Annotated in this window: 49 protein-coding genes, 1 tRNA gene and 1 pseudogene (1 of these 51 running past the window's edge); 27 read left to right on the top strand and 24 right to left on the bottom strand. The window is 68.9% G+C overall.

The window, feature by feature from the left end:
* Positions 1 to 335: helix-turn-helix domain-containing protein (locus ACLBX9_RS15425; protein ID WP_447719539.1), on the bottom strand; the 335-nt coding region annotated here is incomplete at its 3' end.
* Positions 336 to 1,246: 911 nt separating this feature from the next.
* On the opposite strand from ACLBX9_RS15425, the gene ACLBX9_RS15430 reads away from it, so the two are divergent.
* A complete protein-coding gene (locus ACLBX9_RS15430) occupies positions 1,247 to 2,620 on the top strand; it encodes a hypothetical protein (protein ID WP_447719540.1) in 1,374 nt (457 codons plus the stop codon).
* A gap of 75 nt (positions 2,621 to 2,695) precedes the next feature.
* Here the strand turns inward: ACLBX9_RS15430 and ACLBX9_RS15435 are convergent, their stop codons facing one another.
* A complete protein-coding gene (locus tag ACLBX9_RS15435; RefSeq protein WP_158168804.1) occupies positions 2,696 to 3,001 on the bottom strand; it encodes a hypothetical protein in 306 nt (101 codons plus the stop codon).
* 109 nt (positions 3,002 to 3,110) lie between these two features.
* Between ACLBX9_RS15435 and ACLBX9_RS15440 the strand changes: the two genes are divergently transcribed.
* Complete coding sequence (locus tag ACLBX9_RS15440; RefSeq protein ID WP_158168802.1) at positions 3,111 to 3,746, top strand: PAS domain-containing protein; 636 nt, start codon at positions 3,111 to 3,113, stop codon at positions 3,744 to 3,746.
* Positions 3,747 to 3,796: 50 nt separating this feature from the next.
* On the opposite strand, the gene ACLBX9_RS15445 is transcribed toward ACLBX9_RS15440, so the two are convergent.
* The 5 genes from ACLBX9_RS15445 to ACLBX9_RS15465 form a co-directional block, all read right to left on the bottom strand.
* Entirely contained in the window at positions 3,797 to 4,117 is a 321-nt protein-coding gene (locus ACLBX9_RS15445; protein ID WP_158168800.1) for a hypothetical protein, read from the bottom strand.
* Between the two features lie 551 nt (positions 4,118 to 4,668).
* Entirely contained in the window at positions 4,669 to 6,348 is a 1,680-nt protein-coding gene (locus tag ACLBX9_RS15450; protein ID WP_447719541.1) for a pilus assembly protein TadG-related protein, read from the bottom strand.
* Complete coding sequence (locus ACLBX9_RS15455) at positions 6,345 to 6,791, bottom strand: TadE/TadG family type IV pilus assembly protein (RefSeq protein WP_447719542.1); 447 nt, start codon at positions 6,789 to 6,791, stop codon at positions 6,345 to 6,347. The genes ACLBX9_RS15450 and ACLBX9_RS15455 overlap by 4 nt, the downstream gene beginning before the upstream one ends.
* Before the next feature lie 442 nt (positions 6,792 to 7,233).
* A complete protein-coding gene (locus ACLBX9_RS15460; protein WP_447719543.1) occupies positions 7,234 to 7,788 on the bottom strand; it encodes a PAS domain-containing protein in 555 nt (184 codons plus the stop codon).
* 311 nt (positions 7,789 to 8,099) lie between these two features.
* A complete protein-coding gene (locus ACLBX9_RS15465; RefSeq protein WP_447719544.1) occupies positions 8,100 to 8,708 on the bottom strand; it encodes a PAS domain-containing protein in 609 nt (202 codons plus the stop codon).
* A 372-nt stretch (positions 8,709 to 9,080) separates the two neighbouring features.
* Here ACLBX9_RS15465 and ACLBX9_RS15470 point away from each other — a divergent pair, with 372 nt between their 5' ends.
* From ACLBX9_RS15470 to ACLBX9_RS15480, 3 genes are all read left to right on the top strand, one after another.
* Positions 9,081 to 10,025, top strand: coding sequence for a DMT family transporter (locus tag ACLBX9_RS15470; protein ID WP_447719545.1), 945 nt, complete (start codon positions 9,081 to 9,083; stop codon positions 10,023 to 10,025).
* A 569-nt stretch (positions 10,026 to 10,594) separates the two neighbouring features.
* Positions 10,595 to 11,629, top strand: coding sequence for an alpha/beta fold hydrolase (locus ACLBX9_RS15475; protein WP_447719546.1), 1,035 nt, complete (start codon positions 10,595 to 10,597; stop codon positions 11,627 to 11,629).
* Between the two features lie 135 nt (positions 11,630 to 11,764).
* Positions 11,765 to 12,796, top strand: coding sequence for an aldo/keto reductase (locus ACLBX9_RS15480; protein ID WP_447719547.1), 1,032 nt, complete (start codon positions 11,765 to 11,767; stop codon positions 12,794 to 12,796).
* A gap of 228 nt (positions 12,797 to 13,024) precedes the next feature.
* Here the strand turns inward: ACLBX9_RS15480 and ACLBX9_RS15485 are convergent, their stop codons facing one another.
* The 4 genes and pseudogenes from ACLBX9_RS15485 to ACLBX9_RS15500 form a co-directional block, all read right to left on the bottom strand.
* Positions 13,025 to 14,083, bottom strand: coding sequence for an SLAC1 anion channel family protein (locus ACLBX9_RS15485; RefSeq protein WP_447719548.1), 1,059 nt, complete (start codon positions 14,081 to 14,083; stop codon positions 13,025 to 13,027).
* A gap of 159 nt (positions 14,084 to 14,242) precedes the next feature.
* On the bottom strand, positions 14,243 to 16,525 hold the full coding sequence (locus ACLBX9_RS15490; RefSeq protein ID WP_447719549.1) for a molybdopterin cofactor-binding domain-containing protein: 2,283 nt from the start codon (positions 16,523 to 16,525) through the stop codon (positions 14,243 to 14,245).
* A gap of 10 nt (positions 16,526 to 16,535) precedes the next feature.
* Positions 16,536 to 16,982, bottom strand: a complete 447-nt coding sequence (locus ACLBX9_RS15495; protein ID WP_158168780.1) for a (2Fe-2S)-binding protein — start codon at positions 16,980 to 16,982, stop codon at positions 16,536 to 16,538.
* Positions 16,983 to 17,186: 204 nt separating this feature from the next.
* Positions 17,187 to 18,143 (bottom strand): annotated as a pseudogene (locus ACLBX9_RS15500) (GlxA family transcriptional regulator).
* A 268-nt stretch (positions 18,144 to 18,411) separates the two neighbouring features.
* Between ACLBX9_RS15500 and ACLBX9_RS15505 the strand changes: the two are divergent.
* A complete protein-coding gene (locus ACLBX9_RS15505; protein WP_447719550.1) occupies positions 18,412 to 19,194 on the top strand; it encodes an SDR family NAD(P)-dependent oxidoreductase in 783 nt (260 codons plus the stop codon).
* A gap of 16 nt (positions 19,195 to 19,210) precedes the next feature.
* Here ACLBX9_RS15505 and ACLBX9_RS15510 read toward each other — a convergent pair whose 3' ends face one another.
* The 4 genes from ACLBX9_RS15510 to ACLBX9_RS15525 form a co-directional block, all read right to left on the bottom strand.
* On the bottom strand, positions 19,211 to 19,786 hold the full coding sequence (locus ACLBX9_RS15510) for a PilZ domain-containing protein (protein WP_244625686.1): 576 nt from the start codon (positions 19,784 to 19,786) through the stop codon (positions 19,211 to 19,213).
* 428 nt (positions 19,787 to 20,214) lie between these two features.
* Complete coding sequence (locus ACLBX9_RS15515; protein ID WP_158168769.1) at positions 20,215 to 21,885, bottom strand: putative bifunctional diguanylate cyclase/phosphodiesterase; 1,671 nt, start codon at positions 21,883 to 21,885, stop codon at positions 20,215 to 20,217.
* A gap of 2 nt (positions 21,886 to 21,887) precedes the next feature.
* Complete coding sequence (locus ACLBX9_RS15520) at positions 21,888 to 23,654, bottom strand: ATP-binding protein (protein ID WP_447719656.1); 1,767 nt, start codon at positions 23,652 to 23,654, stop codon at positions 21,888 to 21,890.
* A 339-nt stretch (positions 23,655 to 23,993) separates the two neighbouring features.
* Positions 23,994 to 24,185, bottom strand: coding sequence for a hypothetical protein (locus ACLBX9_RS15525; protein ID WP_158168767.1), 192 nt, complete (start codon positions 24,183 to 24,185; stop codon positions 23,994 to 23,996).
* 173 nt (positions 24,186 to 24,358) lie between these two features.
* On the opposite strand from ACLBX9_RS15525, the gene ACLBX9_RS15530 reads away from it, so the two are divergent.
* The 3 genes from ACLBX9_RS15530 to ACLBX9_RS15540 all read left to right on the top strand — a co-directional run bounded on the left by ACLBX9_RS15530 (position 24,359) and on the right by ACLBX9_RS15540 (position 26,194).
* The gene (locus tag ACLBX9_RS15530) at positions 24,359 to 24,601 is read left to right on the top strand and encodes a hypothetical protein (RefSeq protein ID WP_447719551.1); all 243 of its coding nucleotides are present in this window, start codon (positions 24,359 to 24,361) and stop codon (positions 24,599 to 24,601) included.
* 25 nt (positions 24,602 to 24,626) lie between these two features.
* On the top strand, positions 24,627 to 24,842 hold the full coding sequence (locus ACLBX9_RS15535) for a hypothetical protein (RefSeq protein WP_158168763.1): 216 nt from the start codon (positions 24,627 to 24,629) through the stop codon (positions 24,840 to 24,842).
* Between the two features lie 71 nt (positions 24,843 to 24,913).
* Positions 24,914 to 26,194: an O-acetylhomoserine aminocarboxypropyltransferase gene (locus ACLBX9_RS15540; RefSeq protein WP_158168761.1), complete on the top strand. Its 1,281-nt coding sequence runs from the start codon at positions 24,914 to 24,916 to the stop codon at positions 26,192 to 26,194.
* A 123-nt stretch (positions 26,195 to 26,317) separates the two neighbouring features.
* Here the strand turns inward: ACLBX9_RS15540 and ACLBX9_RS15545 are convergent, their stop codons facing one another.
* Positions 26,318 to 28,105 carry an acyl-CoA dehydrogenase C-terminal domain-containing protein gene (locus tag ACLBX9_RS15545; protein ID WP_447719552.1) on the bottom strand — a complete coding sequence of 596 codons (1,788 nt, stop codon included), beginning with the start codon at positions 28,103 to 28,105 and terminating at the stop codon, positions 26,318 to 26,320.
* A 295-nt stretch (positions 28,106 to 28,400) separates the two neighbouring features.
* Between ACLBX9_RS15545 and ACLBX9_RS15550 the strand changes: the two genes are divergently transcribed.
* Both ACLBX9_RS15550 and ACLBX9_RS15555 read left to right on the top strand, forming a co-directional pair.
* Positions 28,401 to 31,676 (top strand): hypothetical protein, encoded by a 3,276-nt coding sequence (locus ACLBX9_RS15550; RefSeq protein ID WP_447719553.1) that lies wholly within the window; start codon positions 28,401 to 28,403, stop codon positions 31,674 to 31,676.
* Between the two features lie 148 nt (positions 31,677 to 31,824).
* The gene (locus ACLBX9_RS15555) at positions 31,825 to 32,262 is read left to right on the top strand and encodes a DUF3429 domain-containing protein (RefSeq protein WP_447719554.1); all 438 of its coding nucleotides are present in this window, start codon (positions 31,825 to 31,827) and stop codon (positions 32,260 to 32,262) included.
* Between the two features lie 20 nt (positions 32,263 to 32,282).
* Here the strand turns inward: ACLBX9_RS15555 and ACLBX9_RS15560 are convergent, their stop codons facing one another.
* Entirely contained in the window at positions 32,283 to 32,513 is a 231-nt protein-coding gene (locus ACLBX9_RS15560) for a hypothetical protein (RefSeq protein ID WP_158168752.1), read from the bottom strand.
* 150 nt (positions 32,514 to 32,663) lie between these two features.
* On the opposite strand from ACLBX9_RS15560, the gene ACLBX9_RS15565 reads away from it, so the two are divergent.
* The 3 genes from ACLBX9_RS15565 to ACLBX9_RS15575 all read left to right on the top strand — a co-directional run bounded on the left by ACLBX9_RS15565 (position 32,664) and on the right by ACLBX9_RS15575 (position 34,373).
* On the top strand, positions 32,664 to 33,392 hold the full coding sequence (locus ACLBX9_RS15565; protein WP_447719555.1) for an autoinducer binding domain-containing protein: 729 nt from the start codon (positions 32,664 to 32,666) through the stop codon (positions 33,390 to 33,392).
* A 175-nt stretch (positions 33,393 to 33,567) separates the two neighbouring features.
* Positions 33,568 to 34,191 (top strand): acyl-homoserine-lactone synthase, encoded by a 624-nt coding sequence (locus ACLBX9_RS15570; protein ID WP_447719556.1) that lies wholly within the window; start codon positions 33,568 to 33,570, stop codon positions 34,189 to 34,191.
* Between the two features lie 2 nt (positions 34,192 to 34,193).
* Positions 34,194 to 34,373 (top strand): hypothetical protein, encoded by a 180-nt coding sequence (locus ACLBX9_RS15575; RefSeq protein WP_447719557.1) that lies wholly within the window; start codon positions 34,194 to 34,196, stop codon positions 34,371 to 34,373.
* Between the two features lie 77 nt (positions 34,374 to 34,450).
* Here ACLBX9_RS15575 and ACLBX9_RS15580 read toward each other — a convergent pair whose 3' ends face one another.
* The gene (locus ACLBX9_RS15580; protein WP_447719558.1) at positions 34,451 to 35,665 is read right to left on the bottom strand and encodes an NADP-dependent isocitrate dehydrogenase; all 1,215 of its coding nucleotides are present in this window, start codon (positions 35,663 to 35,665) and stop codon (positions 34,451 to 34,453) included.
* Between the two features lie 206 nt (positions 35,666 to 35,871).
* Between ACLBX9_RS15580 and ACLBX9_RS15585 the strand changes: the two genes are divergently transcribed.
* Entirely contained in the window at positions 35,872 to 36,645 is a 774-nt protein-coding gene (locus ACLBX9_RS15585; RefSeq protein ID WP_447719559.1) for an RNA methyltransferase, read from the top strand.
* On the opposite strand, the gene ACLBX9_RS15590 is transcribed toward ACLBX9_RS15585, so the two are convergent.
* Positions 36,646 to 36,831, bottom strand: coding sequence for a hypothetical protein (locus ACLBX9_RS15590; RefSeq protein WP_158168741.1), 186 nt, complete (start codon positions 36,829 to 36,831; stop codon positions 36,646 to 36,648).
* A gap of 126 nt (positions 36,832 to 36,957) precedes the next feature.
* Between ACLBX9_RS15590 and ccmA the strand changes: the two genes are divergently transcribed.
* From ccmA to ACLBX9_RS15620, 6 genes are all read left to right on the top strand, one after another.
* Positions 36,958 to 37,596: a heme ABC exporter ATP-binding protein CcmA gene (ccmA, locus tag ACLBX9_RS15595; RefSeq protein WP_447719560.1), complete on the top strand. Its 639-nt coding sequence runs from the start codon at positions 36,958 to 36,960 to the stop codon at positions 37,594 to 37,596.
* On the top strand, positions 37,593 to 38,261 hold the full coding sequence (ccmB, locus tag ACLBX9_RS15600) for a heme exporter protein CcmB (RefSeq protein ID WP_158168737.1): 669 nt from the start codon (positions 37,593 to 37,595) through the stop codon (positions 38,259 to 38,261). Before ccmA ends, ccmB begins: the two co-directional genes overlap by 4 nt.
* Before the next feature lie 1,005 nt (positions 38,262 to 39,266).
* Positions 39,267 to 39,533, top strand: a complete 267-nt coding sequence (gene rpsT, locus ACLBX9_RS15605) for a 30S ribosomal protein S20 (protein ID WP_007561677.1) — start codon at positions 39,267 to 39,269, stop codon at positions 39,531 to 39,533.
* A gap of 486 nt (positions 39,534 to 40,019) precedes the next feature.
* Positions 40,020 to 41,513: a chromosomal replication initiator protein DnaA gene (gene dnaA, locus ACLBX9_RS15610; RefSeq protein ID WP_447719561.1), complete on the top strand. Its 1,494-nt coding sequence runs from the start codon at positions 40,020 to 40,022 to the stop codon at positions 41,511 to 41,513.
* A 271-nt stretch (positions 41,514 to 41,784) separates the two neighbouring features.
* A complete protein-coding gene (locus ACLBX9_RS15615) occupies positions 41,785 to 42,993 on the top strand; it encodes an acetyl-CoA C-acetyltransferase (RefSeq protein ID WP_447719562.1) in 1,209 nt (402 codons plus the stop codon).
* A gap of 119 nt (positions 42,994 to 43,112) precedes the next feature.
* Positions 43,113 to 43,619 (top strand): hypothetical protein, encoded by a 507-nt coding sequence (locus tag ACLBX9_RS15620; RefSeq protein ID WP_447719563.1) that lies wholly within the window; start codon positions 43,113 to 43,115, stop codon positions 43,617 to 43,619.
* Positions 43,620 to 43,731: 112 nt separating this feature from the next.
* Here the strand turns inward: ACLBX9_RS15620 and ACLBX9_RS15625 are convergent, their stop codons facing one another.
* Entirely contained in the window at positions 43,732 to 44,028 is a 297-nt protein-coding gene (locus ACLBX9_RS15625; protein ID WP_447719564.1) for a hypothetical protein, read from the bottom strand.
* A 177-nt stretch (positions 44,029 to 44,205) separates the two neighbouring features.
* Here ACLBX9_RS15625 and ACLBX9_RS15630 point away from each other — a divergent pair, with 177 nt between their 5' ends.
* On the top strand, positions 44,206 to 46,407 hold the full coding sequence (locus ACLBX9_RS15630; protein WP_447719565.1) for a 3-hydroxyacyl-CoA dehydrogenase NAD-binding domain-containing protein: 2,202 nt from the start codon (positions 44,206 to 44,208) through the stop codon (positions 46,405 to 46,407).
* Between the two features lie 161 nt (positions 46,408 to 46,568).
* On the opposite strand, the gene ACLBX9_RS15635 is transcribed toward ACLBX9_RS15630, so the two are convergent.
* The 3 genes from ACLBX9_RS15635 to ACLBX9_RS15645 form a co-directional block, all read right to left on the bottom strand.
* Positions 46,569 to 47,438: a 3'-5' exonuclease gene (locus tag ACLBX9_RS15635; RefSeq protein ID WP_447719566.1), complete on the bottom strand. Its 870-nt coding sequence runs from the start codon at positions 47,436 to 47,438 to the stop codon at positions 46,569 to 46,571.
* Between the two features lie 72 nt (positions 47,439 to 47,510).
* Complete coding sequence (gene ligA, locus ACLBX9_RS15640) at positions 47,511 to 49,961, bottom strand: NAD-dependent DNA ligase LigA (RefSeq protein ID WP_010681831.1); 2,451 nt, start codon at positions 49,959 to 49,961, stop codon at positions 47,511 to 47,513.
* 64 nt (positions 49,962 to 50,025) lie between these two features.
* The gene (locus ACLBX9_RS15645; protein WP_447719567.1) at positions 50,026 to 51,321 is read right to left on the bottom strand and encodes an MFS transporter; all 1,296 of its coding nucleotides are present in this window, start codon (positions 51,319 to 51,321) and stop codon (positions 50,026 to 50,028) included.
* 190 nt (positions 51,322 to 51,511) lie between these two features.
* Here ACLBX9_RS15645 and ACLBX9_RS15650 point away from each other — a divergent pair, with 190 nt between their 5' ends.
* From ACLBX9_RS15650 to ACLBX9_RS15660, 3 genes are all read left to right on the top strand, one after another.
* Positions 51,512 to 52,210 carry a 4'-phosphopantetheinyl transferase family protein gene (locus ACLBX9_RS15650; RefSeq protein ID WP_447719568.1) on the top strand — a complete coding sequence of 233 codons (699 nt, stop codon included), beginning with the start codon at positions 51,512 to 51,514 and terminating at the stop codon, positions 52,208 to 52,210.
* An 84-nt stretch (positions 52,211 to 52,294) separates the two neighbouring features.
* Positions 52,295 to 52,371: transfer RNA gene (locus ACLBX9_RS15655), tRNA-Pro, on the top strand.
* 130 nt (positions 52,372 to 52,501) lie between these two features.
* Entirely contained in the window at positions 52,502 to 53,782 is a 1,281-nt protein-coding gene (locus tag ACLBX9_RS15660) for a hypothetical protein (RefSeq protein ID WP_447719569.1), read from the top strand.
* Here the strand turns inward: ACLBX9_RS15660 and ACLBX9_RS15665 are convergent.
* Positions 53,779 to 55,260 carry a hypothetical protein gene (locus ACLBX9_RS15665; RefSeq protein WP_447719570.1) on the bottom strand — a complete coding sequence of 494 codons (1,482 nt, stop codon included), beginning with the start codon at positions 55,258 to 55,260 and terminating at the stop codon, positions 53,779 to 53,781. The two genes, ACLBX9_RS15660 and ACLBX9_RS15665, sit on opposite strands and share 4 nt — an antisense overlap.
* A 539-nt stretch (positions 55,261 to 55,799) precedes the next feature.
* Between ACLBX9_RS15665 and ACLBX9_RS15670 the strand changes: the two genes are divergently transcribed.
* Entirely contained in the window at positions 55,800 to 56,360 is a 561-nt protein-coding gene (locus ACLBX9_RS15670) for a metallophosphoesterase family protein (RefSeq protein ID WP_447719571.1), read from the top strand.
* A 34-nt stretch (positions 56,361 to 56,394) separates the two neighbouring features.
* Positions 56,395 to 56,714: the 5' portion of a hypothetical protein gene (locus tag ACLBX9_RS15675; RefSeq protein ID WP_447719572.1), read on the top strand. 175 nt of this gene lie beyond the right edge of the window; only the first 320 of its 495 coding nucleotides appear in the window; the start codon lies at positions 56,395 to 56,397; its stop codon lies off the right edge, out of view.

Here is a 56,714-nt window from a genome sequence, read left to right on the forward strand (position 1 = left end):
GTCTCGTCGGCGATGCTGGTGAACGCCATGACGAGTTCCATGACCTGCGGGTCCTCGAAGAACGTCCGCGTCCCCGTCTCCTCGGAGTCCGACCCCGCCTGCCCGACGAAGAACGTCTCCACCGGCACGTGGAGCACGTCGGCGATCGCCTGCAGCCGGCCGACCCCGATCCGGTTGCGGCCTTTCTCGTACTTCTGGACCTGCTGGAAGCTGACGCCCAGCGCCTGACCCAGCGCGGACTGGCTGAGACCCTGAGCCTTGCGCAGCGCGGCGACCAGGCCGCCGATCGTGCGGTCGGCCTCGGTGGTGAGCTTCGGGCTGATGGTCGTCGTCATCTGGGTAAGCGCCTTCGCGTGGTCGAGGTTGCCTCATGTCAGGCGCTGTCTAACCCAATTGCGGTCAACTCGGTTTCGCACAATAGAACAACCCGAGCGTGCACCCAAGACATGCCTCCACCAGTTTGCCTGGAAAATTGGGTGGAACGGCCTGCCCGTCTCAGTAGTCTGCGCAGGAATGAACAATCGAGCGACAGGCGGTCGCGCCATCGACACAGGATGAAGCGAACTGTGCCGACCAATTGAAGCGCGGGGTCGCCGAACTGGACGCGCGTGATCGACGAAGCCTGTAGATCCATTTGGTGTCTACTCCACGATACTCCGCGTGCCGATACTCTGCAGCCGGACGATTGCGCGAAGGGTACACGCTCACGCAATCCGACCGGATACAGCCCAAAGGGTACGCAACCATCGATTGCAATGGAGTGACAATCCTGTCGATCCTCGGACGGGGATGACGGCCGTGCAGAAGCAGAAACTCGATCACAGGGACCTGACGGCGATCGCGGCCGGCGCCGCTCGTGTCGGCATCTCCCGCGGCGGCAACAGGGGCGCCGGTCGGCCGAGGGGCTGCCGGTTGTTGCGACATCAGGCCGATTTTGCAGGGGCGCGTGACAAGGTTGGCGCACGACTGCCCGCTGCGCGCCAGCAGAGATGGTGATGCCCTCCGCCGCGCGTCCTCCGGCGCTGCGAGACGGCGAGGGCAGCGGTTGAGTAAACTCTCCGAGTACAACTTTAAGATACAATCAACCTTTCAATCAGAAGCTGTGCGCATCGGAAGTCTCTGGGCACCGGAGGCTTCACACCCAACCTCAGTAGAGGAGTTGCAGATGCGTGAAGTCGCCATCGCGTTGATGGAAGCATCGACACGAAAGAAGAGACCGATCCGCCCTCTTCGTGCTGCAGCTTATTTGGTTTGCACCGGGCTCTCGGGGTGTCTGTTCACGTCCCCAGCCCAAGCCCAGCTTCTGCGGGGCACCCTTGATACGTCCGGCGGCGGCATCCTCGGGACCGGGCTCGGGATCAGCACGAGCGCGCCGGGAAGTGGCCTTCTCGGCACCGGCCTGCAGGTCAGCACCGGTGGGACGGGACTTCTGGGTACGGGTTTAGGACTGGGCACCACTGCGCCGGGCAGCGGTATACTCGGCACCGGCCTGCAGGTCGGCACGAGCGGGACAGGGGTTCTCGGAACCGGGCTGCTGGTCGGTACGACGGGGCCGGGCGACGGTCTGCTCGGTACGGGCCTCACGCTCGGAACCGCCGGCACCGGCGGCGGGTGCGGTACCTGCGGCGGCGGCGGGACCGGCGGCGGCCAGAACGTCTTCATCCTGACCGGAAACGTCACGCAGTCTCAAGGTCAGACCGTCGTGTCCGACCTGCGTCTCACCTCGTTCTCGGAGATCAGCGGCGTCGCGGCCAACAACACCAGCGGCCAGGCGGGCCCGAGCGCCACCGGCGGCGACGCGCTGGCCGTCGGATACGGCGCGAGCGCGTCCGGCACGGCCGCGACCGCCGTCGGAACCGGTGCGAGCGCGTCCAATACCGGCAGCGTCGCCCTCGGCTATGCCGCGGCCGCACAGGGCGTCGGCAGCACGGCGATTGGAACGGCCTCCGCGGCGCTCGGAGATGGGAGCACCGCCCTGGGCTTCGCTGCCGGAGCGACCGGCTCGGGATCCACGGCGATCGGCGCGGCCGCGTCGGCGGCCGGGAACAGCAGCGTCGCCCTCGGCAACGGTGCCGGCGCCGATCAGGGGAACGCGATCGCCATCGGCGCCAACGTGAAGACCACCCGGGCTGGCCAGGTCGCGATCGGCAACGCCGGCAACACCTACACGCTGGCCGGCATCGCCTCCCAGGCGAGCGCCGCGGCTCAGAGCGGTCCGACCAACTTCGTGACGACCGACGCCAACGGCAACCTCGCGGCGTCTGCCTACGGACCCTCCACCATCGCAGGATTGGGCAGCCGCATCGACTCGGTCCAGTCGCAGGTCAACAATCTGGAAGCCAAGACGGACGCCGTGCAGCGCTACGCCATCCAGACCCGCAAGGAGGCCCGGCAGGGAGTCGCCATGGCGATCGCCATGGCCACGGCCCCGATGCCCTCGGCCCCCGGCAAGACGACCTGGGCGACCAACGGGGCGACGTACCGCGGCGAGTGGGCAGGCGGCGTCGCGATCGCGCACCGGCTGCCGACCTGCTGCGTCCCGATCGCCGTCACCGCGGGTGTGGCCTATGGCGGCGACAACGCCCTCGGTGCCCGGGCCGGCCTCGCCGGCGAGTTCTGAGACGACCGTCCTGTCGCCCTGGCCCGCAGCGCTGTGGGATCGTGAGGCTGCGACAGGCCGTGCGGTGCGACTCGTTCAACCCCGCTCGGCGGTCGCCTGCACGAGTTCGAGCAGGCGACGTCGCTCGGCGGGATCCTGAATGCGGCGATAGGCGCGCAGCAACGCTGCGCATTGGCGCTCGCGGTCTTCGTCGGTGGCCGATGATCCATCTTCGGGTGGGAGCGGCCCGCGAACCGTATCGTACAGGCTGGACTCGGGCACCTGCAGTGCATCGGCGACCCGCCTCAACAACCGCACCCGGCGCGCCCGCTCGGACGCCGCGGTCCCGGTCGCCGCAACGAAGTCGGCGGCGCGCACCTTGCCGTCATCGTGCTTCGCCATTCCGGGTCCGCCGCTGGCCGTCATTGCTCGGATCGGATACCGTGGTGGCGAAGTCGCGCAAAATTGTGTTCGTGTCCTCACGTTGAACTGCGAGACAGCCGGACGGTGCATGTCCCGTAAGACACCCGGAATTACTCTGTGGTCACGGCCGCTGCCTGTGGCTTCGCTCAGCATCGGCGTCTGGGAGGCCGATCTGGAGGCGGATCGAACGCGCGGCGACGTCGTCATGGCCCGCCTGTTCGGCCTGTCGGAGGAAGAGGCTGCGGAGGGCGTCACGATCGCGCGTCTCCTGTCCGCGTTCCATCCGGACGATCTGATGCGGGATATGGAACGCCGTCGCCTCGTGCTGGAACAGGGCGGCGTCTTCGTCTGGGAACACCGGGTGGTGCCGGCGCCGGGGATCGTCCGGTGGGTCCTGGCGCGTGGCCACTACGCTCGGGATCCGCGTGGCCGGATGTTCGGGCGCGGCATCGTCATCGACGTCACCGACAGCCGGAACGACGGGCATACCGATGGGCCGGCACGCTTCCTGACCACACCGGAGCATCCGGGATCGAACTTGGAGCGCATGACCGAGCGCGCGCTGGAGATCGAGCGGATCATTCGTGATCTCGACGTCCAGGCTGCCAAGGCGCTCCGGCCGCTCATCGAGCCTCTGCTGCGCGAACTGGGTCGGCAGATTGCGGCCTCGCTGGCGGAGTCATCGATGCTGGCCGAGCCGGTGCCGGATCTCACGGTGCACTGACCGCAGCGTTCAGGCCGCATGCCTGACCTCGTCCGCAGCGGAGAAGCGTCTCAGGCTTCTTGACCGGCGGCCTCTGCGAGGGTGAGAAGGCGCTGTCGCGTCTGCGGATCACGGATACGCCTGTAGGCGTCCAGCAGAGCCAAGCAGTCATGATCGAGGTCGATGTCGGGGCTGAAGTCGTCGTCGCGGTTGGCCCGCCTGAATGACGTGACAGCCGTGGCCGGTCCGTACAGCACGACCGGCGGGACTTGAAGCGCTTCCGCGATCCGGCCCAGAAGTCGACCGCTCGCCGAATTCTTGGTCGTGACCGGACTGTGTTGGACCTCGTCCTGCCGGTGTTCCTTGTGCTCGGAGTGGGCGGACGACTGCATTTTCGACTCCACCGCGGCCTCCGTTCGTATACCCGACAACGCCACGAGGGAGCATCACCGGGCATGGTGCGATCCGCTCACTAGCGTATAACACGCCCAGGTTGCAAGTCCAAGACATCGACCACTGTGGATTTCAAAGTAACTGTCGGTACAAAGGACTGATCTGTTTTAGGGGCGCCATTCTCAGGCTCCTGAGTGTTGAAAATATTCGGGGCGCTGCGACCCGCTCAATGCGGAGCTTTCCTCAGTCATCGAGCGATAACGATAAGATCAATGGCTCGCTTCGGTGCGATGCGCGGCGATCGGGACTATTACGTTCGCGCGCTCGCGAATGGCTGCGTGAAAAAGGCGCCTTACGCACCCCTGAGACCGGCAGGACCGTTGCCCGATCGCGCCTTCATCGGATTGCTTCACGACGGACCGCCAACCTCGCCAGTCGAGAGCGGGACACCGACCCACCCTCCGGCCAGGGCATGTGCGCTCGGGTTGCGCGGGTGCAAGCGGCGGGACTGGCGCGTACCGTTCGGCGCATCGTGTCGTCGCCCGCCGCTTCACTGCACGAGGACAGCCTGATCGCACCGGGTACCGTCGACCGTCACGTCTACGTAACCCAGACGGACGCCGAGCAGCTTCAGCACATTGTCGAGGATGAGGTCGAGCGTCGGCGTCACTGCCGAGAGCACGGGGAGGAGCAGCGGCTTCAGAAGCGTCAGGAGCACCAGATCCTGGCCGTCGACGCTCAGGTTGAGGCTCTGGATCAGGCTGCCGGTCAGCGACGTGGTGAGGCCGGTCGAAGTGACGGTGCGGGTGACTTGGTTGGCGATGTCGCTATCCGAGAAGGTGAGGGTCTGCGGGTTCGCCGGCGCGACGGTCGTTCGCGCCAGTGCCTTGACCCAGATCAACGGCAGGTTGATCAGGGGCGCGGGTTGGGACAGGTCCGGCGTGGCTGCCCCGACCGCGATCGCGGAGTAGGGCACTTTGGCGACCGCCAGCGTGAGAAGACCCGGCTGAGCGTCGATCGTCACCTTGCGCTGGCTCGGATCCGACCAGGGGCAGGTCACCGATTTCAGCGTGGCCGTCGCTGGAGCGACCTCGGCGTAGATGGGCAGGTTGATGGTGCCCAGGCCCAGCGGCGCCGTGATCGTCACCTCGATCAGCAGGCGCGTCTGCGCGGTGTGGATGGTGGCGTTGCTGGTACCGGGCTGGACCCAGCTCGAACTCTGCCGGCGCTCGCCGACGGCGAGCGTCACCCGCGCGGAGAGAAGCCCGGCGAGGCTGGCACCGAGATCGACCGAGATCTGGCGCTGCCCGTTGGCCACTGAAGCGGCGTCGGTGATGAGGTTGAGCAGCGGGACCTTGGGGCCCGCGCTGCCGCGTGCCGGCCCGAGATTGGCGGCGTCGCCCAGGTCGACGATCTGCGCGAGCGGCACTGTCGCTCCGGCGCCTGCCGACCCGGTCAGGTTGCCGAGCAGCGTGCCGAGCGCGCTGAGGACCGGCGCCGCGTTCAGTTCGCCGCGGGCCGCGACCTGGAGAGCCGATACGACCTGACCAACACTGGCGTTCGACTGGAGGATGTCGTTGTAGCTCGCTGCCTGCAGGTTGAGGCTGGTGGCGAGCGCGTCGAGGAAGCGGAACGCATCCACGCGCGCGCCCGCGAGGGCGTTGTAATCCATCACGCTGAGCGACAACCGCGTGCCGAGCAGGGCGCCAAGCAGGGCGTTGGCGATGCCGCCGTTCAACGCGACCGTGCCTGACCCGATCGAGAAGGTGGCGAACTGCGCTTGAGCCGCCGTGCCGGTGACCCGGATCGGCACGACGGGCGCAAGGCCGAGCACGCGCGCGAAGTGGGTGCGCGCCGAGGTCTGGAGCGCCACCCGGACGGCGTTGGCTGGCGATGCGCCGGATTGGAAGCGATCGGCGGGTGCGACTTGAGCCCTCGCGGCATAGGCACCCGCCGTCACGGCGATGGGACTGCCCGTACTGTAGCCGTTGTCGGAGAGCGACTGCCGGGCCAGCGTGTCGGCCCGAGCGGGATTGGCTGCGGCAAGCATGGCGGCGACGTCGACGGCACCCTGTGCCTTGCGCCGAGCCTGGAAGACGGTGCCGAGATCGATGCCGATCGCGCCCGCGCCCATCAGCAGCGCGCTGCCGAGGGCGACCAGGATTGCAACGTTGCCACCGCGCTCGGCTCCAAACCGCCAAAACCTGCGCTGCGGCCGCGCTCTGCTCATAGGCCTCCCTTCCGTACGCTCACCGTGCTGCGCAGCAGGGTGGGCAGCATCGGGAGCAGGCGCGAGAAGGCGTTGATTCCCAGGCTTGTCGTGTCGAGCGTGATGGTGACGGTGTAGATCGTGGCGTCGTTGGGATCCGGTCCGACCTGAACGGCCACGCTGCCCGGCCGGAACATCGCCCCGGAGGCGAGGTTCCGATCGACCGTGTTCTGGGCCAGGGTCGCGCGTTCCGAATCCGTGACCCCGGCCACGGAAGCACGCGCCGCCTCGGCAGCGATCTGCCGCAAGTTGTTGGCGGCCCCGAGGCAGATCCCGAACACCGTGATCCCGGCGAAGAGGAGCAGGACTACGGGGGCGACGAGGGCGAATTCCACCGCCGAGCCACCCCGGTCACAGAGCCACGCCGAACGCAGGCCGCGCCGAAGCAAACGCCGCAAAGCCATGGGCCGCCCTCCGCGAATCGCGCAGCCTGCGGGCTGCACAACCCATGGTGGCGTTCAGATGCTAATCAAAAGTTGCATCAATTGACAGAAAGACAACTATTGAGCAAAGTTTTGCGAGAGCGCTCGGCTTCGGGAGCGCTCATTCTCGGGGGGCAGTACCGGTGCTGTCTCAACGCGAATTCGGCATGCATGGCACGAACATGCTCACCAACCAGAACCCGAGGATGACTGCGATTGCTGCTGCGCTTCCAGCGAGCCGGCTGAGCAGCAACGCCGTCGACACCAGTTGCTGCCACAGCAACGCGACCGCGATGAATCAGCCGACGACGGCTGCCATCGCGACGGGGATGATGCTGCTCGGGGCTCCTGCACTTGCAGGGCGTTCGAGGGGGGCCAACCGACCCGAGCGAGGCGACGGGTGCGAGGCAGACCGCGATCAGCTTCAGTGGATGCGATCACTCGGGACGTCTGCGGTCATACCACGTGCCAGCAGGCGACCGGCCACAGCCAAGGCCTGTCGCAGGGTTGGCAGCAGCTCTTTGGCGCCGTCTTCCTCGATCAGCCCGTGTGCCATCAGGAGATGGTCCGCAACAGCCTCCAGGACGGAACCCGGCGGTGTCGCGGGATTCATCGGAGGCGGAACGAACCGTGCGAGTGTCCCACGGACGGTCGGAGGCGTGGTGGTGTCGTGAGCCACCTCGGTGATCGAGCCGAGAAACCCGAGGAATGTCCGCGCGGGCGGCCCGTAGGACGGAACAGCCCCGATCACCACCCAGGTGTAGCTCCCATCGGTACGGCGAAGGCGGGCGTTGAGGGTGTACTCGCTCTGCTGATCGAGGGCCGTCTGCAGGAAACTCGTGGCACCCGCGAAGTCGTCGGCGTGGAGGCAGCGAGACCAGCCATGCTCCACCGCCTCGGCGGCCGCCTGGCCCGTGAAGGCGCTCCATTCGGGGCTGACGTAACTCACTCCGCCATCGGCATTCGCCACGAAAATCATCCGGGATACTCTCGGGCGCCCAGCCGAATTGTCTGTGATCGGTCCCGCGCGCGATTGCGCTTGGATACCGTCCCTTTCAGTCTTGGACGGATGAAAAGCTTCGCCCGTTCGCCGTTCAGAACGAGGCTTGTCGGGATCGTGCGAGCCGCGTTGCAGCGACGGGCTACGATGACCTGTCGTCTACATGCGTCAAGTTCCACCTGACCGTGCGTCCGCTGGCTGACCAATCGGTACGGCTGCCGGCGCACGGTCCGCGCGGGATGCGCCCTGACGATTTCTGGCGAGGCCGCTTCCTGTCGGTCGAGACGCGCTCAGTTCATGTGCCGGCGTCGGTCCTGAACCGTCCGCTGCGCCAACTTGCGGCCCAAGGCGATCAGCAGTGCATCTGCCAGGACCTTCAAGCCCGGATCCGACATCTCGGCGATCGACTGTTGTGCGGCGATGGCGTGATCGGCGGCACGATCGAGGGGCGCCTCCTCCGGAACGCTCTCCGCCTCGTTGAACGTCCCCTCGCTCATCCGCATCCGGGTGATGTCGACGAGGATCCCGCTGCCGACCAGGGGCCTGCCATCCGCATCGCTCGTGAAGCGCCCGCGCGCCAGCACCCACCGGGTGCGCCCGTCGATCGAGTTCACGCGGTACTCCGTGAGATACGTGCTCCCCTCTTGCGCGCTTCGCCGAACCAGTGCGAGGACCCGGTCTCGATCATCGGCATGGATACCATCGACGAACGACGACAGCGGGACACCATCCTCGGCTTCCTCGGGAAGCAGGTTGAACAGCAGCGCGACGAACGCATCCGAACGCACGCGATCCGTCGCGGCATCCCACGCCCATCGCCCGATGACATCGAGGGCATCGAGCGCGTGCTGGAACGTGTCCGGACTAGGCTGAACTCCGAGGGATCTGGTTTTCGGCATTGCGCCACCTGCGTCAGTCGGAAGGCCAGGATAGGTAACGGATGCGTGTTTGAAACCTCAAGAAGAAACTATGATTTATTGCAACTTTTGCGTGTGGACCACTGCCGTGCGATCGCGGCGCCCATGCGCATGATCATGGCCGATGCGGCATACGCCGTCGCCGATCTCTGCGAAGTGCACGCATCCTGCGATCGCAGAGCGCGGAACCGGTCAGGTGGTCGAATGCCGGGCATCTCCGAGGTCGGCGAGCGGCGAGCGCCCGATCCGGCGCAGCGCCGGTGGTCCGGCGGGCCGCAGACGGCCCCCGGCAGTGGCCGCAGCGCGTCGAGCCGCAGGCCTGCTCTGCTCACTTCGCGACGCTGAAGGGCGCGCATGGTCTATCGTCGACCTCCGTCGATCAAGTCGGCAGAAGGCTCTGCCGATGCGACACGCGCCTACGTGCTTCTGACGTTGACCGCCTTGGTCTGGGCTGGAAATGCCGTCGCCAGCAAATGGGCTGTCGGCCAGGTGTCACCGTTGGCACTCACGGGTTTGCGCTGGCTCGTCGCCTGCCTCGCGCTTGTCCCGCTCGCCGGTCGACGCGTTTCCCGCGAGTGGCGGATTCTGCTGCCGAGCTGGCGCCGGATCCTCCTCATGGGCGGCTGCGGCTACACCGCGTTCAACGCCCTCTTCTACGTCTCCGGGACCTACACGAGCGCGGCCAATCTCGCTCTCATCCAGGGTGCAATTCCCGTCCTTGTCTTGATCTGCAGCCGTTTCGTGTACCGGACACCGGTCGGATCCATGCAGATCGTCGGTGTCACGGTCACCCTCCTCGGGGTCGTCGTCGCAGCGTCCCACGGCGACCTTGGCGTGCTGCGCACGATGGCCTTCAACACGGGCGACGTCTTCATGCTCGTCGCCTGCGTCTTCTACGCAGGCTACACCGTGGCGTTGCGCGGTCGGCCCGCAGTCTCCGGGATCACCTTCTTCGCCGCCATGGCGGCGGTGGCGTTCGTGACGTCACTGCCCCTGGTGGCGATCGAGTGGGCTCGCGGTCACTTGCTGGCGCCGACGGCGCTGGGCTGGGTGATCGTCGTTTACGTCGGCCTTGGACCGTCACTGATCTCTCAGCTCTGGTTCATGCAAGGCGTCGAATTGATCGGCCCAAATCGAGCTGGGATCTTCGTCAACCTGCTGCCAGTCTTCGGCGCAATCCTCGCCGTCGCCCTCGTCGGCGAACCGTTTCGACTGGACAACGCCGTGGCCCTCGCGCTCGTTCTCGGCGGGATCTTCATCGCGGAACAGCAGGGACGGGGGAAGCCGCAGGCGCCCTGATGCGGCTCTGCGCAGTCGCCGCCACTCGGCCGGCCGGATCCTTCACCTCGGCGGACGGACGTGCCGCCCACCCGACATGCGATGTCGCGATCATCCGCACGCAGGGCGAGCAGCAGCGCCGCCGAGACGACGGCCAGACTGCCGCCCAGGGGGGCTGCTGCGAGAGCCAGAATGAAACCGGGATGCCAGCGCGCGCTGAGCGCCACGGCGCCCCCGAGAGACGCGCGCGCAATCGGGATCTTGATGCGGCTTGACCGCCCAGGCATCATGCAGCGCCTGTCACAGGTACCACCTGCAAGTTGTAGATTGCCTGCGCAGGGCGGCGGTGCTTCCGCGCCGCGGCGATCGGCTGACGGAGCCGCGCGATGAGTGAGGCGGCTTGACCTGACCGGACCGCACCCCTTGACCGGGGTGCATCAGCAGGCGCTCATTGAGACGATGCGCACGCGCCCCACGCTCCCCGACGACGCTCCACGCCCGATCCACCGGCTGGCGGACGCGGCACGGCGCACACGCCCCGCGGGGCGTTCGGTCTCCGGCTTCTGGGGCTCGATCCCGGGGTCGAGCCTGTGACCGGCTGGGCGACGGCGACCGGGACGTTCGACCTCGGCGATCTGCCCCTTCAATCGGGTGCGGTGTTGCCGGGCGCGCATCTGCGGTGGAAGACGCACGGGACGCTGTCCCCCGCCCGCGACAACGTCGTGCTCTACCCGACGAGCTACTCGGCCCAGCATCCGGATCTCGAATGGCTGATCGGGCCCGATGGGGTGCTCGATCCGGGTCGCTGGTTCATCGTCATCCCGGATATGTTCGGCAACGGATTGTCGTCGAGCCCGTCGAACACGCCGGACTGGCCCGGCCTCGTCACCGCCTGGGACAACGTCCACGCGCAGCGCCGCCTGCTCGCGGAGGTCTGGGGGATCAAGCGCCTGCACGCCGTCTACGGCTGGTCCATGGGGGCACAGCAGGCCTACCATTGGGCGGCCCTGTTTGCCGACGACGTCGCCCGCGCGGTGATCAACTGCGGCAGCGCCCGCACCGCCACCCACAACCGGGTCTTCCTGAAGGGGCTGATGGCGGTTCTGGAAGTGGCACCGGAGCATCGCGGCGCCGGACGCTTCGCGGCCGAGCCCGTGGCCGCGCTGCGGGCCTTTGCGCGCATCTACGCGGGCTGGGGGCTCAGCCAGGATTTCTACAGGGCGGACCTGCACCGCACCGCCTGCGGCGCGCCGGACCTCGACACCTTCCTCCGCACCGACTGGGAAGAGCGCTTCGCCCGCCGTCGCGCGGCCGACCTGTACGCGCAGCTGTGCACCTGGGAAGCGGGCGACATCAGCCGCGACCCGCGCTTCGGCGGCGACCTGACGCGGGCGCTCGGCGCGATCGCGGCCCGGCTGCTGCTGATGCCGGGGGAGACCGATCTCTATTTCCGCGTCGCCGACAACGCCGCCGAACTCCCGCACCTGCGCAATGCCATCCTGCGGCCGATCCCGAGCATCTGGGGCCACCGGGCGGGCAACCCGTCGACCAATCCGGTCGATGCCGCCTTTCTCCGCGAGACCGTGCGGACCTTCCTCGATGGGTCTGCCGGGACGGCAGACTGATCATCGGGGCTGCGACGGCGCCGGCAGCCTCCCGCGCACGGCAGGTCTGCCCCCGGCTGGGAAAACCGGGGCCTGTGACCGTGTTAGACCGTTTTGCGCACCATCCGCGGCGCGCGTGATCGCTCGGAGGACCTGATGGAATACAGGCAGTTCGGACGTTCCGGCCTCACCGTGCCGGTGCTCAGCTTCGGCACCGGCACCTTCGGCGGGACGAATGCGTTCTTCGAGCGCTGGGGCCAGACGGACGTGGCCGAGGCGACCCGCATGGTCGACCTCTGCGTCGATTCCGGCGTCAACTTCTTCGACACGGCCGACATCTACTCGGGTGGCGCGTCGGAGGAGATCCTGGGGCAGGCCCTCAAGGGAAAGCGCGAGCGGGCGCTGATCTCCACGAAGGCGACCTTCCGGTTCAGCGACGACCTGAACCAAGTGGGCTCCTCGCGCTACCATCTGGTCCGCGCCTGCGAGGCCAGCCTGAAGCGGCTCGGCACCGACCATATCGACATCTACTTCATGCACGGCTTCGACGCGGTGACCCCCGTGGACGAGACCCTGCGGGCGCTCGACGATCTCACGCGGGCGGGCAAGATCGGCTACATCGGCGCCTCGAACTTCTCGGGATGGCAGCTCATGAAGGCGCTCGCCACCTCAGAGCGCTACGGGCTGGCCCGCTACGTGGCCTATCAGGGCTACTATTCGCTGATCGGCCGCCACTACGAGTGGGAGCTGATGCCGCTCGGCATCGACCAGGGCGTCGGCCTGATGGTCTGGAGCCCGCTCGGCTGGGGCCGCCTCACCGGCAAGATCCGTCGGGGACAGGCCAACCAGAGCGGCCGCATCGCCGCCGGGGGCGCCGAGGGCGGACCGCCGGTCTCCGACGAGGCCCTTTTCAGCGTGGTGGACGCCCTCGACGCCGTGGCGGCCGAGACCGGCAAGACCGTGGCGCAGGTGGCGCTCAACTGGCTTCTGGCTCGTCCGACCGTGTGCAACATCGTGGTCGGCGCCCGGACGGAGGAGCAGCTGAAGCAGAATCTCGGCGCCCTCGGCTGGAGGCTGACGCCCGAACAGGTGGCCCGCCTCGATGCGGCAAGCCAGGAGACGCCGATCTACCCCTACTGGCACCAGAAGGGGTTCGACGAGCGCAACCCGAAGCCGACGACCTGGTAGGCGCTCGACCAAGTCGCTGCGCGCCCGGAGATCGACATGCGAGCCCGCGGCGCGATCATGCGCCGTAGGCTGGTGCCGCGACCAAGCTCCGCCCGACAGCGCTGCACCTCGGAGAAGCAGACAGTCAGTGCGGGACTGCGATGCTTGCCGGCTACGGAGCTGTCGACGATTCCTGATCCCAGGCTCGTCTTTGGGAGTTCGGAACGGAGGCTCGGGCGCGACCCGCCTCTACTGGGCCAGCGTACGCAGCTCGCCGCGGGCGAGGCCGAGCACCGTCCTGGCGACCAGCCAGAGGATGACCAGGGTGGCCAGCCCCAGCAGGGCCAGCGCGGCGGCATCCGCCAGAAGCCCCGGCATGGCGTTCGCCACGCGCAAGGCCGCCACCGATGCGGCGGCGAGGGGGAAGCTCACGCCCCACCACGACACGCGGAACGGGCAGGCCCAGCCCAGCCGGGCGAGCTTCGGCAGCAGCACCGCGAGCAGGAACAGAGCGACCGCGAAGAGCGCCTCCGCAAAGGTGTCGATCGCGCCCGTGGTCGCCACGTAGGCCGAGAACCCGACCGCGAAGGGCGCGACGAGGATCAGCAGCGACGGCTGCAGGCCGGTGGGCATCGGCGCCTCGAACAGGAGCCGGGACAGGATCAGCGTGAACAGCGGCAGCGCGAAGAACAGGCCGACGGCGAGACCGAACATCATCACGCCGTGCATCGGCGGCAGGCCGAGGCTTGGGAGCGCCAACGGGACGTCGAGGAGGCCGACCACCGGTACGATCCAGGCCGGCGTGGCGTGGGCGACCTGCTGCCGGTCGCTCAGCCACCGCGTCACGATCAGCCACGCGAACACGCTCATGCCCACCGCGCCGACGACCCAGACAGCCTGCGCCAGGGTAAGGTTCACCCGCGCCAGCGGGATCGGCAGGAGCAGCAGGCTGATCAGCGGCGTGCCGAACAGGTTGCCGGCGATCGGGTGCTGGAACTCGGCGCGCACGGCCCGAGGCGCGATGGCGATCTTAACGGCGTAGCCCGCGGCGATCAGGACGAAGGCGGCGGAGGCGGTCAGGCCGACGACCGGCCCGATCCAGGCGGGCGCGCCGTAACGCGTCTGCGCCAGCGTCCAGGCGACGCTCAGGCCCGTCAAACCCATGACGGCGGCGAACAGGCCGACCGGCAACGCTTCGAGCTGCCGCCATCCGCCGGGCGGCGGCGTCGCCGGGCTCGGGTCGCGATGCGCCGTCAGCGCGGCCTCGGATGCGGGGGCGCTCGGCTCGTCCCGGACGACATCCAGCATCCACGGTCTCCAACTCACGATTGCGCGGGTGCGTCCTTGCAACAGGGGCGCACTCGGATAAGGGGCGCAAAATGCTGGCGACTGCAACTTCCACGCGCCGGCCCGCGCTGCTCCGGCCGGGACGGCAACCCTCGGGCGGGCAGCCGTCCCCCCGGGCGGTCAGGCAGAGCCGAGCTTGGTGTTGGCGACTGGAAGCGCGCGGATCCGCTGGCCGGTGAGCGCCGCGATCGCGTTGAGGATCGCGGGCGGGACGCCGGGCAGCCCCGGCTCGCCGACGCCTCCCATCGGCGCGCCGCTCTCGACGATGCGCACGTGGACGGCCGGCATGTGCTCGCGCCGCAGGATCGGATAGGTGTCGTAGTTCTGCGATTGCCGGACGCCGTCGCGGTAGACGATCTGCTCGAACAGGACCGACGAGACGCCGAGCGCCGCGGCCGACTCCACCTGCGCCTTGACGATCGCCGGATTCACGACGCTTCCGGGGTCGAAGGCGATCCAGAGGTTGTGGACGCGGGCTTCTCCGCCCTCCACCGAGACCTCGGCGATCGTCGCGGTCTCCGACCCGAACGGCGAGGCCATGGCGATGCCGCGGGCCCGCATCCCGCCCTCGGCCCGGTAGGGGCCGCGCTGCCAGCCGCCCGACATCTCGGCCGCCGCCGACAACAGCGCGGTGTGGCGCGGGCTGGCCTTCACCAGCGCCATGCGCAGCGCGAAGGGATCCTGCCCTCCGGCCTGGGCGATCTCGTCGAGGAAGCTCTCGTAGAACGCGTCGTTCATCGAGTGTCCGACAGAGCGCCAGAACGCGATGTTCACCGGGTGCGCGACCTTCGCGAAGGTCATGCGCCGGTTCTGGACGGCGTAGGGCTTCTCGACGATGCCCTCCACCGCGGAGGGGTCGACCGGCGTCTTCATCATCATGCCGAAGTAACGGCCGATCGGCCCCTCGCCGACGGTGCGCACGTCGATCGCGGTCGGCTGGCCGGCGGCGTCGAGGGCCGCGCGGAAGCGGCTGAAGCTCAGGGGCCGGACCGCGTCGCGGCTGAACTCCTCCTCCCGCGACCACAGGACCTTCACGGGGCGACCGGTGGCCTTCGCGAGCAGGATCGCCTGCGGAAACGGGTTGCCGGCATCGTAGGTGAAGTGCCGCCCGAAGAAGCCGCCGAGCATCGGCGAATGGATCCGCACCTGCGTCGGCTGCAGCCCCGCGACCTTGGCCGAGACGGCCTGGAAGATCTCGGGCATCTGGTTCGGCAGCCAGACGTCGAGCGTCCCGTCATCGTTGAAGCGCGCGATGGAAGAGGGCGGCTCCAGCTGCGCGTGCGCGAGGTAGGGGGCCTCGTAATCCGCCGCGACGACCTTGGCGGCCTTCGCGAAGGCGCCGGCCACGTCACCCTCTTCCTCGGCCACGTGGCCCGGATCCGCCGAGCTCTTCAGCGCCGCGAGCATGCCCTCGGACGAGAAATCCGCCGCCACCGTGTCGATGCCGCCGGGCTTCGGCGCCGACCAGTCCACCTGGAGGGCCTCGACCGCCTTCCGGGCCCGCCACCAGCTGTCGGCGGCCACGGCCACCGCGCCCGGCAGGCGGTGCACGGAATGCACGCCCGGCAGGGTGCGGATCTCGGCCTCGTTCCTCAGCGACTCCGGCTCCGTCCCGAGATGGGGGGCGTGCTGCACGGCGGCGTAGAGCATGCCGTCCACCTTCTGGTCGATCGCGTAGATCGCCCGCCCGGTGGACTTGTCGCGCACGTCGAGGCGCGGGACGGGTTGGCGGATGTAGCGGAAGGTCTTCGGATCACGCAGCGGCACGGCTTCGTTCGGCTTCAGCTTCAGCGCGTCGGCCGCCAGGTCGCCGTAGGCGATGGCGCGGTTCGTGGCCGCGTGCAGCACGACGCCGTCGCGGGTGGTGAGTTCGCCGTCCTGCACCTTGAGCCGGGCCGCCGCGGCGCGGATCATCATGTCGCGCGCGGTGGCGCCGAGGCGGCGCATGACCTCGTAGCTCGACCGCGTGGAGAAGCTCCCGCCGGTCATACGGAGGCCGTTGACGACGGCGTAGTCGGGTCCGGGCGGCGCGCATTCCACGATGAAGCGAGACGGCGGCACGTCGAGCTCCTCGCCGACGATCTGCGCCATGCCGGTGGCGATCCCCTGGCCGCCCTCCACGAAGGGGCTCAGGAGCTTGATGGTGCCGTCCGGGTGGATCTCCAGGAAGGCGGGGACGCGCGTGCCGGGCTTGGGGGCAAGGGCGCCCGCGCCCTCCGCGGGGCCCTGGGCCTGGGCGCGGGCGCCGCGGACCGGCAGGGCGGCGCTGAGGATGAGGGCGCCGCCGGCGGTGAGCAGGCCGCGCCGGGACGGTGCCGAAAGGCCAGAACCGCCGGGGGCCGCCGTGCGGCTCGGATCGACGACGGCGATGCCGTGAGCAGCGCGTTCGAAATGCAGGTCCATGGCGGCGGCCTCAGGCTGCGGCCTGCCGCACGGCGGCGGCGATCGCGTTGTAGGTGCCGCACCGGCACAGGTTCGTCATCGCATCGGCGATCTCGGCATCGCTCGGCCGCGGTGTCTGCTTCAGCAGCGCGGTGGCGGCCATCACCTGACCCGACTGGCAGTAGCCGCATTGCGGCACCTGGACGGAGACCCAGGCCTCCACCACCTTGCGCCCGACGGCATCCTGCTCGATCGCCTCGATGGTGGTGACGGCCTGACTGCCGACGCTCTCGAGCGGAACCTGGCAGGACCGGGTCGCCTGCCCGTCGAGGAGGACGGTGCAGGCCCCGCACTGCGCGATGCCGCACCCGTACTTCGTCCCTGTCATGCCGAGCGTGTCGCGCAGGACGAACAGCAGCGGCGTGTCGGGTTCGGCGTCGACCGCGTGCTGGCGGCCGTTGATCGTCAGGTTCACCATGGCCGCGACCCTTCGAAAGCGAGCGAGACAACTCAAGCTCAAGCTTAGCGGCGCTCTTCCGGGCCAGCCACGTCAAAAAAGCCGCGTTTTCGGACATGTCGCTGGATCGATTACCTGCATGGGGTTGTCCAATTCTCGACAGACGCGTGCCCGGCGGAGCGACGCGAGCGGGCTCGACTGTGGCCCAACCCGGTCCGCCTCGACTCAGATCACGGCGAGCGGCCCGGCGGCGCGGCGGATCGCCCGCGGGATCGCGCCGTGGACGCGCAGGAAGGCGCGGCGCATCCGCTCGCGGTTGGCGAAGCCGACCGCGCCGGCGATCTCCTCGATCGGCAGGCGGCTCTCCTCCAGCATGAGCCGGGCCGCCTCAACGCGCAGGGCCTCGACAGCCTTGGCCGGCGAGCTGCCGGTTTCCGCGCGGAACAACCGCGAGAACTGGCGCGGGCTGAGGCAGGCGACCGCGGCGAGATCTTCGGTGGTCAGGGGCAAGGACAGGTTCTGCCTCGCATAGGCGAGAACGCCCTAAATGCGGTCGGTGGGGGCGTCGAACTCGAGCAGCGCCGAATGCTGGGCCTGGCCGCCGGCGCGGCGCCGCTCCATCACCAGCCCCCGCGCCACGCGCTGAGCGAGATCCCGGCCGTGATCGCGCTCGACCATGGCCACGGCGAGATCGATGCCGGCCGACATGCCCGCGGACGTCCAGAGATTGCCGTCCGTGACGTAGATCTTGTCGATGTCGAGCCTGCAGTCGGGATACCGCTCCCGGAACTGGGATGCGAAGTGCCAGTGCGTCGTCGCGCGCCGGCGGTCCAGGAGGCCGGCTTCGGCCAAGACGAAGGCGCCGAGACAGAGCCCGGCGAGGCGGCGCGTGGATCGGGCCGCCTCGCGCAGGAAATCGGTCAGCGCAGGGTTCGGCGTCGGGATGCGGATGCCGGCGGCGATCAGGATCGTGTCGAAGGCGGCGGGATCGCCCAGCGGTTCGGTGACGACCGCCGCGCCCAGGCCCGAGCGGACCAAGCCGCCGGTTTCGGACAGGATGCGGACATCGTAGGCCGTGGGCCCGGTATACTTGTTGGCGACCGCGAACGGCGACGTCACGGCCAGACCCATGAAATCGAAGTCGGGGCAGATGACGAGACCTATGCGCCGGGCATCCGCCATGGACGACAACCTCACGGGATCGCCGCCAAGATCAGGCTCTTGCCCGGCGTGAGCAAGCGGGACGGCCGGAATCGAGGCATCTAAGTCTTGGCAACCCGGGCCGGTCCCAGTTCACGCCGTCCGGTTCGGGGCCGAGCGGAGACAGAATGCGCGCGCCGACACGCGGGCCGTGCCGCGCACGTTGCGCAGCCGCGGCGTGCGGGCCTACCACCCGCCGGCACGATTCCCCGCGCCGCCGGACCGCGGTCGCTATCGATGGAGATGCCCCGTGAGCCACACCGAGGATCGCACCGCCCTGGTGACGGGGGCCGCCCGGGGCATCGGCCTCGCCACGGCGGAGCGGTTCCTCGCGGACGGGTGGCGTGTCGCGCTCCTCGACATCGACGGGCCGGGCGTGGACGCCGCGACCGCGGGGCTCGGCCTCCCCGACCGCACCGTCGCGGTGACCGCGGACGTCTCCGACCCGCAAGCGGTGACGGGAGCGATCCAGCAGGTCGCCGAGCGGTTCGGGCGCCTCGACGCGCTGGTCAACAACGCCGGGATCGCGATCTTCAAGCCGATCACCGAGACCACGTTCGAGGATTGGTCGCGGGTGCTCGCGGTGAACCTGTCGGGTCCGTTCCTGTGCACGCAGGCGGCCACCCCGCTGCTGGCCGAGCGCGGCGGCGCGATCGTGAACATCACGTCGATCTCCGGTCTGCGCGCCTCGACGCTGCGGACGGCCTACGGCACCAGCAAGGCGGCCCTGGCGCAGCTCACGAAGCAGCAGGCCGTCGAACTGGCCCAGTTCGGCATCCGCGTGAACGCGGTCGCCCCCGGGCCGGTGGACACGGCGATGGCCAAGGCCGTCCACACGCGCGAGATCCGCGCCGACTATCACGACGCCGTGCCCCTCGGGCGCTACGGCCTGGAGGCGGAACTCGCGGAGGCGATCGTCTTCCTCTGTTCCGAGCGCGCCTCCTTCGTCACCGGCCAGCAGCTCGCCGTCGACGGCGGCTTCGAGGGAACGGGGATCGGCCTGAAGACCCTGCGCCGGGAGCGGCGCGTCTGAGCCGGCGGCCGGCAGCTCAGAGCTTTGTGCGCGCGTCGATGGCACCCGGATCGAGCGGCGCGAGGAAAGCCGCGCCGACCCCGCCGTCGATCTGCCGGGTCACCGTCGCCCGATGCCGTCCGACCGTGATGGGCTGGCCGATCGCGAGCGGAGCCGCGATCAGCAGCGCGACGCCCGAGGCCGACAGGTTGATGATGTGCGCGTTCACCGCCTGGCCGTCGCCGAGGGTCACCTGAACGGACGTCTCGTCGGGAACGATGCGGCGGCTGACGCGGACGGAACTCGTCCTGCGCGTCTGCTCCTGGCTCAACGCGATGAGCCGTCTCGCGATCGACCCGGGCGTCGGATTCTGTCCCGTCACGCGAACGGCGAAATCGCACACGCTGGCGCGAATGACGATCGACTCGAGGCGTCCGACGCTGCGGATATTGCACGTCAGGGGATGATCGACGTGCGGGACGTGGATCGAGCGTAACTGAATGCCCGCCGCCGAGACATCGACGGTCACCGCGTGGAACTCGACGCCGTCGGCACCCCAGCAGAGGGCTGGAAGCGCTACAGGATATCGGGGGGCGGATCGGCGTTCTGTCACGGCTAATACGCCAATACGTTCGCCTTTGTTACCAAACAACCAAGATTAACAAGATCATCGAGTCATGATTGCCGCTAAAAGGTGTATCTTCGACTTCGTGCAATCGTAGGAGGTGGTGCCGCTCGTCCCGTCGGGCTCCCCGCGGTCGCCCGGACGGCGTTTCCGATGGCGTCCTCCAGTATTCCTCGTGGGCGCAGCCGCACCATCGTCACTCCGGGGCCGCGTGGCGGCGTCCGGTCCGGATGCGCGGTGTCGGGAGGATCCGTCGAAGGCCGCGGGTCCGCATCGCCCGCCCTCGACGTGCCCCTGAGGGGCCGGGCACGGCCGCGAGGCCCGGAACGACGGCGCGGCCCCGCCCAGCCACCGCAGCCAGGATTGGGGAACCCGCGCCGCGCGTCGTCCCTGCGGCACCGATGCCGGTGACGCCGCTACGCGCGCCGCAGCACACCCGGCGCGCGGAAGTCCGAGCCGCGCGCGTGCGAGGCGGTTGCCCGCGGCGCCGAAGCCCGCGGATCCGCAAGCCGGATCTGATCGATCAAGAGGGGCTTGGCGTAGTAATAGCCCTGCGCGCACCGGATCTGGGTCGCCCCCAGCAGGTAGGCGACCTCCTCGTAGGTCTCGACGCCCTCGGCGACGACCGACATGCCCAGCGCCAGGCCGAGGGATTCGATCGCCTTCAGCACGATCTGGCTGCGCGGCCTCTTGTCGATGTCGGTGATGAAGGAGCGGTCGATCTTCAACTCGTCCGCGGTGATTTCCGCCAGGGCGGCGAGGGACGAGTAGCCGACGCCGAAATCGTCGATCGAGACCCGGGCGCCGATCGCCCGGATGCGGGGCAGGACCTCGCTCTGGAACCGGTTCTTGGTGAAGAAGGCTTCCTCGGTGAGTTCGAGGACGAAGCGCCGGGCCATGCCGGTCGCGCCGAGGGCATCGCAGAAGGCCGACATGAACGGCACGTCGCAGGCCTGCTTGGCGGCGATGTTGATGCTCACGGAGACGTCCGATCCGAACAGCTCGTCGATGTCGGGCATCGCCCGCACGGTCTCGGCCAGCACCTGCAGCGTGATCTCGTTGATGAGCCCCAGTTCGATGGCGAGGCCGATGAAGTCGCCGGGAGCCTGGATCGTGCCGAGTTCGTCCCGCCAGCGCAGCAGTACCTCGACGCCGAGGACGGCATGGGTGCGCATGTCGACCTTCGGCTGGAAGGCGCAGCAGAAGCATCGGTCCCGGATCGCCAGGCGCAGGCGCTGCTCCACGGCCATGCGGGCGGTCGCGGCATGGCTCATCGTCTCCTCGAAGAGACTGACACCGCCCTTCACGCCACCCTTGACCCGGTACATGGCATTGTCGGCCTGCCGGCGCAGAACCTCGTAGGTGGTGCCGTGCTCCGGGAAGAGGCTCAGGCCGATGGAGGCGGAGGCGAAGATCTCGTGCCCATCGATGAAGAAGGGCTGCTTCAGGCGCTCCGAGATGTCGAGCACGTCCAGCAGCGTGCGGTCGCGGCTGGTGATGGGGTTCAGCAGCAGTACGAACTCGTCACCGCCGATGCGCGCCAGCAGGTCGCTCGGGCGCAAGGCGCTGCGGATCCGGTCGGCGACCTTGCGGAGCAGCGCATCGCCCGCCGCGTGGCTGTAGTAGTCGTTGATGTGCTTGAAGTTGTCGAGATCGATGAACGCGAGGGCGAAACGGTCGCCGGGCACGGCTTCGGCAACGAGTTCCTCGATGCTCTGCTCGAACATGGTCCGGTTGGGCAGGCCGGTCAGGGCATCGATGAAGGCGCGGGCGATCAGATCGCGCTGCATCCTGTGGTGATGCGTCACATCGGCGATCGTGGTGAGCGTATAGCTCTCCCGCTCGGCGGTGACCTGCCGCGACGCGGCTTCGATCACGCGCTCGCCGATCTCCTCGACGAATGCGTGATCGGGCTGCTGCCTCATCGCCGCCGGACGATCGCGGACCGCCTCGGGGCCGAGTGACCGCGCGGCGGCATTCGCCAGGATGCAGACACCCTCCTCGTCATGAACCACGACCCCGACCGGAAGGGCCTGGATCGTCGCTTCGAGCAGGCTCCGCCGGTGGCTCGGTGAGACGTCGTTCACGCTCAGCCCTGCTGCCAGAGAGCCTTGGCGGCGCGCAGGCCGGACTCCGCCGGCGGCTCGGCGGAGTCCAGGGGGCGCCGGAGCAGGCGACGATGCGCCTGGTCGAGCGCGGCCCCATTGCCCTCGCTCCCCGCCTCGCGGGCGAGGCGCGACAGCGCCGACAGGTCCGCGTCGGGCGCGCTCGCCCTGCTCATGGTCGCCCCTCGCCAGCGCTCGACGACGGCACCGACGAACGCCGCGCCGGCAACCGCTTCGCCGGCCCCGGCCGATCGCCCGCTGACGTCGTTGCGGGGCTGCCGCTCCGGGGGCAGGGCGCGGAATTTCATCCGCACCGGCATCGGCACGCCTTCGCCGAATGCGATGACCTCGCCGGTGCCGAGCGACGGGACGAAGCTCAGCAGGTTCACGGCATCCGAGACGGCCGCCGCCAGGAAGGCCTGATCGCGGTCGTTCGTCATCCGCATGGCGAACAGCGTGCTGCACTGGGACATGATGGTCGCGTCGAGTTCGGCCGGACGCTGCGTCACCAGCCCGAGATAGACGCCGTGCTTGCGGCCCTCCCGGGCGATGCGCGACAGGGCGCGCCGCGTCGGGGTGAAGCCGACCGACCGGTCCGCCGAGGCGTAGCGATGGGCCTCCTCGCAGACGAACAGCAGCGGGATCGCGCCCTCGCTCCAGATGCCGAACTCGAAGGCCAGGCGGCACAGGACGCAGACGACGGCGTCGACCACCTCCATGGGGAGCCCCGCGAGCTGCATGATCGTCATCGGGCGCCCGTCCGGATCCAGCCGGAACAGGTGCGCCAGGATCTCGCCCATCATGTCGCCGCCGACATTGGCATTCTCGAACATGAAGCCGTAGCGCGGATCGTTGCGGATCGTCTCGATCCGCGTGATCAGGCGGTGATAGTGCATCCGGGAAACCCGGTTCTCCAGGCGTCCCATCCGCTCGTCGATCAGAGAGATCAGGTCCTGCAGCACGTAGGGGACCGGCGTATCGACCGTGAAGCCGGCACCCTTGCCGATCGTCCGCTTGACGATCTGTCGGTCGCTCGCCTCCTTGTACTGAGCGTACTTGCTCTTCGCGAGCGGGATGACTTCCGCCAGGATCTCGATCTCTTCATCGACCGGCGAGCGTCCGCCGTAGATGATGTCGGCGATCTCCTCGAGGTTGAACAGCCAGAACGGGAGCTTGAGGTTGTGCGGCGCGATGACGCTCGCGCGGTCGCCGAAGCAGGACGCGTACTCGTTGTGCACGTCGAGAAGGAAGATCCGCACCGTTTCCCGCGCGTTCAAGACTTGATCGAGGATGACGGCGACGCCGCTCGACTTGCCGACCCCGGTCGTGCCGAGCACCGCGAAATGCTTCGTGAGCAGATCCTCGACCTTGATGCAGGCCGGCGTTTCGGGATCCTGGTACAGCGCGCCCACCGAGGCGGTATGCGATCCCGACACCTGATAGACGATGCGCAGGTCTCCCGGCGGCAGGAGATCGACCGCGTCTCCGATGGCGGGATAGGACGTGACCCCGCGCTGGAAGCGTTTGGCCCCATCCTCGAACACGAACTCGCCGAGCAGATCGAGGCTGGCGCAGGCGCCGGGCTGGCGGCCGTTGCTCGACGCCAGCGTCGTGATGATGCCGATGAGGGCCGCGGCTCCCGCCTGAATCCGTACGAAATTCCCGACAGTGACCCGTACGTCGGGCCGCCCGTTCTGACCGACCAGCTCCAAGTGCACCTTCGAACCCTCGATCGAGGTCACCGACCCCATCCGAGACGCGAGGCCTTCGTTCCGGCCCTCACCGTCCTCAACCCGCATCATCCGTCTCTCGGCCAACACATCGAACCGACGAGAAAATGACCTTTGCTGGATTAAAGAATCGACAAAGGCTCAAGCTGAACGATGTGATGTTTAATGATAATCAGCCGCGTATGGTCGGTAATAGGGTTGTACTTTTGGGCAAAGTACCACTTTAGCATGCATCGTCTCCGCCGAGGGCGCGCACGCCGCCCGCAGGACGCGTGCTGAGGCTCTGCGGCGTGGCGTAAAGCTGACGGGGCGTGTCGCAGATCTGTGGCCGGCGCGGGGTCCCGTCCAGGCTCGGCCGCCTCAGATCTCTTCGAAGTGCTCGCGCATCCAGCACTCGCCCGAGATCCGGGCGCCGTTCGATGTCACGAAGGCGTAGGGCGACTGTTCCACGACCGCGCCGCCGCGTGTCCGGATGAGCCAGCGATAGCATCTTGGATCGTCCGCGCAGGGGACGATCTCGATCGTGTGAGCGCGCAGCGGTGACGTCGACATGGAGCCTTAACGATCCAGGCGGGCTTTTCGCTCCCGCCGCCCGGTGCGGATGGTTACCGAGCGGGGCCGGCGCGACCCGCACAGGGTGCATCGGAACCTTCGGCGCCGGAGGCCGGTTCCGGCGGACACGAGCGGTCGGTCCGGGGATCGACGAGGGACGAGGCGAACGCGGTATGCCGATCAAGGCACTGAACGACCGGAAGAAATTGTCGAATGACTTCAACGACGCCCACGACGCATTCATCGACGCGGTGCTGAACGCGCTGCAATCCGACGAGATTCCGCTGGATCTCGCCCGTGCCTATCTCGCGCATCCCGTCGCCATGATGCACACCGACGGGGCGCAGGCCGTGGCCGACTACTTCGATCGCATGCTGGCGCAGAAGCCGAACATCGACTGGACACCGGGAAGCTGACCGCCGGTCCGGAAAGGAAGCGCCGATGACCAGCGAAGAAGTCGAGGATCTGAACCGCGCCCGCGCCGCGCTCGCGCGCCAGCGGAACGCGATCGCCCGGCGCCTGGGCGGCCTCGACGTGGCGCCGATCTCCATGGCCGAGGACCTGACCCGGACGCTGCTGGCCATCGAGGCCGTGGATCGCGCGCTGGTCGACGCCGGGCAGCCGCACGTCGATCTCGGCCCCGCGCCGGACGCCTGAGGCTCCTGCACAACCTTGCGCCGCGCTCCCGCGCGGGCTTAGACAATCCGGCGCGCCGAGGAGACCTCACGATGACCGACCGCCTGCCCGGCTTCAACACGCTGGCGATCCACGCGGGCGCGGCACCCGACGCCGCTACGGGCGCGCGGGCCACGCCGATCTACCAGACCACGAGCTTCGTCTTCGACGACGTCGACCATGCCGCGTCGCTGTTCGGCCTCCAGGCCTTCGGCAATATCTACACGCGCATCACCAACCCGACGAACGCGGTGCTGGAAGAGCGCATCGCCGCCCTCGAAGGGGGCACCGCGGCGCTCGCCGTGGCCTCCGGCCACGCCGCCGAATTCCTGACCATGCACGCGCTGATGCAGCCCGGGGACGAGTTCGTCGCCTCCAACAAGCTCTACGGCGGCTCGATCAATCAGTTCAATCACTCGTACAAGAACTTCGGATGGACGGTCGCCTGGGCCGAGAACGACGATCCGGCCTCATTCGAGGCCGCGATCACGCCCCGCACCAAGGCGATCTTCTGCGAGTCCATCGCCAATCCCGGCGGCGTCATCACCGACCTTGCGGCGCTGTCGCAGATCGCCAAGAAGCACAACGTCCCGCTCGTCGTCGACAACACCATGGCGACGCCGTACCTGATCCGCCCCTTCGAGCACGGGGCCGACATTGTGGTCCACTCGGCCACCAAGTTCCTGGGCGGCCACGGCAACTCGATCGGCGGCCTGATCGTCGACGGCGGCTCGTTCCAGTGGGCAGGCGATGCCCGCTACCCGATGATGAGCCAGCCGCGGCCGGAATATTCCGGCATGGTGCTGGCCGAGACCTTCGGCAATTTCGGCTTCGCCATTGCCTGCCGGGTTCTCGGCCTGCGCGATCTCGGTCCGGCGCTCTCGCCGTTCAACGCCTTCCTGATCCTGAACGGCATCGAGACCCTTCCGCTGCGCATGCAGCGCCACTCCGACAACGCGCTGACGGTGGCGACCCATCTCTCCAAGCATCCGGCGGTGTCGTGGGTGAGCTATCCGGGGCTGGAGAGCGACCGCTATCACCAGCTGGCCCGGCGCTACACGCCGAACGGTGCCGGGGCGGTCTTCACCTTCGGACTGAAGGGCGGCTACGAGGCCGGCGTGAAGCTCGTCTCGAACCTGCAGCTGTTTTCGCACCTCGCCAATATCGGCGACACCCGCTCGCTGATCATCCACCCGGCCTCGACCACCCACCGCCAGCTCACCGACGCGCAGAAGACCGCCGCGGGCGCCGGTCCGGACGTGGTGCGACTGTCGATCGGCCTGGAGGATCCGGCCGACCTCATCGAGGATCTGGACGCGGCACTGGGCGACTGACGGTCTCCCGCCCGACCGGGCGGTCCCGGACTCCGTGCGACCGCAGCGGTCCAGGACGGCGCCGCCTGGACCGCTGCGGTCCCGATGACGATGGCGGCGTGAGGATCTGGACCGGCGGCGCCCTCAGAACGCCTCCGCCTCCAGCGCCATCGTGCTTTCGGCCCCGGCCTTGATCCGCGCGAGGCGCAGGCCGGTCTCCGGCAGCATCCGCTCCATGAAGAACCGGCCGCTCGTGAGTTTCGACTCCCAGCGCGGGGAGGGCGCCTCGGCGTGCTTTGCCAGCGCCGCCTTGGCGATCTTGCCCCACATGTAGCCCAGGGCCACGAGGCCGAAGAGGTGCATGAAGTCGGTGGCGCCGGCGCCGGCATTGTCGGGCTTGGCGAAGGCGTTCTGCATCAGCCACATCACGGCGCCCTGGAGGTCGTTCACCCCCGCCTGCAGCGGCTTGACGAACGGCGCCATCGCCGGATCCTCGCCGTGATCCTTCAGGAAGGTCTGCACCTCGCCGAGGAACGTCATCATCGCCCGGCCGCCATCCTTCGGCAGCTTGCGGCCGATCAGGTCCATCGCCTGGATGCCGTTGGCGCCCTCGTAGATCATGGCGATGCGGGCGTCGCGCACGAACTGCGACATGCCCCATTCCTCGATGTAGCCGTGGCCACCGAGGAGCTGCTGCGCCTCGACCGCGTTGGCGAAGCCGCGATCGGTGAACACGCCCTTCACCACCGGAGTCATCAGGCCGAGATGGTCGTCGGCGGCCTGCCGCTCCTTGGCGTCCTCGGACCGATGCAGGATGTCGGCCTGGAGCGCCGTCCAGAGCATCAGCGCCCGGGCCGCCTCGTTGAAGGCGCGGATCTGCAGCAGGGTGCGACGCACGTCCGGGTGGACGATGATCGGATCGGCGGCCTTCTCGGGGGCCTTCGCGCCGGTCAGCGCTCGGCCCTGGAGCCGGTCCTTCGCGTAGGCGGCGGCGTTCTGGTAGGCGACCTCGGACTGGCCGAGACCCTGGACGCCCACGGCGAGCCGCGCCTCGTTCATCATCACGAACATGGCGTTCAACCCGCGATTCTCTTGTCCGACGAGCCAACCGGTGGCGCCGTCGTAGTTCATCACGCAGGTGGCGTTCCCGTGGATGCCCATCTTGTGCTCCAGGGAGCCGCAGGACACGCCGTTGCGAGCGCCCAGCGAGCCGTCCGGGTTCACGAGGAACTTCGGCACGACGAAGAGCGAGATGCCCTTCGTGCCGGCCGGCGCCCCCTCGATCCGGGCGATGACCAAGTGCACGATGTTCTCGGCCAGGTCGTGCTCGCCGGCGGAGATGAAGATCTTCGTGCCGGTGAGGCTGTAGGAGCCGTCGCCGTTCGGGACCGCCTTCGTCTTCAGGAGCCCGAGATCCGTTCCGCAATGCGGCTCGGTGAGGTTCATGGTGCCGGTCCATGCGCCCTCGACCATCCTGGGCAGGTAAAGCGCCTTCTGCTCCTCGGAACCGTGGACCAGCAGGGCCGCCATCGCACCCTGGGTCAGACCCGGATACATCCCGAAGGCGAGGTTAGCGCCGGACGCGAATTCCTGCATCGCGGTGTTGAGCGTGTGCGGCAGGCCCTGGCCGCCATAGGCTTCCGGGACCGAGAGCCCCATCCAACCGCCCTGGGCGTAGGTGTCGTAGGCGGCCTTGAAGCCGGTGGGCGTCCGCACGCTGGCGTCCGCCTCGCGGCGGCAGCCCTCGATGTCACCGGTGCGGTTGAGGGGCGCCAGCACTTCCTCGGCGAGCTTCGCACCCTCGCGGAGCACGGCCTCGACCACATCGGGAGACGCGTCGGCGAAGCCGGCGAGATTGTCGCGGGTGTGGAAGCCGAGCACATCGTTGAGCAGGAACAGCGTGTCTTCGACCGGTGCGCGGTACTGCGGCATCTCTGGCTTTCCCCCGGTTGCGGACCCTTTCGATCGGCCCGCGGCGCTCACGCCATGTAACCGCCCAGCCGCCCTCCGAGCAACGCCCCGGCCCCGTAGCCGGCCTGCGAATCGGTCCTGCTCAGCAGCGTGTTGGTCATGACCATTACCGCGGCCAGTTCCCCTTAACCTCGTGTTTACCAAGAAAGTTAATGGTCACGCTCGAACGATCCGATGTGCGCGTTGGTGGATACCGATCGGTGGTGACCGCCCCGCACATGCGATTGGACGCCGAACTGCCGACGATAGGCCCCCGATGACCAGCACCGCGATGCCGCAGCTCGACAGTTTCGATCCTGAGGTGCTCGACGCCGCGCGGGACGTGGCGGCGCGGGCGGGCGTTCCGCTGGAAACTTGGATCGCTTCGGTGGTCCCGCAGCCGAAGGCGGGTATGTCCGGCAATCGCCGCCAGCGCCGCCGTCACCGGGCCGAGCAGCTTCCGCCGGCGGTATCCCGTTCCGAAACGACGACCGATGCCGAGCGGCCGGCCGGTGCGCCCAGTGCCATCGCGGAAACCTACGGTGAGGGACTGGCCGCGCTGATCCATCGCCTGGAAGGTTTGGACCGGGCGCTCGACGATGAGCGCCGCAGCGTGCAGCAGGCCGAGACGCGACGCCTCGCCGACATCGAGGCCCGCATCGAGCGCGCCCTGAAGGCCGCGCCCGTGCAGGAGGTGACCGAGCGCCTCGGGCAGATCGAGCGCCGGATGTCGCAGCTCGGCGAGCAGGTCGCCGCCACCCGGCAGCCGGGCCGACGGGCGCGTCCCGCCGCCGCCGATATCCGCAGCGCCGTGCAGGACATCCGCCAGCGCCAGCGGGAACTCGCGCAGGGTGGCGTGATCCAGGCTGATTCCGATGGCGGCGTCGTCGCCAGCATGCGCATGGACCTCGCGCGCCGTCTCGAGGCGCGCATCGAGGACGGCGCCGCGCCCACGGCCGCGCTGGCTGAACTCCAGGACGAGACCGTCCGCCTGCGCGAGGCGATCACGCAGCTCGCCACCAGCCGCGACATCGTCGCTCTTGAGGAGGCGGTGGTCTCGCTGGCGAGCGGCGTCGAGCGCGCGCAGATCGGGACCGACCTCACGGCGATCGCGGCGCCGATCGAGCAGGTTCGGGTGCAGGTCGAGCGCCTGGCCGAGGAGGTTGCCGAGAACGTCCACAGCCGCGTCGCGGAGGATGTCCGCCGCTTGGCCGAGCGCCTCGACAGCGTGGCGGCGACTGGCGCCGCGGATCCGGACGACCACACCCTCGCGGGGCTGTTCACGGAACTCGAGGAAATTCGTCGGCTCATCGCGGCGCTGGCCGGTCCGGAGCGGATCCAGGGGCTGGCTCTGAGCCTGCAGGCGGTCAGCGCCCAGATCGCAGAGCTTCAGCGGGTCGGCACCGATCCGGATCTGCGCCCGCTGCTCGAGGAGATCCGCAGCGACGTCAAGACCGCGGCGCCGGCAGCCCTGGCCGGTCAGATTCAGGCCCTGGCCGAGAAGGTCGACCTCCTCTGCGCGCGGGACGATCGGTCCGATTTCGGGAGTGAAGCCAACGCATCGAGACCCGGCGAGATGGCATCGATCCACGCGATGCTGCGCAGCCTTGCCGAGAAGGTCGATCAGGTCGGCAGCCGCTCCGAGCACGAGGGGCTGGACGCTCTGGAGCGGCAGGTCGTCACCCTGGCGGGCCGCCTCGACGCGCCGCACAGCGCCGATCCGGCGCTCGCCAGCCTCGAGCGCACCATGGGCGACCTGCTGCGGCAGGTTACGGCCTTGCGCGAGACGGCTCCGAGCGAGGCGACGGTGGAGCGCGCCGCGCGTGCCGCCGTGGCCGAGACACTGCAGGGATCCGGCATCGCCGCTACAGAGACTGGCGAGATCGGCCTTCTGCGCGCCAGCCTCGCGGACATGCAGGCCCGGCAGGTCGCCTCGGACCAGCGCCTCGGCGCGACGCTCGAAGGGGTGCAGTCCGCGCTGGAGCGCCTCCTCGTCCGGCTCGGACCTGTCGAGACCGCGGCGCCGCGGGCCCCCTCCCTCGACGAGCGCCTGATGTCGTCGACGAGCGCGGAGGCGGCGCTCGCCCCCGCCGAGCTGCGCGGCACGGCGCGGCGCGACGTCGCCGAGACCCCACGGATTGCCGACGATCTGCTGGAGCCCGGCAGCGGCCGTCCGGGTCGCGAGCCGCGGGCGGGACGGGACCCGTCCGCACGCCGCACGGTCAAGGAGCGCTTGGCCGACCCGGCCCGGGTCCGCCCGTCTGCGGACGCCGGCGGCGAGGCCGACATCAAGACGAGCTTCATCGCGGCGGCCCGCCGGGCCGCGCAGGCCGCGCAGGCGGAACTGGCCGCGGAGGCCCCCGCCGAGCGCCGGGACGCGCGCGCTCAGAAGGCTTCGCCGCAGCCTGCCAACTCCGCGGAGGGTCGCCTCGGCCGGCTGAAGGCCGAGATCGACCGGCGCCGCCGGCCGCTGCTCCTCGGCCTCGCCGCCATCGTGCTGGCGCTCGGCGCGCTGCAGGCGATCAGCCTGCGCAGCCCGGAGGAGCCGCGCCGTGCCGTGCCGACGAGCCAGTCCGTCCCCGCTCGCGAGGAGACGGCCAAGGATGCCGGCCGCGACGCCGCCAAGGACGTGACCAAGGATACGACCACAGAGGACGGCAAGGACGCCGGCAAGAACGCGACGGGAGACAATTCCAACGACGGCGCGGCCGCCAAACCGCCGGTGGCCGACCCCACGACAACGCAGGCTTTGCCGAACCCGCTGCCGGCCGAGTCGCGCGCCTCCGCCGTCAAGACGTCGCTGCCTCAGGTCTCGGGGATCAATACGCTGCAGGCCGATCTCGGCAACCTGCCGCCGGCGCTGGCCAAGGTGAAGCTTGCTGCCCTCGAGGGTGACGGGTCGGCGGTCTGGGATCTCGCGACGCGGGAGGCCGATGGCCGCGGCATGCCCCGCGATCTCGCGACGGCGACCAAGCTCTACGAGAAGCTGGCCTCGGCCGGCTACGCCCCCGCCCAGTACAAGGTTGCGGGCCATTATGAGAAGGGTTCGGGCGTTGCCCGCGATCTCGAGAAGGCGAAGCTGTGGTACGGCCGCGCCGCCGAGCAGGGTCATGCCCGCTCGATGCATAATCTCGCCGTCCTCTACGCCGAAAATCCCGCCGCGAACGGCAAGCCGGATTTCGCCACGGCGGCCTCTTGGTTCCGCCAGGGCGCAGAGTTCGGCGTCCGCGACAGCCAGTACAACCTCGGCGTTCTCTACGCCCGCGGCCTCGGACTGACTCAGGATCTCGTGCAATCTTACGCGTGGTTCGCGGCGGCCGCAGCGCAGGGTGACGACGATGCCGCCAAGAAGCGGGACGACGTGGCCAACAAGCTCAGCCCGGCCGATCTCGCCAGTGCCAAGAGCCTTGCGGGAAGCTTCAAGCCGCGAAAGATTGACGCGGCGGTGAACGAGCCGCCGGCTCCGAAGGCCATCCCGGGAGCGCCGATGTCGCTCCTCGGCGCTCCAGCACCAAATTCCGTGGCTTTCTCGGCCCCGCCGCGGCGCACCTAAGCGTCGCTCACCCGAGGACGGACTTCGAAGGCGGACGCCGCGCCCAGCTTGACCACCGTGCCGCGATGCGGGAACGCTCCGCGCGGGCGGCGTCGGGCCGATGACGGATCACGCGGATCGCCAGCCGTTGCCGCTGATCGGAGGATGGATGGCGCGCCGGAATCAAGTGCCGATCGGCGCCCTCGTGCTTGGTGTGGCCGGCCTGATCCCGTTCCTGGGATTTGCCGCGCTCGCGGTCTCCGGGTCGGACGGCGGGCTCAGCAGCATCGGGCTGTCGCCGCGCACGATTCTCTCCGCCTACGGCGCGGTGATCGCCTCGTTCCTCGGGGGCATCCGATGGGGGGCCGCCGCGGCGCGCAATGCCGGCAGCGCAGATTACCTCCTGGCAATCGTTCCGTCGCTCGTAGCCTGGGCCGCCATGGCAGTGCCCGCTCCTTGGGATCTGAGGATCCTCGGCGGCCTCGTGCTGGCCTGGGGCCTCATCGACCAGGATCTGCACCGCCGCGGCCTCGCGCCGCTCTGGCTCGGGCGTCTGCGGCTCGTCCTGTCCGGCGTCGCCGGGGCCGCGCTGCTGGTAGCGGCCTGAGACCGGGCGCCGCCGACCCGTCAGCCCTCGCGCGCCATCTCGCGCAGCAGCTTCAACACCGCGTCGCGCCGGGCCGGCGACTGGATGGCCCGGAACAACGCAGATACCTCCTCGCACTGCCGGACAAGCGGCGTCTCCGCCGCGTCCGATGGCTGGTCGGCCTGCAGGAAGTAGGTCGGGCTGACATCCAGCGTGGCCGCGATGCGCTCCAGCAGGCGGCGCGTCAGCGGTGGTGTCCAGTCGTCCGTCATGCCCCTGAAACTCGCACCCCACCCGCCGCACCGATCGGGACGGCAGAACTCTTGCGGCTCAGCCTAGTCCTTTCGCGCTGACGATGCCATCCTCAGGTTGCGTTCGATCTGCAATTTGACGCAGAGCGTGCATCAACGCCGGGATGGGGCATGCCGCACTCGAAGCATCTGGACAAGACCTTCAACGTTCTGCGTGACCTCGACCGGGCGGCGACGCCGGACGAGATTGCACGGCTGCTGGTCGATGCCTTCGCCCGCTACGGCATCTCCTACATGATGGCGGGAATCGTTCCCGATCCTGGCCTGCCGGCTCGGCGGCATGCCGGCTTCGTCCTAGCGAGCACGATGCCGGAGGGCTGGACACGCCGGTACGTCGCGCAACGCTACGCCCTCCACGACCCCACGGTCCGCCGCCTGTGCACCAGCGCGGTGCCTTTCGATTGGAGTGCCGTGCAGCCCGATACGCCGATCGCAGGCCGGGTAATGCAGGAGGCCGGCGAGTTCGGGATCCGCGCCGGCATCACCGTGCCGTTCGTGACCCTCGACGGGGAGCCTGGCGGCATCAGCGTGTCCGGGGAGCGGATCGATATCGATCCGGCGGAGCGGATCGCCGTGAACCTCGTGGCGACCTACGCGGTCGGCCAGCTGCTTCTCATGAACACGCGCCCGACTGCCAGCGAGCCGGTGCGCTTGGCGCCGCGCGAGCGCGAGGCCCTGCAATGGGCCGCCGAGGGCAAGACCGACAGCGAGATCGGTATGGTCATGGGCATCACGGCCGCGGGCGTTGACTACCATCTGCGCTCGGCCCGGACGAAGCTCGACACGGTCAACCGGGCCCATACGGTGGCGCGGGCGCTCCGCGCCGGCTTGATAACCTAGAGGCGGCTTGTCCCGTGGCGGCGGAGGCCGGCCGCCGCGCCGGCAGAGCGAAATGGCTCTGCGGCAAGCCTCTGACCCGATCGGTGGTCGGCGGCGCGGACCCTACGATTTCTCGTAGTACCCGGATCCGGTCCGAGCGGGGACAACTCACGTCAGACCAACGTGAGGTTTTCTCGTGATCCACATTGTCACGCCAGCCAACGCGCATCGCTACGCCGACGCCATGGAACAGGCTTGGCGCCTGCGCCACCAGATTTTCGTCGAGGAGAAGGGCTGGACCGCGCTCGCCCGCCCGGATGGTCGGGAGATCGATCAGTTCGACACACCGCACGCGATCCATTTCCTCGCCATGGAGGAGGACACAGTCATCGGATACAGCCGGCTGCTGCCGACGACGCGCCCGCACCTCCTGTCCGACGTCCTGCCGGAACTCTGCGAGGGCGAACGGCCCTCCGGCCCACATATCTGGGAATGGACCCGCCAGGGGGTGGCGCGCTCGCATCGAACCCGGGGTCGCGTCGTCAACCCGGTCTCGATCGCGCTCCTCACCGGCATTGTTGAGTGGGGGCTCGCGCACGGTGTCGGCAGCCTGCTCCTGCAGATGCCGACGCTGTACATGATCCATGTCATCCAGCTGCATTTCCGGGCGCAGCCCCTGGGCCTGCCGGTTCAGATCGCCGGCGAGGAGATCATGGCGGCCTCCGCCCGGTTCGACGCCCGGACCCTGGCCAAGCTTCGCGCCGTCCGTGGCGACGACCGCTCGGTCGTCGTCTCCGAGCCCGCTTATCTGGTGGCGTAACGATGATCTTCGACAGCAAAGATACTGCCCTCGACGCGCTCGCCGCGCAGTGCCTGCGGGTGCGCGATCTCATCGACACGGTCGGCGATCCGCTGATGCGCGCCGCCATCGACCTCCTGCTCATCGAGGTCGCCCGGAAACTCGCCGAGACCTGCCCGCCCGAACTCGGCGGCAAAGCCTGACGCCGCGGGCCCTTGGAGCCCACATGAAAACGGCGGGTGCCCGGAGGCACTCGCCGCTTCGACACCGGGCGATGGGATCAGACGCCCATCGCGGTCTTGAGGTTCTGGTCGACCTTGTCGAGGAAGCCCGTGGTGGACAGCCACTTCTGCTCCGGCCCGACGAGGAGCGCGAGGTCCTTGGTCATGAAGCCCGACTCGACCGTGTCGACGCAGACTTTCTCCAGGGTGGCGGAGAACTTCGCCAGGTCGTCGTTGCCGTCGAGCTTGGCGCGGTGTGACAGGCCCCGGGTCCAGGCGAAGATCGACGCGATCGAGTTGGTCGAGGTCTCGCGCCCCTTCTGGTGCTCGCGGAAGTGGCGGGTGACGGTGCCGTGGGCGGCCTCGGCCTCCACGGTCTGGCCGTCCGGCGTCATCAGCACGGAGGTCATCAGGCCGAGCGAGCCGAAGCCTTGGGCAGCCGTGTCCGACTGGACGTCGCCGTCGTAGTTCTTGCAGGCCCAGACGTAGCCGCCCGACCACTTGAGGCAGGAGGCCACCATGTCGTCGATCAAGCGGTGCTCGTAGGTGATGCCGAGCGGCTTGAACTTGGCCTCGAACTCCTCCTCGTAGACCTTCTGGAATAGGTCCTTGAACCGGCCGTCATAGGCCTTGAGAATGGTGTTCTTCGTCGAAAGATAGACCGGGTACTTGCGTGCCAAGCCGTAGTTCATCGAGGCGCGGGCGAAGTCGATGATCGACTGGTCGAGGTTGTACATCGACATGGCGACGCCGGCCTCGGGGAACTTGAACACCTCCTTCTCGATGACGGTGCCGTCATCGCCCTCGAACTTGATGGTCAGGCGGCCCTTTCCGGGCACCTTGAAGTCGGTGGCGCGGTACTGGTCGCCATAGGCGTGGCGGCCGATCACGAAGGGCTGGGTCCAGCCGGGTACGAGGCGCGGCACGTTCTTGCAGATGATCGGCTCGCGGAAGATCACGCCGCCCAGGATGTTCCGGATCGTGCCGTTGGGCGAGCGCCACATCTCCTTGAGCCCGAATTCCTGCACCCGCTGCTCGTCCGGGGTGATCGTGGCGCACTTCACGCCGACGCCGTGGCGCTTGATCGCCTCGGCGGCGTCGACCGTCACCTTGTCGTTGGTGGCATCGCGATGCTCGACGCCGAGGTCGTAGTATTCGAGGTCGACGTCGAGATAGGGATGAATGAGCTTGTTCTTGATCTCGGCCCAGATGATCCGGGTCATCTCGTCGCCGTCGAGCTCGACGACGGGGTTCGCTACCTTGATCTTCGCCATGGACCGATGCCTTCCCGCGTTGTCCCCGCGCACGGCATGCAAGGGCCGTGCGGTCGTCGTCCCAAGGGCCCTGTCGGGCGGCTCGGGCCGGAATCGCCCCGCGACATAGCGCGGCCCTTCCAGCGACGGAAGGCGCGGACTGTCATCCGGGCGGCTTCGTCACCCGGCCCTCGACGGGCGAGGGGCGACCATGCCAGACGGCGCGCATGACGAGCCGAGATGCACCGGGCGACGCCCCGAGGAAGGTCACCGAGCTGCCGCCCGGAATCGCCCCGGCGGTGATTTTGGTGGAGCCGCAACTCGCCGAGAATATCGGCATGACGGCCCGGGCCATGGCGAATTTCGGTCTCTCGGAGCTGCGCCTCGTCAACCCGAAGAACGGCTGGCCCAAGAAGGGCGTGCGGGAGGCAGCCTCCGGCGCCACCCACGTCCTCGACCGGGCGACGATCTTCGGCACCGTCGCTGAGGCCATCGCCGACTGCCACTACGTGCTCGCCACCACGGCGCGGGAGCGCGGGCAGATGAAGCGGGTCTTTGCTCCCGAGGATGGCATGGCCGAACTCGTCGCCCGCGAGGGCCAGCGCACCGCGGTGATGTTCGGCCGCGAACGGGTCGGGCTCACCAACGACGAGGTGTCGCTCGCCGACGCTATTGTGACCTTCCCGGTATCGCCGGATTTCCCTTCCCTCAACCTCGCGCAGGCGGTGCTGCTCGTCGGCTACGCCTGGCGGCAGGCGAGCGGCCGGGCGCGGCTGCCTTTCTCGGGCGAAATGCTGTCGCCGCCCGCTACCCGCGACGCGCTGGTCGCGCTGTTCGGAAGCCTGGAATCTGCCCTGGACGCAGCCGGCTTTTACCCGCCGGAGAAGAAGGAGATCATCGCCCGCAACATGCGCGACATGCTGCACCGCATGAGCCTGACCGAGCAGGACGTGCGGACCTTTCGCGGCGCGCTGCGAGCCTTGACGCGGAAGGGCGCGTGATCAGCCGGAGGCGGGCTTCATCTCCGGCGGCTTGCCGCCGCCGAAGCAGCGCCCGACCGCCTCCCAGAACGCCGCCTGCTCCTCCTGGGTGCACTGGGCCATCCGCGCCTCGACTTTGGCCCGACCGGCCAACGCGTCGGGTGTCGCGGCGACGTCCGCCTCGCTCGGGTTTCTCGCCTCAGCCATGGGCAATCCTCCGTCGCAGAACAAAGGCTGAGCTAGACTGTGGTTCCGTTATCCGCCGCATTCGGGCATGGAAGTGGCGAAGATTGATCCTGCCGCCCGCCGGCGGAGACGAGGGCGGAGGATCGGGTGCGGCTCAGCGTGAACAATCTGGCCTGCCGCCGCTCCGGCCGCCGCATCTTCTCCAACCTGTCCTTCACCCTCGGACCCGGCGACGCCCTGGCGGTGACCGGCCGGAACGGCGCCGGCAAATCCAGTCTCCTCGCCATCCTGTCGGGCCGGCTGCGGCCGGATGCTGGGCGGATCGCCGCCGGCGATGTCGGCGAGGCGAGCCTGCCCGAATGCCTGCACGCGGTCGGCCACCGCGACGGGCTGAAGAGTACGCTGAGTGCGGGGGAAAACCTGCTGTTCGCCCAACGCCTTCTCGGCGCACCGCGCCTGACGCCCCGCGAGGCCCTGGAACGGCTCGGCCTCGGCCACGCGCACGACCTGCCGGTCGCCTATCTCTCGGCCGGGCAGCGGCGGCGCGTCGCCCTGGCGCGGCTCCTCGTCTGCGCACGGCCGCTCTGGCTCCTGGACGAGCCGACTGCCGCCCTCGACACGGCCTCACAGACACTCCTGGCCGAGCTGATGGCGGGGCACCGGGCCGATGGCGGCCTCGTGATCGCCGCGACCCACCAAACCCTCGGGCTCGCGGGCGCGGCCGAACTGCGCATCGAGGCCGCCGCTGCGGCGCCTTTGGCGGACGTTTCGGAGGACTGGGCGTGATCCGCGCGGTGCTCGCCCTCGTCGCCCGCGACCTGCGTCTCGCCGGCCGGGTCGGCGGCTCCGGCGCGCTGTCGCTGGTCTTCTTTCTGATGATCGTCGCCCTGGTGCCGTTCGCGCTCGGGCCCGACCTCAACCTGCTCTCGCGGATCGGCCCGGCGATCCTGTGGCTCGCCGCCGTGCTGGCGACGCTGATCGGCCTCGACCGACTGTTCCAGGCCGACGAGGAGGACGGTTCCCTCGAGCTGATGACCGCCGCGCCGGTACCCCTCGAACTCGTGGTGATCGGCAAGGTCGCGGCGCACTGGCTGACCACGGGGCTGCCGCTGGCGCTCGCCGCACCCCTCTTCGGCCTCCTCGTCGCCCTCGACGGCACCGCCATGGGAGCCACGTCCCTGACGCTGCTCGCCGGCACGCCGGCGCTCAGCTTCATTGGCGCGGTGGGCGCGGCGCTGACAGCCTCGATCCGCCGGGGCGGGCTGATCCTGGCGGTGCTGGTGCTGCCGCTGATGATCCCCACGTTGATCTTCGGCGTCTCGGCCGCTCAGGCGGCGAGCGGCGGAACCGTGCCGTTCCTCGTGCCGCTGGCTGTGCTCGCCGCGCTAACGTTGATCGCCGCCGTAGTCGGAACGCTGGCGGCGGCGGCGGCTTTGCGGTGGCCGGAGTGAGGCTCGACCGCCGAACGTTCTTTGCCATTGTTGTAAGGAAAATTATCTTCGCCTCGCCCTGTCAAAAGCAAATCCATAGGATGCCCAGCCAGCACCTTTAGTAAATAATCACAATACTTATCAATATTCTCGGCTCCTCTGAATGTCGATATTTCGACATGATTGTCATCGAAACACTCTATTCTCGAAACGCAATCCATAAAGTGTGGCATCGATCCTAATTGTGTCGGGTCGATCGCTGACAAGGCGAAATTTTAATCTCTCTTTTTTAAGAATTTGCATGACCTTGTAGACCGCTGCGGTTTCCATTGTTACGTCTCCTATTTTGCAAGCGAAGGTCGAATAAAAGCTTATGCGCATTTTTTCGCGCCAAGATCATTGGCTTTGGCGGCGGCTTTCTGGCCTAATATATCCAAGTTAAAAAATTGATTGGAAAATTCTTGATAGATGATTTCGCGGCAATTGGCTTGAATATATGCTTGGCATGTTTCGGCCATTTGTTGACAGTTCGACCTGATAAGGAATTATCTGCTTCACACGTCCACTGTCCGCCGGCTGGCCGGCCGGCGGATATACGGGCTGTTCAGGTGAAAATGATTGCTCGAGAGCAAGCCGCAGTCTGGAAAGTTTAAATTTAATTGTGAGGCCTGCCAAAAGGCTGCGCAGCATTGCCGCTTCAGTGGCTGAGTTAAGTGTAGCGTTATTTACGGACCGCCCCTTCGCCCTTCTAGAACCGAGTGGACGTATATATGAAAATATACCTATTGTTAAGGAAAATAAGCTAGATCTCGTGTCGGGCCTGGTCGGCGCTCGCTTCTGCGATGCAAGGCCGGTCTGCTCGTGCGTTGACGCGCCGCGCCCCCCTCACTATAGAGACCGCTTCGCCGAGGGGCCGCGCTTTCGCGCGCGCTGCGTCTCGGCCATCGCCAGACAACCTGACGCGACGACCGATCTCCGGCCAGGCCGGCCCGTCGGCATCGCCCGACGAAGAGAACGAGGATTTCAATGGCCAACACCGCTTCGGCCAAGAAGATGACCCGCAAGATCGCCAAGCGCACGGCGATCAACCGCTCGCGCCGCTCGCGCATGCGCACCTTCGTCCGCAAGGTCGAGGAGGCCATCGCCACCGGCAACCAGCAGGACGCGCTCGCTGCTCTCCGCGCCGCCGAGCCCGAGATGATGCGGGCCGCCCAGCACGGCATCGTTCACAAGAACAACGCTTCGCGGAAGGTCTCGCGCCTCGCCGCCCGGGTGAAGGCGCTGGCCGCCTAAAGCACACCCGCACGACCGAGACGGTTTGAAGCCCGGCCTTCGCGCCGGGCTTTTTCGTGCGCGCTGTCCGGCGTCCCGAACCTGTTTCGCGGGGACCGGGTCGGTCCGTTAACCCTGTTCAAGAATCGCTGCGATTGCAGACTCTACCGCTGACGTGTAGCTTAACAGAAACTGACGCTACACAAGCAAAACCGAGCGATTTCGGGACTCCTACGAATCGATCTGATTCGCCAAGACTCTAGCTGCCGTGTCGAGCCCGCACAGAAACACTTGCTGAGGAGGTTCCGCGTCGTCCCCGCAAGTCCCAGTGTTAAAGGAACTGTAGGTAATTGTTGATAGGCTCTTCCAATCGGCAAAAGTTCCCCGTGGAGGGGTTGACTCCATGAGGCGGACTCTGTCCCGCCCGTTCTTGCGGGACGCTGAGGGCGTAATTCGTGCGTACGCGCGGCCTGCGGAACTCCGTGGATCGCGTCGGGAGAGCCAGTGATGCGTGTCGACGGAACGGTGGCGAGCGACGACGATGGCGGCCGCAACGGCGGCGGCGTCGATTATGGGTCCGCCTGGGCGCGGGTGAAGCGCCGGCTCCGCGCGGAACTCGGAGAGGACGTGTTCGCCAGCTGGTTCGCCCGGCTCGAACTGGAGGCGGTGGCCGGCAGCACGGCCCGGCTCACGGTCCCGACCCGCTTCCTCAAGAGCTGGATCGAGTCTCACTACCTTGATCGCGTGTTGAACACCTTCAAGGCCGAGGTGGAGGAGATCGCCCGGATCGAGGTCGGCGTCCGCGGCACCGGTGCCCCGGTCCGGCCGGTCGCCGTCGGAGCGGCCAAGCCGAACCCCGCCAGCGGACCGCTCGCCCGCCTCCACGCCGCCGGCGCGCCGGTGCCGGTCGCCGCGGTGACGCCAGCACAGGAACCCCGGGCCGCGGAATCCGGTGGCGATCTCAGCGGCACCCCGCTGGATGCACGGCTGACCTTCGCGAGCTTCGTCATCGGGCGCTCCAACGCCCTGGCACACGCTGCCGCCGAGCGGGTCGCCAACCACCAGGGGGAGGGGGCGCTGTACAACCCGCTCTACCTCCATGCCGGTGTCGGCCTCGGCAAGACGCACCTGCTACACGGAATCGGCCATGCCGCCCGGGAGGCGGGACGGCGCGTCATCTATTTGACCGCCGACCGGTTCATGTACGGCTTCGTCAACGCCCTGAAGACCCAGTCGGCGTTGGCCTACAAGGAGCGCCTGCGCGGCATCGATCTGCTGATCCTGGACGATGTCCAGTTCATCCAGGGCAAGTCGATCCAGGCCGAGTTCGGCCACACGATCAACGCCCTGATCGATGCCGGCCGTCAGGTCGTGGTCGCCTCCGACCGGCCTCCGACCGAGCTGGAAGCCCTCGATGAGCGGGTCCGCTCGCGCCTCGGCGGCGGCCTCGTGGTCGAGATCACTGCCCTTGATGAAGCCCTGCGCGTCTCGATCCTCTCGGCGCGACTCGCCGCCGTGCGAGCCTCGCATCCTGGCTTTGACGTCTCTCCGCAGGTGGCATCCTATGTGGCGCGGGCGATCACCGCTAACGGCCGCGACCTCGAAGGCGCAGTGAACCGTCTGCTCGCTCACGCCACGCTGACCGGCACCGCCGTGACGATGGAGACCGCCGAGAGTGCGATCCGCGACCTCGTGAAGAATCGCGAGCCCAAGCGGATCAAGATTGAGGACATCCAGAAGCTGGTCGCGTCGCGCTACAACGTTTCGCGGTCGGACATCCTGTCAGAGCGGCGCACCGCGGCCGTGGTGAAGCCGCGCCAGATCGCCATGTACCTCTCGAAGGTGCTGACGCTGCGATCCCTGCCCGAGATCGGCCGACGCTTCGGCGGACGCGATCACACGACAGTGCTTCACGCCGTCCGCAAGATCGAGAAGCAGATCGGCGAGGATACGGTTCTCGGCGACGAGGTCGAGCTGCTGAAGCGCATGCTTCAGGACTGACGCAGCACTCAAGTCGCCGGGATCGATGCTCTTCGAAGTCCAGCGATGATCGCCTGGTGGTCCGCGCCCGGCATGATCCGGTCGATCCTGGTCGGTGCGCCTGCCGGGTGATGCCTGCGAGATCCTCCGCGTTGCGACGCGCTCTCTGCCGGCTCCGAGGAATTCGGGGCTGGCCGAGAGCGCGCGCCCCGTGGCAGACTGGCGCGAAGGAAGACGGCCCTGTAAGGCCGCGTCGCCGACCGGCGAGGACCGACGCCCCGGGGGAGAGCTGATGACGGACGCCTTCATCTACGATCACGTTCGCACGCCCCGCGGGCGCGGGAAGGCGGACGGCTCCCTCCACGAGGTCACGGCTCTGCGTCTCGCCGAGACGGCCCTGCGCGCCCTCAAGGATCGCAACGGGCTCGATACGGCCCTGGTGGACGACGTCGTCCTGGGCTGCGTCGATCCGGTGGGCGAGGCTGGCGGTGACATCGCCCGGGCCGCGGCTCTGGTGGCGGATTACGGCGCCCATGTCCCCGGCGTGCAGATCAACCGGTTCTGCGCCTCCGGCCTCGACGCCGTGAACTTTGCCGCCGCGCAGGTCATGAGCGGACAGCACGCGATGGCGGTGGGCGGCGGCGTCGAATCGATGAGTCGCATCGGCATCGGCGCTTCGGGCGGCGCGTGGCCGGTGGATCCGGCGATCGCCATCAAGTCCTATTTCATGCCGCAGGGCGTCTCGGCCGACCTGATCGCCACCAAGTACGGCTTCACCCGCGACGATTGCGATGCCTACGCGGTCCGCTCGCAGGCGCGCTCGGCGAAGTCCTGGGCCGAGGGGCTTTTCAACGGGTCCGTGGTGCCCGTGCGCGATGTGAACGGCATCACGCTGCTCGACCGCGACGAGCACATGCGCCCCGGAACCGACATGCAGTCGCTGGCCTCCCTCAAGGCCTCCTTCGTGCAGATGGGTCAGATGGGCGGCTTCGACGCCGTGGCGACCGACGCGCACCCGGACGTGGAGACCGTCGACCACGTCCACCATGCCGGCAATTCCTCCGGCATCGTCGACGGCGCGGCTGCCGTGCTGATCGGCTCCAAAGAGGCCGGGGAAGCCGCGGGCCTGAAACCTCGCGCGCGCATCCGCGCCTTCGCCAATATCGGCTCGGATCCGGCGCTGATGCTCACCGGCCCGGTTGACGTCACCCGGAAGGTTCTGGACCGAGCCGGGATGAGCCTCTCAGACATCGACCTGTTCGAGGTCAACGAGGCCTTCGCGGCCGTGGTGCTGCGCTTCTGCCAAGCCTTCGACCTCGACCGGGAGGCGGTCAACGTCAACGGCGGCGCCATCGCGCTTGGCCATCCGCTCGGCGCCACGGGCGCGATGATTCTCGGCACGGCGCTGGACGAGCTGGAGCGCACCGGCAAGGAGCGCGCGCTCGTGACGCTGTGCATCGGCGCCGGCATGGGCACCGCCACGATCATCGAGCGGGTCTGAGCCACCCTCGTGTGGGAGCGGCGCCACGCCGCTCCCCAAAGTCCGGGAACGCTGCTAGAGGCGCGGGCGACGATCGGCCCGCAACCGGGCCGGACGATAAAACCACGGGAGACAAGCCCTTGAACCGCCTGATCGCGACGCTGTGCCTTGGCGTCACCCTGAGCCTGCCGCTCGCAGCCCGTGCCGACGAGGCCGCGGACCGCGTCGCCGCGGCCACGACCCTCGTCAACAAGACCCTGATCAAGAACCTCCAGACCGGCTTCAACGTCGCGCTGGAGAAGACCGTGGCCCCAATGCCCGAGGCCAAGGCCGAGGCCGTCCGCAAGGAGCTCCTCACCGAGTTCGACAAGCAGCGCGGCATCATGGTCGAGGGGCTGTCGAAGGATTACGCCGAGAAGTTCAGCCTCGCCGAGCTGAAGCACCTCGATGAGATCTATTCGGATCCGACCTACCTCAAATTCCAGACGATGAACGCCGATCCGAATTCGTCGGTCACGGCCATCTCGCAGAACTCCGTCACCAAGCTGCTGAATATGCTGGCTGTGGCTTCGGCGGCCGACAACTCGCCGACGCCCGGCATGCCGCCTGCGCCGCCGACCGCGGCGCCGGCCCCGGCCCAGAAGTAGGGTGATGACCGCCGCGCGCGCCCCGTCGGCCCTAGGCCGCGCGCGCGGCCGGCGGGCTGAACCCCGCCACTGCGGGGAGCGCCTCCAGCTGCGGCCTGGAGAAATGGTCGTCCTACGGGAGCGTGATCCCGAGGCCGCGCAGGGCGTCGAGTTCCGCCGCGGTCTCGATGCCCTCGGCCAGCACCGTCTCGCCGAGCGCCCGGGCGGTCAGCACGACACCCGCGACGAGCGCGTGGCGCCCGGCGCGCGCGCTCGCCTCGCCGCGAGCAGCTTGAACGAACTGGTAGCGGTTTGCGTCGGTGACGCGGTCGAGGATCGTGCCGGCCGGCGCGCCGTTCAAACCGCACCCCAGCGTCTCGTTTGCCCGGACGGACCCCTCCGTGAGATCGCGGATCGGCCGGAGCGCCATCGTGACGGCGACATCGAGGGTGGTGCCGGCGCGGTACGCGCGGCAGGCGGTGTCCGTCGTCAGGTCGGTCTTCCATCGGAGCCTGCCGGCCGACCGACGGTGCTCGTCCGAGCTCGACGGACCCCTAAAGCGAGAGCCTTGGTATCTTAGCCGACAGTACCCTGGGAGGACGGCACCGTGACGCTGACCGATTTCCGCTTCGAGACCGATCCCGACGGCATCGCCGTGGCGACCTGGGACATGCCCGGCCGCTCGATGAACGTGATCACCGAAGGCGTGATGGACCAGCTTGAGCAGATCATCGAGCAGGTCGCCTCCGATCCGGCGATCAAGGGCTGCGTCATCGCCACCGGCAAGGACAACTTCTCCGGCGGCGCCGACCTCACCATGCTCCAGGGGCTCGGCCGGGCCTACGAGCAGCTGAAGGCCGAACAGGGTGAGGAGGTGGCGATGCGCCACTTCTTCGAGGCCTCCCGGCGCCTCTCGCTGCTGTTCCGGCGCCTGGAGACAAGCGGCAAGCCGTTCGCGGCGGCGATCCAGGGCCTGTGCCTGGGCGGCGCCTTCGAGCTGGCGCTGTCCTGCCACTACCGGGTGGCGTCGGAGGACGGGAAGACGCGCGTCGGCCTCCCGGAGATCAAGGTCGGCCTGTTCCCGGGCGGCGGCGGCACGCAGCGGGTCGCGCGCCTGATGCAGACCGGCGACGCCCTCCAGATGCTGTTCAAGGGCGAGCAGATCCGCGCGCCCATGGCCAAGGGCATGGGACTGATCCACGCGGTGGCACCCCAGGCCGAGATCGTGGAGCGCGCCAAGGCCTGGATCCGCGAGGGCGGCTCCGCGGTGGCGCCGTGGGACGTGCCGAAGTTCAAGGCGCCGTCGGGCAAGGTCTACTCGCCCGCCGGCATGATGATCTGGCCGCCCGCCAACGCCATCTACCGGCGCGAGACGCACGACAACTATCCGGCCGCGAAGGCGATCCTGGCCTCCGTGTACGAGGGCCTGCAGCTGCCGATGGACCTCGCCCTCCGGGTCGAGAGCCGGTACTTCGCGCATATCCTGCGCACCAAGGAGGCGGCGGCGATGATCCGCACGCTGTTCATCTCCATGGGCGAGCTGAACAAGGGCGCACGCCGGCCGAAGGCCGTACCGGCCACGAACCTGCGCAAGGTCGGCGTGATCGGCGCCGGCTTCATGGGCGCGGGCGTCGCCTACGTCACCGCCCAGGCCGGCATCGAGGTGGTGCTGGTCGACCAGTCGGTCGAGGCGGCCGAGAAGGGCAAGGCCTACGCCCACACGCTCATCACCGGCCAGATCAACAAGGGCCGGGCCAAGACCGTCGACCGGGACGCGCTCCTCGGACGCATCCAGGCGACCGCGGATTACGGCGCGCTCGCCGCATGCGACCTCGTGATCGAGGCGGTGTTCGAGGATCCGAAGGTGAAGGCCGAGGTGATCCGGAAGGTCGAGGCGGTGATCCGCCCTGACGCGATCTTCGCCTCCAACACCTCGACCCTGCCGATCACCGGGCTGGCCATGGGTTCGCAGCGGCCGGATCAGTTCGTCGGCATCCACTTCTTCTCGCCGGTGGAGAAGATGATGCTCGTCGAGATCATCAAGGGCGAGGCGACCGGGGACGCGGCGCTCGCCACAGCCCTCGACTACGTTCGGCTGATCAAGAAGACCCCGATCGTCGTCAACGACGCCCGCGGCTTCTTCGCCAACCGCTGCGTCGGGGCCTACATCCTCGAGGGCCACAAGATGCTCGCCGAGGGCGTCCCGCCGGCCATGATCGAGAGCGCCGGCCGTCAGGCGGGCATGCCGGTCGGGCCGCTGTCGCTCAACGACGAAGTCGCCCTCGATCTCGTGTTCAAGATCGCCAAGGCCACCGAGGCCCAGGTCGGCCAGGGCGCCGTCGACCCGGCCCAGAAAGCGATCCTCGCCGAGATGGTCGAGAAGCAGGGCCGGCTCGGCCGGAAGAACCGGAAAGGCTTCTACGACTACCCCGAGGGTGCGCCGAAGCGCCTCTGGCCGGGCCTGAAGGATCTGCAGCCGAACCGCCTCGACCCGGATGCGGTCGACTTCACCGAGCTGAAGCGGCGGCTCCTGGTGGTTCAGGCGTTGGAAGCCGCCCGCACGGTGGGCGAGGGTGTCGTCACGGACCCGCGCGAGGCGGATGTGGGCTCGATCCTGGGCTTCGGCTTCGCGCCGTTCACCGGCGGTGCCTTGTCCTACATCGACTTCATGGGCGCGGCGGCCTTCGTGGATCTCGCGCGGGCACTAGAGGCGAAGCACGGCCCCCGCTTCCGGGTGCCCGACAACCTGGCCGCGATGGCGGAGCGCGGCGGCACGTTCTACGGTCAGGCCGAGAAGCGCGCGGCCTGATCGGTTCCGCTCGACGACGTGGGCTCCGCCGTCTTTGCGAGCGGAGCGAAGCGACCCAGCCAAGCGCGACGCCGTCCGACGTTCGGCTGCCCTGGGTCACTTCGCTTCGCTGGTGATGACGGGAGGGATGCGTCTTCCGAGGCGAGCCGACGGACATCGTCTCAGGCCGCGCCCGCGATCCGCGCCTTCGTGCCGAGCATCCGCGCGAGGAGCACCACATCGGCGGCATTGTCCGACATCAGGTCGGTGATGTCGCCGACTTCGAGCGCCTTCACGTGGCGGCAGCGCATGCCGTAGCGGCCGGCCGTGCAGGTGCAGCGCAGTTCCGGGCCGCCGGGCCGCTCCTCCAGACTCACGTGATACCGATTGCCGGTCGAGCCTCGCACGGCGAAGCGCAGGGCTGCCGGCGCTTCCGGGAAGGCCGCCATCGCCCGCCCGCTGATCGCCCCGGGTACGCGGCGGGGCAGGGCGGGGCCACCCACCGCCCGCGTGATCGGCAGGCCGATCACGGCGGCCAGCGCGTGGATGTCCTCGGCCTCCCGCTCGCGCATCGCCGCGAGGGCGATCGCCGCGCAGGCATAGGCGTCCTCGCCGGCATCGTGGTGCTCGAAGCGGATCCCGAGGCGCCGGGCGACCTTGCCGAGCCCGCAGCCCTCCGCCGCCGGGAAGACCCGGCGCGCCACCTGGACCGTGCACAGATACGAGAGATCCGGCACGGGCACGCCGGCCCGCGCGAGCCCGGCACGCAGCACGCCGATGTCGAAGCTCGCGTTGTGCGCCAGGATGAGCCCGCGGGCGAGATCGTCGAGGTAGGGGGCCATGACGACCGCGAACCCCGGCGCGTCGGCGACGTTCGCCGGGAGGATGCCGTGGACCCGGATGTTGCCCGGCGCGAAGCGCATCTCGGGCGGGCGGATCAGGTGGCTCTCCCGGCGGACGATCCGGCCGTCCGCGATCCAGGCAAGCCCCACCGCGCAGGCGCTGTCGCGCCGCTCGTTGGCCGTCTCGAAGTCGAGGGCCAGGACCGTCATCGCGGATCTACCGTGCCGGGTGGGAGTTCTCGGAGCGTTCTCCCGCAGGTCTAGGCTGCCGCGACTCGGGCATCAACCCTGCGCGACCATCCCGAGCCAATCGTCTTCCGACACGACCCGGACGCCGTGCTTCTGCGCGTCCTTCAGCTTCGAGCCCGCGCCCGGACCCGCCACCACCAGATCGGTTTTGGCCGAGACCGAACCGGAGACCTTGGCGCCGAGCCGTTCGGCCACCGCCTTGGCCTCGTTGCGGGTCATCTTCTCGAGGGTGCCGGTGAACACCACGGTCTGGCCGGCGAACGCCGAGGCCGAGGCGGGGCGCTCCAGCGGCTCGACCTCCACCTCGTCGAGCAGGGCCATGACGGCGTCGGCATTGTGCGGCTCGGAGAAGAACACGATCAGCGCGTCTGTGGCCACCGGGCCGATCTCTCCGTCGTCGGCGAAGAGCCGGTAGGCATCGCCCGGTCGCTGACCCGCCGCCCGCTCGACCGCCGCGCGCACCGCGTCGGCATCACCGTAATGGGCGAGCAGGTTCTCGCGCTGGACGGCGCTCACGCGCGCACGCTCCTTGGCCGGCTCTTTGGCCTGCTCCTTGGTCGTGTCGTCCTGCGGGAAGCCCAGATCGAGCAGCCGGTCCCGGGTCGTCGCGCCGACCCGCGGCACGGCGGTCAGCTCCACCCAATCGGGCCCGGGTTGGGCGGCCGTCGCCTCACGGATCGCCGCGACGAGGGTCGGCATGTCGAGGAAGCGCTTCGCCAGCGCCTTGGCGGTCGCCTCGCCGATCTGCGGGATGCCGAGGGCGAAGAGCAGGCGATTCATCGGCACCCGCCGGCGCGCCTCGACGCCCGCGAGCAGGTTCTTGATCGCCTTGTCCTCGTCGTCGCCCTTCTTCTTGGTGGCTTTCTTCGGCGGTTCGGTCGCGCCGGATTCCGCGCGCCGCTCGGCCGAGAGCGCCTCGCGCCGCGCCACGATCGCGTCTTTCAGCTTCTCGAAGTCGAGCCGGAACAGGTCGGCGGGCTGGTGCACGAGGCCCGCCTCGAACAGCACCTCGATGTAGGTCTCGCCGAACCCCTCGATGTCGAAGCCGTTGCGCGAGACGAAGTGCTTCAGCCGCTCCACCCCCTGCGCCGGGCAGATCAGGCCGCCGGTGCAGCGGCGCACGGCGTCGGGCCGGCCCGTGCGCGGGTTGACGGCGCGGACGGCGCGGCTGCCGCAGGCCGGACAGGCCTCCGGGAAGGCGTAGGGCCGCGAATCGGCCGGGCGCTTCGACAGATCGACGTCCATCACCTTCGGGATGACATCGCCGGCCCGGACCACCGTCACCGTGTCGCCGACACGGATGTCGCGGCCGTCGCGGATCGGCTCGCCGTCCGCCCCGACGCCCTTCACATAGCCCTCGTTGTGCAGGGTGGCGTTCGACACGACCACGCCGCCGACCGTCACGGGCCGCAGCTTCGCCAGCGGGTTCAGCGAGCCGGTGCGGCCGACATTGATGACGATGTCGTCCACGACCGTCGTCGCCTCCTGCGCGGCGAATTTGTGCGCCAGCGCCCAGCGCGGCGAGCGCGAGACGAAGCCGAGCCGGCGCTGGAGCGCGAGGTCGTCGACCTTGTAGACGACGCCGTCGATGTCGTAGCCGAGCCCGGCGCGGTCGGCCTCGATGCGCCGGTAATGGGCGAGCATCGCGTCCGTGTCGGTGAAGGTCTCGGTCCGCGGGTTCACCGGCAGCCCCCAGGCGGCGAAGCGTTCCAGCGTCCCGGACTGCGTCCCGGCGATGGGTGCCGACAGCTCGCCCCAGGCATAGGCGAAGAATCGGAGCGGCCGGGACGCGGTGATCGCCGGGTCGAGCTGGCGCAGGCTGCCGGCGGCCGCGTTGCGGGGGTTGGCGAAGAGCGGTTTGCCGGCGGCCTCCTGGCGGCCGTTGATGGCGGCAAAATCGGCGTGCGACAGGTAGACCTCGCCGCGCACCTCGCAGATTGCCGGCCAGCCTGAGCCCGCGAGCGTCGCCGGGATGTCCCGCACGGTGCGGGCGTTGGTCGTGACGTTCTCGCCGATCTCGCCGTCGCCGCGGGTGGCGGCGGTCTCGAGGCGGCCGTCGACGTAGCGCAGCGACAGGGACAGGCCGTCGATCTTGGGCTCGGCCGTGAAGGCGAGAGGCGCCGCGTCGGACAGGCCGAGGAAGCGACGCACCCGGGCCACGAACTCGGCGACCTCCGCCTCGTCGAAGGCGTTTCCGAGGGAAAGCATCGGCACGGCGTGCCGCACCTTCGCGAACTTCTCCGAGGGTTTCGCACCCACCGAGGTGCTGGCCGCCCCCGTGCCGGCGAGATCGGGATAGCGGGTCTCGAAGTCCTCCAGTCGCCGGCGGAGGCGGTCGTATTCCGCGTCCGAGATCTCGGGCGCATCCTCCTGGTAGTAGAGCCGGTCGGCTTCCAGGATCGCGTCGGACAGGCGCGCGTGCTCGGCGCGCGCCTCGTCGGCGGTGAGGTCGAGATCGGACGGATCGGTTTTCGCAGCGGCCATGGCGGGGTTCTAACGCATCGGTGGCCGGCGGGGAGTCGCTTGAGGCGCGGCGTCCCCGGTTCCCTCAATCCTGCCGGTCGAGCAGATCGCCGCGGCCGGTCATCCGGAAGGCAGCCAGGAAGACGATCGCCACGAGGGCCGCCACGGCGTGCAGCGGCAGGACGGGCGCCAGCCAGCCGGCCAGGGCGGTGCCGACCACCGAGCCGAGATTCATCGCCGCCATGTAGACCTCGAACTGCGTGGCCGCCCCGGCCCGCCCGCGGCTCGCCTGGAGGAGGGTCGGCATCAGTGCGACGATCAGCAGACCGGGCAGCATGTTGGTGAGCGCGAGGATGACCGGGCCCGCCGGGCCGACGAGACCCAGGCCGATCAGCCCACCGGCGAGGACGAAGGTTGCCGCGCTCGCGAGGAGGAGGGCGCGCAGCGGGCGCACCGGCCCGGCCCTGTCCGACCAGACGCCGACCGCGACCGCCCCGGCCGTGCCGCTCGCCAGCGCCAGGGCGGCCTGGAGGCGCGACAGGACGGCCGGGTCCCAGCCCTGTCGCTGAAGGAGATCGACCGAGAAGGGCAGCTCGAACAGGCCGAGCGCACCGTCGAGGCCGAAGCAGAGGGCGAGGAGCCTCAGCGCGCGCGGTCGCCTCAGGGCTGCGGCGAGCCGCAGCAGGAAGCGCCGGAACGGGAGGGGACGCCGCGCGCCTCCGCGCCGGGCAAGCGCGACGAGTGCGTCCGTCGGTGCCTCGCGGATCAGCAGCATCGGCAGGCTGGCCAGGATGGCGGCCACGAGGAGCCAGCGGACGCTCATGGCGACACCGGATGTCGCCAGCAGCCACCCGAACAGTGCGGCGCTGGTGCTGGTGCCTGCCACAAAGCCGGCCCGGGTGCAGGCGCTGACCCGCCCGAGTTCGGCCGCCGGGACGTGGTCCATGATCATGCGATCGCAGGCTGTGTCGAGCAGGGATGCGAACACGCTGTGGGCGAGGAAGATCAGGCCGAGGGCGCCGATCCCGCCGGCACCGGGGAGCAGCAGGAGCGCCAGCGCCCCGTGGCATCCGAGGATCCCCGCGACGGCGAAGGGCCGGCGCCGCCCCATCCGGAAGTCTCCGGCGCGATCGATCAGGGGTCCCCAGAGGATGGGCTGCAGGGTCCAGGGCAGACCCGCCAGGGCGAAGTGAAGCCCGATCTCGGCCGCGGAGACGCCCTGGACCGCGAGGTGGTTGGCCAGCGCCGTCAGGGAGAATCCGGCGATTAGGCCTTGGTAGAGATAGGTCGCGAAGAAGACGCCGTAGCGCGCGCGGCGACCGGCGAGGCTCGGCAGGCCCCGGGCGCCGAGGGGAAGGCCTGCCGCGCCCGGCGCGTTCAACCCGGGTGCCCCTTGTCGGCCGGGTGCCGGACCGCGATGCTCGTCATGCCGTCATCACCGGGGCCGTTCGCGTGACGCTTCACAGAGACGACGTTAGCCTGTGCCTCCCGCCGCGGCGAGCGGGCGAAGCCGCGCAGCACCGGTCGTGCGGGTCGCGAAGGGACGCGTCGTCTCTCACACAGGACATCGCGTGACCGCGGTCTCGGCCTGGCTCGTCGATCTCGCGCTTCCGCCCGCCCGGCTCGACCGCTGCAGCGAGATCCTCGACGCGGCCGAGCGCGACCGCGCCGACCGGTTCCTGCGGGCGGCGGATCGCGCGCGGTATGTGGCGAGCCACGCCGCGCTCCGGCTGATCCTCGCGGAGCAGCTCGGAATCGACCCCACCGAGATCCGTCTCGCATCGGGACCGGGCGGCAAGCCCGAACTGGCCGGCGCGGAACTTGGAAGCCTGGCGTTCAACCTGTCGCATTCCGGGGACCGCGCGCTGGTCGGCCTGACGGCGGGCGCCGCGATCGGCGTCGACGTGGAAGCGATCCGGCCGATCCCGGACGCCGTGCAGATCGCGCGGGGGCATTTCGCTCCCGATGAGGCGGCAGCCTTGGCGGCACTGCCCCCGGACGCGGTCGAGCCGGCCTTCTTCGGCCTCTGGACCCGGAAGGAGGCGGTGGTGAAGGCGCTGGGAACGGGCCTGTCGCTGCCGCTCGGCCGGTTCAGCGTCACCCTGCCGCCCGCGCCGCCGCGCCTCCTGCGCATGGCGCCCGGCGGCGCCTGGACCCTGGCGGCGCTCGATCCCGGGCCGGGCTATGCCGCCACCGTCGCGGTGCGGGCGGCCGACGCGGCGATCGTGTGCCGTGGCATGTCTGCCGATTGGCCGGATCGACTTGGCTGAAACCGGCAAGACCGCGCTTGCAGCCCGGGAACGGCGCGGCTATAAGCCCGCTCACCGGCCCTGGCGGACACGCGGGACGGTCTTCGGAGTGTAGCGCAGTCTGGTAGCGCACCACGTTCGGGACGTGGGGGTCGCAGGTTCAAATCCTGCCACTCCGACCAGTTTTCCCCTCTGGGGAGGTCATCCCGCCATTCACAGGCTTCGGCCCGGCCACAGGTTCGGCCACGTTTTTGCGCCACTGCGCGCATTCGCGTATCTGCGAAGTTTCGATCCAGTCGCCATAGTGCGCCGGTGCCGCTCAGCCTCCATCCGTCCTGCCTAGCCCGACTCGAAGAGCTCGCCCGCGAAGCCTTCCGGCATGTCCGCGTCTCGAATGGCTGGATGCTGGACTGGTTCAGCACCATGGCGCTTACGCCACTCGACGAGGCCATCCCCAAGACTGGGAAGACCGTCGCGCCCCTTCCGGGAATGATCGACGATCGACCTGTGTCGGACTTCATGACCGACCGAATCGCGCGGCGCCTGTCCAAGCTCGGGGGCTGGAAGGAGGATGCGGGTCCCGAGCCGCTCCTGGACGTCGCCGGCTTCGAGGACCCGGCCGCGCTAGCCCGCGACCTGGTAGCCGAGTTCGAGAGCCTGCCGTGGCATTACATCTTCAGCATGCGCCTGCCGCATCAGCTCGGCGCGACGCTACGGCCCATGATCGACGGCACCGGCCGCCACGCCCTCGGTGGCGGGATCTACCTCGCGGACGACCGGGCACTCGACCCCCACTTCCCGCTCCCGCCCGGGATCAGCCCCTTCGGCCTACTTGGTGACGGCCATGCCTGGGGGGTCGACAACGTCTACCTCCAGGTCCCGTTGGATGGCTACGCCGACAGCTACGGGGCGTCAGGCACGGCACGTCGTGCCGCCGAGACGCTGCAGACCTTCATCGGTCTCGGGATAGCGCTTCGCCTGTTCCGCTACGATCCGTCGTACAGCCCTCTCGGGTTTGCGCAGCCGGCGATCGTGCACCAGGTGCATCGCGTCACTGCGGACCGGGACGTCATTCACGACACCAACTTCGGCCTCGACGCCGGCATCCTGATGGGTATGGAAGGCTTCCGGTTCGCCGAGTACGGCCCGGACTTCCCCTTGGCCGCGTTCGCCATGCGCGTCCTCGGCCAGATGCGGATTTGCTTCGACAACCCCAAGACGGCCGAGCGCATCAATAGGTCGGCGCAGTGGCTTGCCACCAGCTACATGACCCGCAACGGCACCATGGCCTTCGTCCAGGCGATGGTCGCCATGGAGATCCTGCTCGGCGACAAGAAGACGACCGACATGGTCGGCATCGGCGAGCTTCTCAGTAACCGGTGCGCCTACCTCATCGGCGACAGCCAGGCAGACCGCGAGCAAGTCCTAGCCGACTTCCGAAGCCTCTACGCGGTCCGCTCCGAGATCGTCCACTCGGGCAAGAGCCGTCTGTCGCATTCGGAATGGTCCAAGTACAACCGCCTACTCTACATGTGCGGCCGGGCGATCATGGAGGAGATCAGCCTTCTCTCGAAGAACCAGCCCGCCGCCTAGGCCGCGCGCTTCCGACCCCGGCCGCCGAGGGCCGCCCGGGCGCCCTCCATGTGGGCCGGCGAGTGGTGGCCGTACCGCCGCTCGATCATCTCGACCGTCATGCCGACGTAGCCGGCCAGCTCCCAGATATCGACGCCGGCTTGCATGCCCCAAGTCACCGCCGTGTGCCTCAAACTGTGCCTGATGACGTCGTCGCCGAAGCCCAGCTCGTAGCATAGGTTGGCAAAGGAGCGCTTCGTCGATCCTACGGGCTTGCCGTTCCACTCCACGACATAGCGCTGCCCGAGGACATGGTGCCAGCGCCAGAGATGGGCGACCAGGCCGTCCGGCATCCGGACCGTCGGCGCCTTCTTGTTCTCGGCCTCCTTCGTCCCAAGCGCCTTCCGGTGGAAGATCGCCACCCTCTTGATCGTCGGGACCTGGACGCGGCGCTCGAAGGTCTCGCCGTCGATGACCCGTGTCTCGATTCGCTCCTCCATGACGGTCTCGGTCTTGAGCTCCATCCAGGGCTTGCCGACCTCCTTCACGAAAGACGCGCCGCAAATCGGTCCCGAGCGGGTGCCGGTCCTCAAGGCGACGATGACGAATCGTGCGAGGTGCTTTCCGACCCGGCGGCCGACGACCTGCTCGCCCTTGCGGGCCCCGCGGTGGACTGTCTGGACCTCGACCTTGCGGAACGCTCGCCGGACGATGAGCGCCGCCTCGGGCACGGTCAGCCACCGGTCGCGCTCCTCGCCCTTCTGCGGCAGGGTCACGTGTACCAGGTCGCGCGTGAGGCCGTCCTTGACCGCGACGTTGATGGCCGCCCTGAGGTCCTCCAGCTCGCGTCGGGGGCCACCCTCTCCCACAACCCTTTGCTTGGCGGGCTTGGAGTGCCCCCGGCGCTTCGGCTTGCCGTCACCTGGGCGGGGGTCGCCGTTCCGGTCGAGGCCTGCGCGGGCGTGCGTCTTCCACGGCGTTCCGACGCGGGAGGCGACGTAGGCGGCGCACGTGGCGCTGTCGACCTCGTCGAGCGTGCGCTCGCCCCACCAAAGGAGCAGGCTCTCGACACGCTGCGCGAGCTCGTTGTGCCTGGACACCCCGCCCTTGGACTCGCCGGTCGATTGATCGAGCCGACCCTTCTTGGCGCTCAGGTAGCGGTCCAGGACCTCCGCGACGAGTACCTCGTGCGCCGGCCGGTTCTTCCGGGGGCCTCCGAGCTCGTCCGGAGCGATGACGGCCAGGCTCGCCGTATAGTCGTCTAGCGCCCGGAGCGCTTCGCGTTCCTGGTCCTTGCCATGACCGCGGCCAGTGCTGCGGACCTGCTTGCCGCGGTGGACGATCCACCAGACCCCCGAGCGGTCGACACCGTCGGCGTCGACGCGTCCGGGGCGCCACCAGAGATAGGGGTTGCCTCGGCCGGTCTTGCCGAGAGTCCTGGGCTTGGCGGCCGCTCGGCTTGGGCGGGGGCGTCTGGGCTTCGGGGCGTCGTCCGGCATCGGGCTCTCCATTCGCGGACGAGCCGCTTGGTGACGTACATCAGCCGACCGTGCCTCTCGACGGCGAGGTCCCCCCGGTCGATCGCCCCGCGCAGCGCGGCCGCCGTCCATATCGGGGCGCGTCCCAGGACCTCGTCCGGCTGGGTCAGCTCGGGGATCCAGCAGGCCTGCTCCAGCGTCAGGGGCGCGTCGTCGTGCGCGCCCTCCGCCACCCGGGCATCCGCGAAAAAGTCGAAGCTCTGCCCGGTGTCGAAAACGTAGGTTGGCATGACGTCACCATGCCAGAAACTGTGGCCGCGAAAAGCGCTGCGCAGGTCCTCGGTTAATGCCGTGGGTGCGCCCGTCCCTGGGCTCCGCCATCCCGCCCAGGGGTTCGCTAACTGCCTCGCGAATCGGCCCTTGCCGACGGCGCGCCGATCGGCGAGGCTCGCCCCCATGAGCACGTTCCTCCGCATAGGCAAACGCCGTTTGGCCTGAGGCCAGCCACCGCCGCCGGGACGCCCCGGCCGGCACGCGTTCCCCTATGCCCGGAGGCCGCCATGACGGTCTTTTTCACATCCGATACCCATTTCGGCCACGTCGGCATCCTCGGCCAACGGATGTCGCGGCCGCGCCCCTTCACGTCGATCGAGGAGCACGACGAGGTCCTAGTGGCGCGATGGAACGGGCGCGTCCGCCCAGGCGACCAGGTCTGGCACCTGGGCGACTTCGCGTATGGCGCGTCCGCCCAGCATTGCCGGGACATGTTCGCGCGCCTCGCCGGCAAGAAGCACCTGGTGTGGGGCAACCACGACAACGCGCGGGTGAAGGCCCTGCCGTGGGCAAGCCAGCAGGAGAGGGCGCTCATCACGGTCGACGGCGTCTCGATGGTTCTGGGACACTACGCGCAGCGCGTCTGGTACGGCATGCACCGCGGTGACCTGCACCTCTACGGGCACTCGCACGGGTGCCTGCCCGGCACGTCGGCGAGCCTGGACGTGGGGGTCGACTGCTGGGCCTGGGCGCCCGTCCGGCTCTCGGAGATCCGGGAGGCCCTGGCGGACACGGCCGCCCGGGAGGCCGGGGCAGGGGCGGCGGCCGCGCTCGCCGAGGCGGCGTAGACGGGGCGGTAAGCCGGGGCTGCCAGGATAGAGCATGCCCTGGCGCACCCGCACCGCCCGACCGATCTCCCTCCGGTTCCACGAGGCCGATCCCGATGGACGGCCGCCGATGCGGTTCGTCGCCCGCCGGATCCCTGTCGGGGAGAGCTACGTCGATCGGCCGCTCTGGCAGCACGTCCACCTGAGCGCTGAGTACAGGGCGACGCTGGCGGCCTTGGCGCCCGTCTGCGATGCCTGGGAGGCCCGGCTGCCCGAGGAGACGGAGATCTCCGCCTTCGTGCTCGTCTTCGATCCGTGGCCGGTCGACGTCGAGATCCGACTGTCGGACCACAGGATGCACGGGAAGATGAGCCG

Source organism: Methylobacterium sp. A49B, from assembly GCF_053346215.1.

Coding starts and splice junctions, on each gene's coding strand:
- ACLBX9_RS15525 (WP_158168767.1), bottom strand. CDS start 24,185: ATGTCGACGTCACCGCTGCGCGCTCACACGATCGAGATCGTCCCCTGC.
- ACLBX9_RS15480 (WP_447719547.1), top strand. CDS start 11,765: ATGGAATACAGGCAGTTCGGACGTTCCGGCCTCACCGTGCCGGTGCTC.
- ACLBX9_RS15450 (WP_447719541.1), bottom strand. CDS start 6,348: ATGAGCAGAGCGCGGCCGCAGCGCAGGTTTTGGCGGTTTGGAGCCGAG.
- ACLBX9_RS15665 (WP_447719570.1), bottom strand. CDS start 55,260: ATGCCGGACGACGCCCCGAAGCCCAGACGCCCCCGCCCAAGCCGAGCG.
- ACLBX9_RS15490 (WP_447719549.1), bottom strand. CDS start 16,525: ATGGACCTGCATTTCGAACGCGCTGCTCACGGCATCGCCGTCGTCGAT.
- ACLBX9_RS15585 (WP_447719559.1), top strand. CDS start 35,872: ATGACGAGCCGAGATGCACCGGGCGACGCCCCGAGGAAGGTCACCGAG.
- ACLBX9_RS15495 (WP_158168780.1), bottom strand. CDS start 16,982: ATGGTGAACCTGACGATCAACGGCCGCCAGCACGCGGTCGACGCCGAA.
- ACLBX9_RS15460 (WP_447719543.1), bottom strand. CDS start 7,788: ATGATTTTCGTGGCGAATGCCGATGGCGGAGTGAGTTACGTCAGCCCC.
- ACLBX9_RS15560 (WP_158168752.1), bottom strand. CDS start 32,513: ATGACGGACGACTGGACACCACCGCTGACGCGCCGCCTGCTGGAGCGC.
- ACLBX9_RS15590 (WP_158168741.1), bottom strand. CDS start 36,831: ATGGCTGAGGCGAGAAACCCGAGCGAGGCGGACGTCGCCGCGACACCC.
- ACLBX9_RS15520 (WP_447719656.1), bottom strand. CDS start 23,654: ATGGGGTCGGTGACCTCGATCGAGGGTTCGAAGGTGCACTTGGAGCTG.
- ACLBX9_RS15435 (WP_158168804.1), bottom strand. CDS start 3,001: ATGGCGAAGCACGATGACGGCAAGGTGCGCGCCGCCGACTTCGTTGCG.
- ACLBX9_RS15485 (WP_447719548.1), bottom strand. CDS start 14,083: ATGCTGGATGTCGTCCGGGACGAGCCGAGCGCCCCCGCATCCGAGGCC.
- ACLBX9_RS15545 (WP_447719552.1), bottom strand. CDS start 28,105: ATGCCGCAGTACCGCGCACCGGTCGAAGACACGCTGTTCCTGCTCAAC.
- ACLBX9_RS15550 (WP_447719553.1), top strand. CDS start 28,401: ATGACCAGCACCGCGATGCCGCAGCTCGACAGTTTCGATCCTGAGGTG.
- dnaA (WP_447719561.1), top strand. CDS start 40,020: ATGCGTGTCGACGGAACGGTGGCGAGCGACGACGATGGCGGCCGCAAC.
- ACLBX9_RS15470 (WP_447719545.1), top strand. CDS start 9,081: ATGGTCTATCGTCGACCTCCGTCGATCAAGTCGGCAGAAGGCTCTGCC.
- ACLBX9_RS15530 (WP_447719551.1), top strand. CDS start 24,359: ATGCCGATCAAGGCACTGAACGACCGGAAGAAATTGTCGAATGACTTC.
- ligA (WP_010681831.1), bottom strand. CDS start 49,961: ATGGCCGCTGCGAAAACCGATCCGTCCGATCTCGACCTCACCGCCGAC.
- rpsT (WP_007561677.1), top strand. CDS start 39,267: ATGGCCAACACCGCTTCGGCCAAGAAGATGACCCGCAAGATCGCCAAG.
- ACLBX9_RS15455 (WP_447719542.1), bottom strand. CDS start 6,791: ATGGCTTTGCGGCGTTTGCTTCGGCGCGGCCTGCGTTCGGCGTGGCTC.
- ACLBX9_RS15440 (WP_158168802.1), top strand. CDS start 3,111: ATGTCCCGTAAGACACCCGGAATTACTCTGTGGTCACGGCCGCTGCCT.
- ACLBX9_RS15615 (WP_447719562.1), top strand. CDS start 41,785: ATGACGGACGCCTTCATCTACGATCACGTTCGCACGCCCCGCGGGCGC.
- ACLBX9_RS15635 (WP_447719566.1), bottom strand. CDS start 47,438: ATGACGGTCCTGGCCCTCGACTTCGAGACGGCCAACGAGCGGCGCGAC.
- ACLBX9_RS15625 (WP_447719564.1), bottom strand. CDS start 44,028: ATGGCGCTCCGGCCGATCCGCGATCTCACGGAGGGGTCCGTCCGGGCA.
- ACLBX9_RS15445 (WP_158168800.1), bottom strand. CDS start 4,117: ATGCAGTCGTCCGCCCACTCCGAGCACAAGGAACACCGGCAGGACGAG.
- ACLBX9_RS15575 (WP_447719557.1), top strand. CDS start 34,194: ATGATCTTCGACAGCAAAGATACTGCCCTCGACGCGCTCGCCGCGCAG.
- ACLBX9_RS15535 (WP_158168763.1), top strand. CDS start 24,627: ATGACCAGCGAAGAAGTCGAGGATCTGAACCGCGCCCGCGCCGCGCTC.
- ACLBX9_RS15465 (WP_447719544.1), bottom strand. CDS start 8,708: ATGCCGAAAACCAGATCCCTCGGAGTTCAGCCTAGTCCGGACACGTTC.
- ACLBX9_RS15565 (WP_447719555.1), top strand. CDS start 32,664: ATGCCGCACTCGAAGCATCTGGACAAGACCTTCAACGTTCTGCGTGAC.
- ACLBX9_RS15580 (WP_447719558.1), bottom strand. CDS start 35,665: ATGGCGAAGATCAAGGTAGCGAACCCCGTCGTCGAGCTCGACGGCGAC.
- ACLBX9_RS15540 (WP_158168761.1), top strand. CDS start 24,914: ATGACCGACCGCCTGCCCGGCTTCAACACGCTGGCGATCCACGCGGGC.
- ACLBX9_RS15555 (WP_447719554.1), top strand. CDS start 31,825: ATGGCGCGCCGGAATCAAGTGCCGATCGGCGCCCTCGTGCTTGGTGTG.
- ACLBX9_RS15670 (WP_447719571.1), top strand. CDS start 55,800: ATGACGGTCTTTTTCACATCCGATACCCATTTCGGCCACGTCGGCATC.